This window comes from Pseudomonas sp. IPO3749 (assembly GCF_013386605.1).
Lineage (GTDB): Bacteria > Pseudomonadota > Gammaproteobacteria > Pseudomonadales > Pseudomonadaceae > Aquipseudomonas > Aquipseudomonas azotoformans_A.
The window spans coordinates 1-46,359 of record NZ_JACARN010000095.1; the positions used below are offsets into that span (position 1 = coordinate 1).

Annotated in this window: 40 protein-coding genes; 11 read left to right on the forward strand and 29 right to left on the reverse strand. The window is 60.4% G+C overall.

What is annotated here, in order from left to right; genetic code table 11:
• Nucleotides 1-205 precede the first annotated feature (205 nt).
• A complete protein-coding gene (locus HX812_RS28680; RefSeq protein WP_038850527.1) occupies nt 206-1,126 on the forward strand; it encodes a LysR family transcriptional regulator in 921 nt (306 codons plus the stop codon).
• A gap of 3 nt (nt 1,127-1,129) precedes the next feature.
• On the opposite strand, the gene HX812_RS32210 is transcribed toward HX812_RS28680, so the two are convergent.
• The 3 genes from HX812_RS32210 to HX812_RS28690 all read right to left on the reverse strand — a co-directional run bounded on the left by HX812_RS32210 (nt 1,130) and on the right by HX812_RS28690 (nt 2,052).
• Nucleotides 1,130-1,264, reverse strand: coding sequence for a hypothetical protein (locus tag HX812_RS32210; RefSeq protein ID WP_256348987.1), 135 nt, complete (start codon nt 1,262-1,264; stop codon nt 1,130-1,132).
• A gap of 11 nt (nt 1,265-1,275) precedes the next feature.
• Entirely contained in the window at nt 1,276-1,437 is a 162-nt protein-coding gene (locus HX812_RS28685; RefSeq protein ID WP_010210501.1) for a hypothetical protein, read from the reverse strand.
• Between the two features lie 69 nt (nt 1,438-1,506).
• A complete protein-coding gene (locus tag HX812_RS28690; protein ID WP_033902169.1) occupies nt 1,507-2,052 on the reverse strand; it encodes a hypothetical protein in 546 nt (181 codons plus the stop codon).
• 417 nt (nt 2,053-2,469) lie between these two features.
• Between HX812_RS28690 and HX812_RS28695 the strand changes: the two genes are divergently transcribed.
• From HX812_RS28695 to HX812_RS28705, 3 genes are all read left to right on the forward strand, one after another.
• Entirely contained in the window at nt 2,470-3,879 is a 1,410-nt protein-coding gene (locus HX812_RS28695) for a circularly permuted type 2 ATP-grasp protein (RefSeq protein WP_028616117.1), read from the forward strand.
• Between the two features lie 2 nt (nt 3,880-3,881).
• Nucleotides 3,882-4,832: an alpha-E domain-containing protein gene (locus HX812_RS28700; RefSeq protein ID WP_038850525.1), complete on the forward strand. Its 951-nt coding sequence runs from the start codon at nt 3,882-3,884 to the stop codon at nt 4,830-4,832.
• A gap of 108 nt (nt 4,833-4,940) precedes the next feature.
• Nucleotides 4,941-5,369 (forward strand): nuclear transport factor 2 family protein, encoded by a 429-nt coding sequence (locus HX812_RS28705; RefSeq protein ID WP_038850523.1) that lies wholly within the window; start codon nt 4,941-4,943, stop codon nt 5,367-5,369.
• Here HX812_RS28705 and msrA read toward each other — a convergent pair whose 3' ends face one another.
• Genes msrA through msrB form a run of 3 tightly spaced genes read right to left on the reverse strand, consistent with a single transcriptional unit; the run spans nt 5,370 to nt 8,332 of the window.
• Nucleotides 5,370-6,065 (reverse strand): peptide-methionine (S)-S-oxide reductase MsrA, encoded by a 696-nt coding sequence (gene msrA / locus HX812_RS28710; RefSeq protein WP_038850521.1) that lies wholly within the window; start codon nt 6,063-6,065, stop codon nt 5,370-5,372.
• A gap of 15 nt (nt 6,066-6,080) precedes the next feature.
• Nucleotides 6,081-7,799: a cytochrome c biogenesis protein DipZ gene (locus HX812_RS28715; RefSeq protein ID WP_038850519.1), complete on the reverse strand. Its 1,719-nt coding sequence runs from the start codon at nt 7,797-7,799 to the stop codon at nt 6,081-6,083.
• 32 nt (nt 7,800-7,831) lie between these two features.
• Complete coding sequence (msrB, locus tag HX812_RS28720; RefSeq protein ID WP_038850517.1) at nt 7,832-8,332, reverse strand: peptide-methionine (R)-S-oxide reductase MsrB; 501 nt, start codon at nt 8,330-8,332, stop codon at nt 7,832-7,834.
• A 141-nt stretch (nt 8,333-8,473) separates the two neighbouring features.
• On the opposite strand from msrB, the gene HX812_RS28725 reads away from it, so the two are divergent.
• Together HX812_RS28725 and HX812_RS28730 are read left to right on the forward strand one after the other, a co-directional pair.
• Nucleotides 8,474-9,184 (forward strand): response regulator transcription factor, encoded by a 711-nt coding sequence (locus tag HX812_RS28725; protein WP_038850514.1) that lies wholly within the window; start codon nt 8,474-8,476, stop codon nt 9,182-9,184.
• Nucleotides 9,181-10,647 carry a HAMP domain-containing sensor histidine kinase gene (locus tag HX812_RS28730; protein WP_038850513.1) on the forward strand — a complete coding sequence of 489 codons (1,467 nt, stop codon included), beginning with the start codon at nt 9,181-9,183 and terminating at the stop codon, nt 10,645-10,647. The genes HX812_RS28725 and HX812_RS28730 overlap by 4 nt, the downstream gene beginning before the upstream one ends.
• Here HX812_RS28730 and HX812_RS28735 read toward each other — a convergent pair.
• From HX812_RS28735 to HX812_RS28745, 3 genes are all read right to left on the reverse strand, one after another.
• Entirely contained in the window at nt 10,610-11,542 is a 933-nt protein-coding gene (locus tag HX812_RS28735) for an alpha/beta fold hydrolase (RefSeq protein WP_038850512.1), read from the reverse strand. The two genes, HX812_RS28730 and HX812_RS28735, sit on opposite strands and share 38 nt — an antisense overlap.
• Before the next feature lie 80 nt (nt 11,543-11,622).
• Nucleotides 11,623-13,878: an ATP-dependent DNA helicase gene (locus HX812_RS28740; protein WP_038850510.1), complete on the reverse strand. Its 2,256-nt coding sequence runs from the start codon at nt 13,876-13,878 to the stop codon at nt 11,623-11,625.
• Entirely contained in the window at nt 13,875-15,521 is a 1,647-nt protein-coding gene (locus HX812_RS28745; protein ID WP_038850509.1) for a VRR-NUC domain-containing protein, read from the reverse strand. Before HX812_RS28745 ends, HX812_RS28740 begins: the two co-directional genes overlap by 4 nt.
• Before the next feature lie 186 nt (nt 15,522-15,707).
• Between HX812_RS28745 and HX812_RS28750 the strand changes: the two genes are divergently transcribed.
• A complete protein-coding gene (locus HX812_RS28750; RefSeq protein ID WP_033902158.1) occupies nt 15,708-15,932 on the forward strand; it encodes a YgdI/YgdR family lipoprotein in 225 nt (74 codons plus the stop codon).
• 40 nt (nt 15,933-15,972) lie between these two features.
• Here the strand turns inward: HX812_RS28750 and HX812_RS28755 are convergent, their stop codons facing one another.
• The 8 genes from HX812_RS28755 to HX812_RS28790 form a co-directional block, all read right to left on the reverse strand.
• The gene (locus HX812_RS28755; RefSeq protein ID WP_038850508.1) at nt 15,973-17,385 is read right to left on the reverse strand and encodes a lipase; all 1,413 of its coding nucleotides are present in this window, start codon (nt 17,383-17,385) and stop codon (nt 15,973-15,975) included.
• A gap of 35 nt (nt 17,386-17,420) precedes the next feature.
• Complete coding sequence (locus HX812_RS28760; RefSeq protein WP_038850506.1) at nt 17,421-18,749, reverse strand: TolC family outer membrane protein; 1,329 nt, start codon at nt 18,747-18,749, stop codon at nt 17,421-17,423.
• A gap of 2 nt (nt 18,750-18,751) precedes the next feature.
• Nucleotides 18,752-20,065, reverse strand: a complete 1,314-nt coding sequence (locus HX812_RS28765) for an HlyD family type I secretion periplasmic adaptor subunit (protein WP_038850505.1) — start codon at nt 20,063-20,065, stop codon at nt 18,752-18,754.
• Nucleotides 20,062-21,813: a type I secretion system permease/ATPase gene (locus tag HX812_RS28770; protein ID WP_038850503.1), complete on the reverse strand. Its 1,752-nt coding sequence runs from the start codon at nt 21,811-21,813 to the stop codon at nt 20,062-20,064. Before HX812_RS28770 ends, HX812_RS28765 begins: the two co-directional genes overlap by 4 nt.
• A 103-nt stretch (nt 21,814-21,916) precedes the next feature.
• Nucleotides 21,917-22,285 carry a protease inhibitor Inh/omp19 family protein gene (locus tag HX812_RS28775; protein WP_038850502.1) on the reverse strand — a complete coding sequence of 123 codons (369 nt, stop codon included), beginning with the start codon at nt 22,283-22,285 and terminating at the stop codon, nt 21,917-21,919.
• Nucleotides 22,286-22,334: 49 nt separating this feature from the next.
• A complete protein-coding gene (locus tag HX812_RS28780; protein WP_038850501.1) occupies nt 22,335-23,783 on the reverse strand; it encodes a serralysin family metalloprotease in 1,449 nt (482 codons plus the stop codon).
• A 366-nt stretch (nt 23,784-24,149) separates the two neighbouring features.
• Nucleotides 24,150-25,253 (reverse strand): P1 family peptidase, encoded by a 1,104-nt coding sequence (locus HX812_RS28785; RefSeq protein ID WP_038850499.1) that lies wholly within the window; start codon nt 25,251-25,253, stop codon nt 24,150-24,152.
• A 9-nt stretch (nt 25,254-25,262) separates the two neighbouring features.
• Nucleotides 25,263-26,627: an APC family permease gene (locus HX812_RS28790; protein WP_038850497.1), complete on the reverse strand. Its 1,365-nt coding sequence runs from the start codon at nt 26,625-26,627 to the stop codon at nt 25,263-25,265.
• A gap of 199 nt (nt 26,628-26,826) precedes the next feature.
• Here HX812_RS28790 and HX812_RS28795 point away from each other — a divergent pair, with 199 nt between their 5' ends.
• A complete protein-coding gene (locus HX812_RS28795) occupies nt 26,827-27,612 on the forward strand; it encodes a helix-turn-helix transcriptional regulator (protein WP_038850496.1) in 786 nt (261 codons plus the stop codon).
• 84 nt (nt 27,613-27,696) lie between these two features.
• Here HX812_RS28795 and HX812_RS28800 read toward each other — a convergent pair whose 3' ends face one another.
• Genes HX812_RS28800 through HX812_RS28815 form a run of 4 tightly spaced genes read right to left on the reverse strand, consistent with a single transcriptional unit; the run spans nt 27,697 to nt 31,471 of the window.
• On the reverse strand, nt 27,697-28,776 hold the full coding sequence (locus HX812_RS28800) for a polyamine ABC transporter substrate-binding protein (RefSeq protein ID WP_038850495.1): 1,080 nt from the start codon (nt 28,774-28,776) through the stop codon (nt 27,697-27,699).
• A 60-nt stretch (nt 28,777-28,836) separates the two neighbouring features.
• Nucleotides 28,837-29,178 carry a cupin domain-containing protein gene (locus HX812_RS28805; protein WP_038850493.1) on the reverse strand — a complete coding sequence of 114 codons (342 nt, stop codon included), beginning with the start codon at nt 29,176-29,178 and terminating at the stop codon, nt 28,837-28,839.
• Between the two features lie 27 nt (nt 29,179-29,205).
• Entirely contained in the window at nt 29,206-30,612 is a 1,407-nt protein-coding gene (locus HX812_RS28810) for an FAD-binding oxidoreductase (protein WP_038850491.1), read from the reverse strand.
• Nucleotides 30,613-30,661: 49 nt separating this feature from the next.
• Nucleotides 30,662-31,471: an AraC family transcriptional regulator gene (locus HX812_RS28815; protein ID WP_038850490.1), complete on the reverse strand. Its 810-nt coding sequence runs from the start codon at nt 31,469-31,471 to the stop codon at nt 30,662-30,664.
• A 257-nt stretch (nt 31,472-31,728) separates the two neighbouring features.
• Between HX812_RS28815 and HX812_RS28820 the strand changes: the two genes are divergently transcribed.
• Nucleotides 31,729-32,001 (forward strand): DUF1652 domain-containing protein, encoded by a 273-nt coding sequence (locus HX812_RS28820; protein ID WP_014718395.1) that lies wholly within the window; start codon nt 31,729-31,731, stop codon nt 31,999-32,001.
• A gap of 11 nt (nt 32,002-32,012) precedes the next feature.
• On the opposite strand, the gene HX812_RS28825 is transcribed toward HX812_RS28820, so the two are convergent.
• The gene (locus HX812_RS28825) at nt 32,013-34,460 is read right to left on the reverse strand and encodes a UvrD-helicase domain-containing protein (RefSeq protein ID WP_038850488.1); all 2,448 of its coding nucleotides are present in this window, start codon (nt 34,458-34,460) and stop codon (nt 32,013-32,015) included.
• 218 nt (nt 34,461-34,678) lie between these two features.
• Here HX812_RS28825 and HX812_RS28830 point away from each other — a divergent pair, with 218 nt between their 5' ends.
• Nucleotides 34,679-35,374 carry a pirin family protein gene (locus tag HX812_RS28830; protein ID WP_038850487.1) on the forward strand — a complete coding sequence of 232 codons (696 nt, stop codon included), beginning with the start codon at nt 34,679-34,681 and terminating at the stop codon, nt 35,372-35,374.
• Between the two features lie 41 nt (nt 35,375-35,415).
• On the opposite strand, the gene pgm is transcribed toward HX812_RS28830, so the two are convergent.
• From pgm to HX812_RS28850, 4 genes are all read right to left on the reverse strand, one after another.
• On the reverse strand, nt 35,416-37,059 hold the full coding sequence (gene pgm / locus HX812_RS28835) for a phosphoglucomutase (alpha-D-glucose-1,6-bisphosphate-dependent) (protein WP_038850486.1): 1,644 nt from the start codon (nt 37,057-37,059) through the stop codon (nt 35,416-35,418).
• A gap of 106 nt (nt 37,060-37,165) precedes the next feature.
• A complete protein-coding gene (locus tag HX812_RS28840; RefSeq protein ID WP_038850485.1) occupies nt 37,166-38,572 on the reverse strand; it encodes a PLP-dependent aminotransferase family protein in 1,407 nt (468 codons plus the stop codon).
• Nucleotides 38,569-39,978 carry a hypothetical protein gene (locus tag HX812_RS28845; protein ID WP_038850483.1) on the reverse strand — a complete coding sequence of 470 codons (1,410 nt, stop codon included), beginning with the start codon at nt 39,976-39,978 and terminating at the stop codon, nt 38,569-38,571. Before HX812_RS28845 ends, HX812_RS28840 begins: the two co-directional genes overlap by 4 nt.
• 706 nt (nt 39,979-40,684) lie before the next feature.
• Nucleotides 40,685-41,707 carry a zinc-dependent alcohol dehydrogenase family protein gene (locus HX812_RS28850; RefSeq protein WP_025854663.1) on the reverse strand — a complete coding sequence of 341 codons (1,023 nt, stop codon included), beginning with the start codon at nt 41,705-41,707 and terminating at the stop codon, nt 40,685-40,687.
• A gap of 247 nt (nt 41,708-41,954) precedes the next feature.
• Here HX812_RS28850 and HX812_RS28855 point away from each other — a divergent pair, with 247 nt between their 5' ends.
• Nucleotides 41,955-42,869 (forward strand): LysR family transcriptional regulator, encoded by a 915-nt coding sequence (locus HX812_RS28855; protein WP_038850482.1) that lies wholly within the window; start codon nt 41,955-41,957, stop codon nt 42,867-42,869.
• A gap of 27 nt (nt 42,870-42,896) precedes the next feature.
• Here HX812_RS28855 and HX812_RS28860 read toward each other — a convergent pair whose 3' ends face one another.
• From HX812_RS28860 to HX812_RS28870, 3 genes are all read right to left on the reverse strand, one after another.
• On the reverse strand, nt 42,897-44,132 hold the full coding sequence (locus HX812_RS28860; protein ID WP_038850481.1) for a nucleoside permease: 1,236 nt from the start codon (nt 44,130-44,132) through the stop codon (nt 42,897-42,899).
• 42 nt (nt 44,133-44,174) lie between these two features.
• Nucleotides 44,175-45,263, reverse strand: a complete 1,089-nt coding sequence (locus tag HX812_RS28865; RefSeq protein ID WP_038850479.1) for a sugar phosphate isomerase/epimerase — start codon at nt 45,261-45,263, stop codon at nt 44,175-44,177.
• Nucleotides 45,260-46,359, reverse strand: a 1,100-nt coding sequence (locus HX812_RS28870; RefSeq protein WP_178949139.1) for a Gfo/Idh/MocA family protein, incomplete at its 5' end; no start/stop codon positions are given. The genes HX812_RS28865 and HX812_RS28870, both read right to left, overlap by 4 nt.

A 46,359-nucleotide genomic window follows, 5' to 3' on the forward strand; every position in this document is an offset into this window, starting at 1 on the left:
CCCCACAGGTGCCCGCCCATGGACCAGGTGCCGAGGGCAATCCGCGAGACCGCTTGGTCGATGCCGGCAATTCTGATGGTCTCAACGTGCATAAAAAAATCCCATGGCGCGCAATAATGCTTAGAAAAACAATTACTCTAAGTCATCTACGGTTGAATCGGGCTCAACGCCGCATACAGCCGAATTCCTGCTCAAGAGACTTGAAATGGCTGCTTTCAACCGTTCCGAATTGGCTGACCTCAATGTGTTCATGGCGATCATCCGTCGCCGCAGCTTCCGCCACGCCGCCCATGAACTGGGGGTGACCACCTCGGCGTTGAGCCACACCATGCGCAACCTGGAAACCCGCCTGGGCGTCAAGCTGCTCTATCGCACCAGCCGCGCCGTGGAACCTACCGATGCGGGCTCCCTGTTGGCGGAAAAACTCCTCCAGGGGTTTGCCACCATCAAGGACGGCCTCGACACTCTGGAGCTATATCGCGAGGCACCGATCGGCCGCCTGCGCCTGAATGTGCCACGGGACGCGGCGGTCTTGCTGCTGGCGCCGATTCTTGGGGACTTTTGCGCGGCTTACCCGCAACTGCGCCTGGACCTGATCGTGCAGGACCAGATGATCGACATCATCGCTGAAGGCTACGACGCGGGTATCCGCTACGGCGCCACCGTGCCCCAGGACATGGTCGCTGTACCGCTGACGGCTGAGCTGCGCTGGATCATGGTCGCCTCCCCCACCTATATCGCCCGACGCGGCACGCCCCAGGCCCCCAAGGACTTGCTGGAGCATGCCTGCGTCCGCATGTACCTGGGCGACAAGACCACCTACAAGTGGGAATTGGGCAACGGCACACGGCAACAACGCATCGACGTGCCCGGCCACTTCAGCGCGGCAGACACCGAGACCATCGTCAATGCCGCGCTGCAAGGGGTGGGGATTGCCTACTGCCTGTCCAACCGTGTGGAGCAGGAGCTGAAAGAGGGCCGCCTGGTGGAGGTGATGCCTGACTGGGCCTGCATGGGCGAGCCGTTGTGCATGTATTACCCCAGCCGGCGCCAGTCACAGCCGGGGTTGCGGCAGTTGATGGATATGATCCGGATGAAAACCATTGGCTCACAGATGATCGAGTGACGCTCAGTCCTGGTTTTCGGTATTGCCCACATCCGCCGCGTCATCCAGATCGTTCAGCGGCACTTCTGCATCGTCCATCAATGAACCGGGGTCTTCGTTGCCTGGGTCGTTGAGTTCATCATCAAGTTCTTTGGACATGACCGTCTCCTCTAACCGCCTTGGGTGTCGATATCGGCATCGGTTTCAGGCTTGGGCTCAGGCTTGGGCTTGAAGTCTGGACTGTAGTCGTTTTCCTTGGCCTTGGGGTCTTTGGCCGGCACCGGGTCTTTGGGCGCATCCGCACCGGTGGCGGGTTGTTTGTCTGTGCTCATGGTTACCTCTCGGAAAATATCGCCTGGGTAGAGTTAAGGTCATGCCCAGGGCGGTGAAGTTCCATCGGCTTACGACCCAGGGTTGTCGACCTGGATATAAAACGCATACGCGGCGAGCAGTACCCAGAACACCATGAACAGCCAGGGTGCGCGCATGGAGAACAGCAGCGACTTGCGGTAGCCCTTGTGGGACGACTCCATCTCGGAAAACAGCGGTGATTCGTCGTACGCCATACCCATCACCGGCTCGCTGCGCAACAGCTCGCTTTGCTTGAAGTGCCAGTGATCGATGATGTCATACGCCGCGCGGATCCCCGGCCAGGCGTTGAGGGAACTGAGGATGCCCAGCGCCGCGAGGAAAATCGGCACCACCACGGTGAACAGCTTGCCCCACTCGGGGTTGAGGTTGCCCATGCCGGACACGAAGGCGATCACCAGGAACGACTGCGCGGTGAGATAGGCGTCGGTGCGGTTGGCGAGGATGGTGGTTTCGTATTGGATTTCGCGCCGGTAGAAATCCAGGCGGTCCTTGGGCGAACCGAAGATCTTGGCGTTGTGCTCGCTGTGATCGGGCAGGCTCGATTCCGGGGTTTCGGGTGAGATGATTCTGGGCACGGCGGTGCTCCATGCAGGTTCGTGTGACTTTAGAAGAATCGCGGGCGGATGAAGTTCAAGTTTGTTCATGCACCAAGTCGGAGCATGGAGTGCACTGTAGTGAACGGGCTTGCCCCGCGCTGGAGTGCGTAGCGCTCCCGCTTTTGGTCGGGCCGCTGCGCAGCCCAGCGCGGGGCAAGCCCGCTCACTACAAAAGCCTCTCAGCTCGACAGCTTGAATAGGGTTTCCGGCACAAGCATTGCTTTATCCATTCATCTGCCCGGATACAGGAGCATTGGTTACCCCCCGACCCAGAGCCGACCCCCATAAGAAAGTAAGGACCAGGCCCTTTGGCACCCACCGCCACGGGCTCATAAAAAATGCGTTTTTTGAAACGGCAGTGCCACCTGCTCCCCTCGGCACTGACAAGGTACTGGAATGGCTCGATCTTTCTTTGATGAAATGAATGACGCAAACGGCGTGTGCCGTGCGCATTACCAGGATTTTTCCCGCTGGCTGGCGAATACGCCGCCGGAGCTGCTGGCCCAGCGTCGCCGTGAAGCCGATTTGCTGTTCCACCGCGCCGGAATCACCTTCACCTTGTATGGCGACGAGCAAGACACCGAGCGCCTGATCCCCTTCGACATCATCCCGCGCAGCATCCCCGCCAGTGAATGGAGCGTGATCGAACGCGGCTGTATCCAGCGCGTCAATGCGCTGAACATGTTCCTCGCCGACATCTACCACGACCAGCGCATCATCAAGGCCGGGATCATTCCGGCAGACCAGGTGCTGGGCAACGAGGGTTACCAGAAGGCCATGGTCGGGCTGGACCTGCACCGCGACATCTATTCGCACATTTCCGGCGTGGACCTGGTGCGCGATGGTGACGGCACTTACTACGTGCTGGAAGACAACCTGCGCACCCCCAGCGGCGTGAGCTATATGCTCGAAGACCGCAAGATGATGATGCGCCTGTTCCCCGAGGTGTTCGCCAAACAGCGCATCGCACCGGTGGACCACTACCCCAACCTGCTGCTCAAGACCCTGAAAAGCTCAAGCCGCCTGGACAACCCCAACGTGGTGGTGCTTACGCCGGGTCGCTTCAACAGCGCGTTCTTCGAGCATGCGTTCCTGGCCCGTGAAATGGGCGTTGAGTTGGTTGAGGGTGCGGACCTGTTCGTGCAGGACCTCAAGGTGTTCATGCGCACCACCGACGGCCCCAAGCCGGTGGATGTGATCTACCGGCGCATTGACGACGCTTTTCTCGACCCCAAGGCCTTCAACCCTGAGTCGATGCTCGGCGTGCCCGGTCTGGTCGCCGCCTATTGCGCAGGCAATGTGGTGCTGGCCAATGCCATCGGCACCGGCGTGGCCGACGACAAATCGATCTACCCCTATGTGCCGGAAATGATCCGTTTCTACCTGGACGAAGAACCGGTGTTACAGAACGTACCGACTTTCCAGTGCCGTAAGCCGGATGAACTGTCCCACGTGCTGGCCAACCTGCCGGAACTGGTGGTCAAGGAAACCCAGGGCTCGGGCGGTTACGGCATGCTGGTCGGCCCGGCCTCCAGCGCCGCCGAGATCGAGGACTTCCGCCAACGCATCAAGGCCAGGCCCCATGCCTACATCGCCCAACCGACATTGAGCCTGTCCACCTGCCCGACCTTTGTCGAAAACGGCATCGCTCCACGGCATATCGACCTGCGGCCATTTGTACTCTCGGGCAAGGAAACCCGCCTGGTGCCCGGTGGCCTCACCCGCGTGGCGCTGAAGGAAGGCTCGTTGATCGTCAACTCGTCGCAAGGCGGCGGAACCAAGGACACCTGGGTGGTGGAGGGCTGAGTATGTTGAGTAGAACCGCCGCAGATCTGTACTGGATGTCCCGTTACCTGGAGCGCGCCGAGAACCTGGCGCGCATGCTCGAAGTCAGTTATTCCCTGTCATTGATGCCCCAGGCCGGGCGCAGTGACGGCCTGGATGAGCTGGCCATGTCGTTGCTCAGCAGCGGCACCCTGGACAGTTACCTGGAGCGCCATAAACAGCTGGATGCCGAGCGCATGCTGCACTTTTTTGCACTCGACGAAGAAAACCCCGCAAGCATCTACAACTGCCTGCGTGCCGCACGCGGCAATGCCCACGCGGTACGCGGGCGCATCACCGCCGACATGTGGGAAAACCTCAACGCCACCTGGCTGGAAATGCGCAGCATCGCTACCGGCGGCCTGGCGCGGCATGGCATCAGTCACTTCTGTGATTGGGTCAAGCAGCGCTCGCACCTGTTCCGGGGAGCGACGTCCGGGACGATCATGCGCAATGACGCCTATCGGTTTATCCGCCTGGGCACCTTTGTCGAACGTGCGGACAACACCCTGCGCCTGCTGGATGCGCGCTACGAGATGTTTGGCGAGGAATCGGAAGAAGTCAGCGACTTGTCGGCACGCGGTTATTACCAGTGGAGCGCCCTGCTCCGCGCGTTGTCGTCGTTCGAGGCGTATACCGAGCTGTACCCGAATGCTTTGAATGCCCGTTCCGTGTCCGAGTTGCTGCTGTTGCGCAGTGATGTGCCGCGTTCGTTGCATGCCTGCATCGAAGAACTGAGCCATATCCTGGCGGACCTGCCCGGCAGTTATGGGCGCACGGCGCAGCGTTTGGCGGCAGAGTTCGAGGCGCGGCTGAGGTATACCGGGATCGACGAGATTCTTGAGGAGGGATTGCACGCCCGTCTCACGGACTTTATCGACACCGTGCGCGAGTTGGCGCGGGCGATTCACAGCTCGTACCTGGAGATGGTCTAAGTGCGCTTAGGTCACTTATCTGTAAGTTAGGGTGATTGACCCTGTTTGGATACCGCTCTTATGTTGGGCAGGTGAAATGCCTTCCCACCATAAGAACAGGTACAGAACATGTCCGAACTCACGCTCTACCCTGCGGCTGCACACACCCTGCAACGCTGGCACGCCATGTTGGCCAATCGTGACCTCAAGGCCCTGCCCGAACTGTTGGCGCCCGACGCCGTCTTCCGCTCGCCTATGGCTCATACGCCCTACCCTGGCGCGCCGGTGGTGTCGATGATCCTCAATACGGTGATCAACGTCTTCGAAGACTTTACTTATCACCGTGAACTCGCCACCGGCGATGGCCTGAGTGTGGTGCTGGAATTCAGCGCGCGCGTGGGCGACAAGCAGCTCAAGGGCATCGACCTGATCCGCTTCAACGAACTAGGGCAGATCATCGAGTTTGAAGTGATGATCCGCCCGTTGAGCGGGCTGCAAGCCCTGGGTGAGGAAATGGGCCGGCGCCTGGCACCTTACCTGGCCAAGGCCAAAGGCTGATTACTGGTTTTTCACCAGCACCGGCTCGGCGCTGTATTGCTCTGGAAACAGCTTTTTCAGTTGCGCCACTTTCGGCAGGTCGTTGATCACGATGTAGGGGTACGACGGGTTCTCGGTGAGGAAGTCCTGATGGTAGGACTCCGCCGGGAAGAACGCCTTACCCATTTCGATCTGGGTGACGATGGGTTTGTCGAAGGATTTAGCGGCATCCAACTGGGCGATGTAGGCCTGGGCGACTTTTTGCTGCTCGGCATTCTGCGCGAAGATTGCAGATCGGTATTGGGTGCCGGTGTCCGGGCCCTGGCGGTTGAGTTCGGTGGGGTTGTGGGCGACCGAGAAGTAGATCTGCAGCAGTTTGCCGTAGCTGACTTTACTCGGGTCGTAGGTGACGGACACGGACTCGGCGTGGCCGGTATCGCCTTCACTGACGGCTTCATATTGCGCGGTACTCGCCGCCCCACCGTCGTAGCCGGAGACGGCATTTTTCACCCCTTGCACGTGCTGGAATACACCCTGCACGCCCCAGAAACAGCCACCGGCGAACACGGCGGTTTGCAGGTTGCCTGAGGTTGCAGGCAGGTCCAGGGCCGGCGGCGCGATGACGACGGCATCGTCGGAGGCGCCGAAGGAGAAGGCTGAGCTTTGGCCGACGAAGGCAGCGAAAGCCAGTGCGGGCAGGTATTTGAATACATTCATGACAGGCACTCCGGGTTAACCAAAGGTGAAGGCATACGCCGCCACGTTGGGGTCGAGGAATTCGATGGTGAAGGTGCGGTCTTGCACGGCGCCCGGCTGGCGCACAAGCTGATACAAGCGCTGTTCGGTGACGGTGCCGCTGCCATCCGGGGCCACGTCGGTGCCGTGGGCTTCGCCTGGAGCCTGGCCATCAATCGTGACTTTGAAGCGCACCGGTTTTCCATCGGCGCCAGGACCGAGCACCAGATGCAGGTCACGGGCATGGAAGCGGTAGGCGATGCGCCCGCCGGCCTGGTCGAGGGTGACCTGCTGGCCGCCGACGTTCCATTGGCCTTCCAGGGTCCAGTTGTTCAGTGCCAGGGGGCCGGATTTGACGAAGTTCTCGGCACGCTGGGCGCCCAGGTAGGTTTCCGGCGATTGCACTTCGTTCATGTCCGGCGCTTGCTGCACGCCCTTGGCGTCGGCTTCGATCAAGCCGCCAGCGACGTGCTGGGCACCGGCTTCACGCAGCAACTGTTGGATCACCCGCTCCGACTCGGCATAGTCGCCCTCGCCAAAGTGGTGATAGCGGATCTGCCCCTTGGCATCGGCAAAGTAATGGGCCGGCCAGTACTGGTTGTTGAACGCGCGCCAGACCTTGTAGTTGTTGTCGATGGCCACCGGGTAGGTAATGCCCAGGTCTTTCATGGCCTTGGTCACGTTGTTCACATCACGTTCAAAGGCGAATTCCGGCGCGTGCACGCCAATCACCACCAGGCCCTGGTCGCGGTATTTTTCGGCCCAGGCTTTCACGTAAGGCAAGGTGCGCAGGCAATTGATGCAGGAGTAGGTCCAGAAATCCACCAGCACCACCTTGCCCTTGAGCGCTTCGGCGCTCAGTGGCGGGCTGTTGAGCCATTGCACGGCGCCGTCCAGAGAAGGCAGCGCACCTTCGATGGGCAGTGTGTCGCTGTGGTTGGCGGCGGCCATCATTGCGCCCCCTGCCATCATCGCCCCGCCCTTTTGTGCCGGCTTGGCGCTGAGCGTATCCACCAGGCGTTGCTCCAGGCCGCCGGTGGAGGCAGTCGATAACCGCGACAGCACGCCGGTGTCCAGGCCCAGCGCAATGGCGGCCACCCCGGCAAGCATCAGCGCACCCAGGCCTCGGCGCAGCCATTCACCGGCACCCAGGGACTTTTTCATGAAGCCAAAGACTTTACCGCCGACCATCAAGGCCAGCGCGAGGGAGGTAGCAGCCCCGGCGGCGTAAGCCAGCAAGAGCAAGGTAGTGCCGATGCTGGCACCCTGCAGTGCGGCGCCGGTGAGCACCAGCCCCAGGATCGGCCCGGCGCACGGCGCCCACAGCAACCCGGTGGCCACGCCGATCAGGAACGATGCGCCCGGACGCGGCCTGGCAGCGGCCCCGGCGGCTTCCGACAGGCGACTGCCGGCGGCCACCAACGGGCGCGTCAGACGCTCCGACAGCTGCGGCAGCAATAGCGTTAAGCCGAACAGCGCAACGCACAGCAACGCGAGCCAGCGACCGTACTGATTGACCTGCACCACCCAGCCGCCGCCCACCGCCGCGAGCGTTGCCACCAGGGCGAATGTCACCGCCATCCCCGCTAACAGCGGCAAGCCACTGCGCAAAAACGGCTGCCCGGTGCGAGCGAAGACAAAAGGCAGAACAGGCAGGATGCACGGGCTGACGATTGTCAGCACGCCGCCCAGGTACGCGAGAACCAGAAGCCACATGGCAGGGAACCTTATAAGAGAAAGACATCGGCTTAGGCCGCCGTGAATGTCATGGCGGCGCCATTCATGCAGTAGCGCAGCCCGGTGGGTTGCGGACCGTCATCGAACACGTGTCCTTGATGGCCGCCGCAGCGACGGCAGTGGATTTCCTTACGCACCACGCCGTAGGACGTGTCCCGGCGGCTGGCAACGGCGTTGTCCAGGGGCTGCCAGAAACTCGGCCAGCCGGTGTGGCTGTTGAATTTGGTGGCTGAGGAAAACAGCGGCAACGCACAACCGGCGCAGGCGAAGGTGCCCGCACGGTGTTCGTCGTTCAGCGCGCTGGTGTAAGGACGCTCAGTGCCCTCCTCGCGCAGGATTTCGTACTGCTCGGCAGTGAGCAGGCTGCGCCATTGCGCGTCGGTGTGAGTGACTTCGAAGGGTTCGGCGGCTTCGGCTTCGGTGACCAGGTCGAGCTGTTTGAGCAGGCCACCGGCCAGAACTGCGACACCCAGGCCGCCACCGGCCAGGAGTAATTGTCGGCGTGAGTACATGAGGCATTCCTCCATAAACATTGAAACCATCCTGAGCCCTGGCCGGTCGCGGAATCCTCACGCAGAGTTAAACAATTCGTGATAACTACACTGTTGCAAAACCCGCACAATGCGAGGACTACAAGCGAAGGTTTCTCTTACATGGATCAGCCAAAACGTGTCCTGGTGGTTGAGGACGATGCCCATATCGCCGACCTGATGTGCCTGCACCTGCGTGATGAACAATTCCAGGTGGTGCACAGCGCCGACGGCACCGAAGGCCTGCGACTGCTGGAGCAAGGCGGCTGGGATGCGCTGATCCTCGACCTGATGCTGCCCGGCGTCGACGGCCTGGAAATCTGCCGCCGCGCCCGTGCCATGACGCGCTACACACCGATCATCATCACCAGCGCCCGCTCCAGCGAACTGCACCGCATCCTCGGCCTGGAGCTGGGCGCGGACGATTACCTGGCCAAGCCGTTTTCCATGCCGGAGCTGGTGGCCCGAGTGAAAGCGCTGTTACGCCGGGTCGACGCCATGGCGCGTAACCTGAAGATGGACGCCGGCAGCCTCGATCTGGGCCAACTGTTCATCAACCCGCTGACCCGCGACGCCACCCTGCAAGGCCAGCGCCTGGACCTCACCCCACGGGAATTCGACCTGCTGTACTTCTTCGCGCGCCAGCCGGGCAAGGTGTTCTCACGCATGGACCTGCTCAATGCGGTGTGGGGCTACAGCCATGAGGGTTATGAACACACGGTCAACACCCATATCAACCGCCTGCGCGCCAAGGTCGAAGACGACCCCGCCAACCCGGCGCGCATCCTCACGGTGTGGGGTCGCGGCTACAAGTTTGCCGAGAGCCCACCATGAAACTGACCCTGACCCAGCGCCTGTCGGTGGTGTTTGCCGTGTTGCTGCTGGTCTGCAGCGGCACCTCGGCCTGGTTGCAGGTTCGCTCCAACCGCATGCATGAGTTGGAGGTGGTGCAAGGCCTGTCCCGCGACCTGGCGGCGCACATTGCCCGCGACACACAATTGATGGACGCCGATGGCCTCAAGCCCGACGCCGTGCGCAACCTGTTCAGCCAGTTGATGCTGGTCAACCCGAGCGTCGAGGTGTACCTGCTCGACATCGACGGCCGCGTGGTCGGCAACGCCGCGCCCAGTGGTCATTTGCTGCGTGATCGGGTCGACCTCGCACCCGTGCGACGTTTCCTGGCCGGGTTCATGCTGCCGATCCTCGGCGATGACCCGCGCAGCCTTGATGGGCGCAAGGTGTTCAGCGCGGCGCCTCTTATGGCAGGCGGCCAGCAGACCGGTTTCCTGTATGTGGTGCTGCTGGGTGAAGCCCACGACGTGTATGACGCCAAGGATGCCACCGGCATGGCGTTGAAGATCGCGCTGTGGTCCATCGGCCTGGTCGCCCTGCTCTGCTTGTTGGCCGGCCTGGTTGCGTTCGCCTGGATCACCCGACCGCTGCGTCAGTTGACCGACAAAGTCGGCCAGTTCGACATCAATGGCGCACCGAAAGCGGCTGAAACCGCTGCGCCGGAACTCACCAGCGGCGATGAAATTGCCGTGCTCGACCACGCCTTCGTGCAGATGGAAAACCGCCTGGGCGAACAATGGCGCGCCATCACCCATCAGGACCAGGAACGTCGCGAAATGGTCGCGAATATCTCCCATGACCTGCGTACGCCATTGGCCTCGCTGCATGGTTACCTGGAAACCCTGTCGCTCAAGGATGCCAGCCTCAGCCCCGAAGAACGCCGCCGTTATCTGGGCATTGCCCTGGACCAGAGCCGCAAGGTTGGCGGTCTGGCCCAGTCATTGCTGGAACTGGTGCGCCTGGAGCATGGTTTTGTCCAACCGGTGATCGAAGGTTTTTCATTGCCGGACCTGGTGCAGGACATTTTCCAGAAATTCGAGCTCACGGCCGAAGCGCGCGGCATTACGCTCACTGCGACCCTTCCACCGCAAGTGCCCGCGGTGCTGGCGGACCTGGGCCTGATCGAGCGGGTGCTTACCAATCTGCTGGATAACGCCCTGCGTCATACACCGGTGAACGGCGAAATCGAGGTGACGTTGTCGCCGGAACCCAACGCTGTCGCCATCACCGTCAGCGACAGCGGCCCAGGCATCGACGCCGAGCTGCGCGAAGGCTTGTTCCTGCGCGCGTTTACCATCGGCGGTGCCCGCCGTGACGGTGGCCTGGGCCTGCGCATCGTGCACCGCATCCTGCAACTGCATGGGCGCAGCATTCGCCTGGTGGATCAACCGGGTCGAGGGGCAACCTTCACGTTTTCCCTAGAAACCCGAGCATCAGCGCGTTGACCTGTTGGGCTTGTTCGTTCTGGATCCAGTGACCACAGTTGGCCAGCACGTGTTGCTCAAGCTGCGGCACTGAATCCGGCATGCGCTTGAGCGTGTGGGCCTCGAAGACCCCGACCGGGTCGCGGTCGCCGATCAGGAACAACGTGGGTTGCAGGACCTGCTGCCCCGCCAGGCACTCAGTGCGTTGCCAGTTGCGTTCAAAGTTGCGATACCAGTTCAGCGGGCCACGAAAACCGTGCTCGGCAAAGGTGTTCACATACACGTCCAAGTCCGCCTGGGAACACCAATGCGGCATTTCACCGGGCGCCGACATGCCTTCGAGCAAGGTGGCGCTGGCAGGCTTGCGCTGTAGAAACACATCCTGGTCCTGCATGAACAGGCGCAAAGTGCGTTCGACATCAGCATTCAACTCCTGCTCGGCAACGCCCGGCGCCTGGAAATACAGGATGTAGTTGAAGCGGTCGGCATACAGCTCGCGCATGATTTCGATCACCGGCCGCCGTGCGCGCCCAGCGAACGGGACCGACATCGTGATCAAGCGTGTGACACGCTCAGGCTCAAGCAACGCCAGGTGCCAAGCCACCACAGCGCCCCAGTCATGGCCGGCCATCACCACCTGCGTATGGCCAAAATGGTCCATGGCTTGCTGGATATCGCCGCATAGGGTCAACAGGTCATAGTCGGCAATTTCACTGGGCGAACTTGTCTGGCCATAACCACGCATTTGCGGGGCAAATACGCGATAACCCGCCGCTGCCAGTGCGGGAATCTGTTCGCGCCAGGAGTGCCAGCACTCAGGGAAACCGTGAAGCAACCAGATCGGCGTCCCCTGTTCTGGGCCCGCAATATGAACGCTTAACTCAATACCGTTGACGCTGATGAGGTGCTGGCGCATGGGCATGACCTACTTGAAGGTTTTCCCCAGCGTGGACCATGGCGGCTGAAGCCACCAGCATCATTGATGGCAGGAATGACTCAAGCCACCGCCCACCAGCGCGGCAGCAATTGACGTACCCGTGCCTCGCCAAATCGGTCATCGATCAACATCACCACACCCTGATCCTGCTGGCTGCGGATCACCCGGCCCGCCGCCTGCACGACTTTCTGGATGCCGGGATACAGGTAGGTGTAGTCGTAGCCCGCGCCGAAGATCGTGCCCATGCGCAACTTCATCTGTTCGTTGACCGGGTTCAACTGGGGCAGGCCAAGGGTGGCAATGAATGCGCCGATCAAACGGGTTCCGGGCAAGTCGATGCCCTCGCCGAACGCGCCGCCCAGCACGGCAAACCCGATGCCCTGGCTGTGCTCGGTGAACTGGTCGAGAAAGGCCTGGCGCTCGGCCTCGGCCATGCCGCGAGACTGTTGCCACAGCGCGATCTTCGGATGCCGCTCGGCCAGCAACTGCGCCACTTGCTGCAAATAATCAAAACTCGAGAAAAACGCCAGGTAGTTGCCCGGCTGTTGCAGGTACTGGCGAGCGATCAACGCAACGATCGGCTCCAGCGAGGCCTCGCGGTGCACGAAGCGCGTAGAGATTGAATCGACGATGTGCACCTGCAACTGCTCGGCCTTGAACGGCGACTCCACATCGATCCATGCCGTGTCCGTCGGCAGGCCCAGCAAATCCGCGTAGTAATGACGGGGGCTCAGGGTCGCGGAAAACAACACGCTGCTGCGGGCCGCCGTCAACCGTGGGCGGATGAACTCGGCAGGCACCACGTTGCGCAGGCACAGGGTCGAGCTGCTGCGCTTGCCGCCGAGCTGGCGCTTGCTGATGTCGAAAATGAAGTGTTCGTTGAACAGCTCGGCGACCTTACCGAATTGCAGCACCTCGAAATAGAAATTTTGCAGGTCGCCGCTGAGGGATTCGGGGTGTTCATTGAAGTACTCGCCCATGGCGCTCGCACACAGGCTCAGGGCCTGCAGCAGTTTCTCGGGGCGGGCGCTGTAGGCCTGGTACGGCGCAAGTTGGTCTTTATGCAGCGCGTTCCACTCACGGTTGAGGCGCTGCAAGGGCTTCTTCAAGGGCTCGGGGGCTGTGTCGCGCAGGGTCTTGAGGTGGTACTGGTCGAGGCTGGCGCTGTACATCGAGCGGGCCCGCTCGACCAGGTTGTGCGCCTCGTCCACCAGCACGGCTGCGCGCCACTGGTTGAGCTGGGCCAGGCCGAACAACATGGCGCCAAAATCGAAGTAATAGTTGTAGTCGGCGACCACCAGGTCGGCCCAGCGCGCCATTTCCTGGCTCAGGTAATAGGGGCAGACGTCATGGGCCAGGGCCACCTCGCGCAGGTTGCGCTGATCGAGCAGGCGCACCTTGGCGGCGGCGATGCGTGCGGCGGGCAAACGGTCGTAGAAACCCTTGGCCAAAGGGCAGGAATCGCCATGACAGGCCTTGTCCAGGTGTTCGCACGCTTTGTCCCGCGCCACCAGCTCCAGCACACGCAGTGGCAGCTCCGGGCTGCTGGCATGCAGCACCTGGGCGGCATCCAGGGCCAGTTTGCGGCCGGGCGTCTTGGCGGTGAGGAAGAACAGCTTGTCCAGTTGCTGGGGCGCCAGGGCCTTGATCAAGGGGAAAATCGTACCGATGGTCTTGCCGATACCGGTCGGTGCCTGGGCCATCAGGCAACGGCCGGTGCTGACCGCCTTGAACACTGATTCGGCAAGCGAACGCTGGCCAGGACGGAAACCAGCATGGGGAAACGCCAGGGTCTGCGCGGCGCTGTTGCGCGCTTCGCGGTGTGCCATTTCCTGTTTGGCCCAACCGAGGAACAGTGCGCATTGCTGGTTGAAGAAGGGTTCCAGCTCGGCGGCTTGGAAGCGTTGGTTAAGCACTGTCTCGCCTTCGCCGACGATGTCGAAGTAGACCAGCGCCAGGTCGATTTCCGCGAGGTTGAGCTTCTGGCACATCAGCCAGCCATACACTTTGACTTGGGCCCAGTGCAGTTGCCGATGGTTGGCCGGCTGGGCGTCGAGGTCGCCGCGATAGGTCTTCACTTCTTCCAGGCGGTTGGCGTCAGGGTCGTAGCCGTCTGCCCTGCCCCGCACCTTGAGCTGCTGGTACTCGCCTTCAAGCGCCACTTCATTCTGGTAGTGCGCGCTGCGCCGCGAGGCGACGGTGCGGTGGCCGACAATGCCTTCCTGGGCGCTGGGCGACGGCGTAAAACGCAGGTCCAGGTCACCGACCTTGGCCGTGAACTCACACAGTGCACGCACGGCAACGTTGTAGCTCAAGCGGACTCTGCCCAACGCACATAGCAGACCGTTACTGGCATCTGGTATTCGCCGCAGAATTCCAGCCAGCGCAACTGGTTGTCCTGCAGGCGATCGCCAGGTCCCTTGACCTCGATCATGCGGTAGGTTTTTTGCGCTGGCCAAAACTGGATCAGGTCGGGCATGCCGGCGCGGTTGGCGCGGATGTCCAGCAGCAGCCGTTCAAACCAGTAGCGCAGGTGTTCGGCGGGCAGGCAGGCCAGGGCCTGTTCCAGCAGGTCTTCACTGAGCAGGTTCCAGAACACGAAAGGTGACTGGATCCCCCACTTGTCGCTGTAACGTTGGCGAATGGTGGCTTTGTAGCGTTCGTCCTGCAATTGCTCGAAACACGCGGCGAACAGCGGTGCACGGCGCTGGTGGAAGTCTTCGCTGTGCAGGTCCGCTGGCCCGCGTTGGAACGGGTGGAAAAATGAACCCGGCAGCGGCGTAAAGATCACGTCCCAGCACAGCAGGCCGAACAGTGAATTGATCAGCCCGTTTTCAACGTAGTGCACCGGCCCATCGGGCTCGCTGAGGTGAGCCTGCACGCAATACTCCACCGACATCAGCGGCTCGGGCAGTGCAAGGGCCAGGTCCAGTCGGGTGACCGGACGTGGCTTGGTTTTGGGCAACGCCGGTTCACCCAGCTTGCGGCGCAGGCGTGGCACGACACGCAATAAGTGTTGCTGCTCGGCGGCGCTTTCCGGGGCTTGTTGGGCGGCAGTTGCCAGGGCCATGGCTTGGCCGTAGTCCTCCTGGCGCTCCAGCACACGAATCAGTCGTGAGCGGGCACCAGGATAGGTACAGGCGCGGTAAATCTGTTCCGCCAACGCCAACTCGGCAATGCGCTCGCAATATTGACCGACCTGGAACAACAACTTGGCCCGACGTTTTTCCAGCCAGGGGTTGTCGGTACTCAGGGTTGCGACCCTGACAAGTACCTCCTCCAACGCTTCACCGGCTTCAAAGGCCTGCTGGCATTGGTGCAGGAACAGAAAGCCGTGCACATCGTCACGGCTGCGCAGCCCACGGGATTCTGCGCAGAATTCGACTTTTTCGTAGGTGTAGATGCCCAGGTCGGCCAGCACGAATTCCGACCAGTCCTGATGCAGGTTGCCGAAGAACATCAGGCGCAGGCGATCACACAATTCCATGACGGTAAGGCTGTACAGCGTGTCGGTAAGGTCCGGACACCAGCTGGCGAAACTGCGGTTGTCGGTGAATTGCGCCGCCAGCCCTTCCAACCAATCGGACTTCTTGCCCTTGGGCTGGTCGATCCAGGGCTTGAACGCACCGAGTATCTCGCCTTTTTGCAGCAAGCCGAACAGCGCTTCAAAGGCCAGCGGGGATTGATTGTCGACCCAGCCCAAGGCAAGCAATGGCGCGGCAGCGGCGTGGGTGCAGCCGATCTCCAGGTAATTGAGCTTGCCAGCCCGAAAATGCACACCCTTGCGCATCACCATGCGCACCAAAAGTGCCTGGGACGCCTGCGGCAACCTGTCAAATTGCTGAATGAAATGCTGTTCGTCCGCATCCAGCAGGTCCGCATAGCGTTGCCCTAGCCAATGCAGGACCTGGCGGAAGTTATGCAGGTAATAGAGCGGGTCTTCGAGGGGGTTGGCCATGGCGTGCAGCGTTCAAATACTGGTTATGCATACAGAGTGCCGTCGCCAAGGCCAGGTTGCAATGGCTAATAGATAAATGGCGCCTGCAACTTTTCACATAAAAGTGATCAGATGGGTGAGCCGATGGCGTAACATTTGTTGCCCGCGCCTCTGGCGTGGGACTTTTCAAGGTTAAAGGTAAGGGTTATGAACATGAAGAATTTGGGTCTGCCACTGGTTGCACTCACTTTTCTGGTATTGGCCGGTTGCGCGACGCAGACCGTAGTGACGCTGCAAAACGGCACACAGTATTTGACCAAGGACACCCCAAAAACCAAGACCGCCGACGGTTTCTACGAGTTCACCGACATCGCCGGCAAGCGTGTACGGGTCAAGGCCGACGATGTGGCCACCGTGCGCAAGGAAGACTGATTGAGCAATCATGTGGGGGCCTGGCCCCCACATGTGTCTGTCAGACGATGACAACACCCTCCCCCAACCATCCGCTAACCCCAACCAGCGTCACCGAATCCCCGCCCACACTGATCACCGTATCCCCACCGTGCTCACGGTAATCCACACTGCCCTGCACATCCTTGAACACCAGCGTGTCCGTCGATTGATAGCCAATCACCCGGTCCTGGCCGAAATGCCCGCTGAACAGAAAGGTGTTGTGCCCGCTGTTATCACGGATCGTGTCATTGCCCTTGCCGCCCTCGATAAAGTCCGCGCCCTTGCCCCCCTGGATCAGGTCATTGCCGTCGCTGCCAATGATGAAGGTATTGCCTTTATGCGGCTCGGCATTGCGGTTGAGATCCTGCACCCACGTATTGGCCCGCGCCGGGTCGGACAGGTTGGCGACAATCACCGTGGAATCACGGGTCATCTGCTCGTAGAAGCCTGACTCAAGCACCCGCGTCAGGCCATCGCCATAACCCGTGGGCAAGTGCGAGATCCAGGTCGGCAAGTTGACAATGGAAAATGGCAGCACATTCCACAACGTCGAGGCGTAGTGGTCGTTGAAGCTGACGATATTGTCGGTGGTCGACTCATGGGGCTTGTCATGCACGCCCAGGGACGACAGGTTGAAGGACGCGCCATCCAGCGCACGGAACACCGGGTCATTTTCATAACCGATATTCAGCACCTTGTCGCCGGCACTTTGGGTCGGTGACGCATAGGCCACGTAGTTGGCGTCCTTGTAGAAGCCGGCCCATTTGTTGTTACTCAGGTCGGCCATGCTATTGACGGCCAGCCCGCCCAGGCTGTGGCCGCTGACGACTACATCCTTGCCGCTCAAACCGTGGGCGCTGGCATAGTCAGCGACGTTCTTGAGCAAACCGCCAAAGGCCTCCCCGGCATAATTCTTGGCGTAATCCTTGGGGCCCAGTGCGGCCAGCAGGTCACTGACCAGATCGCCGATGGAATCGCTGATCAAGGTTTCCCGAGGCCCTGAGGTGCCGCGAAAGCCGATGCCGATCTCCAGCAGTTTTCCGGCGTCATCGTACTTACCCAACACCTCGACCTGGGCCGTGGTGTAGCCGGCCTTCTCACCGAAAAACGTGCCCCGCGCATCGACCTTGCCACCGTAGCCCAGGGTGCTGGCGCCGATAGGCGTCCAACCGGCCTTTTGCACCGCGTCCAGCGCGGCTTTTTCCGAATCCGGGTTCCAGGGAATGCCGGGGATCACGCCCTGGGAATCCGTACTGCCGAGCAACGCGCCGACCAACGTGGCCGGCAAGCCCAGCCCCAGGCCATTGTGCTGGTAACCCACGGCAAAGCCGTTGTCCAGGTTGTGATAGGAATACAGCGTGATCGCCATCGCGTCGGCGAACAACGCCTTGGAACCCTCGGTGCCGAGGTTTTTATAGTCAAAGATACCCATGTCAGTGCCTCTCTTATTGTTGTGAACACCCAAAATCAACGCCCAAACGCCTCATCCACCTTGGCCAGGTCGGTATCGCGCAGGTTGCCAGCGTAGTAATGCAATTTGGTCCAGGCCATCAGGTAGTCGTACCGCGCCTGGGCCAGGTCTCTGCGAGTGCTGTAGAGCTGCTGCTCGGCGTTCAGCGCATCCAGGTTGACCCGCTCGCCCCCCAGGATGCTTTGCTGGGTCGACACCACCAGCGCTTCGGCCGACACCAAGGCCTTCTGATACGCACGCAGCTTGCTCACCCCCGACAGGCAGGCACTGAACTGCCGACGCAGCTCGATCAGGGTTTCGCGGGTCTTGCCCTCCAGTTCGTACTCGGCCTGTTCCATGGCGCGGCTGGCCTGGCGCGTGGACGCCGAGATACCGCCACCGGCATACAGCGGCAGGCTGACTTCGACGCCGATGGTGTTGGTGTCATAGCGCTGGTTGTAGGTGTTGCCGCTGTCGGATTCCTGCTGGCGCGAGCTGGCATAGGCCGTGACCTTGGGCAGATGCCCGGCGCGGTTGCGTTCCACTTCATAACGCGCCACTTCCAACGCCTGGCGCTGGGAGGCGAGCGTAGGGTTATTGCTGATCGCCAGTTCATGCCAGGTGTCGTAGTTGGCCGGCGTCAGGGTGAAGGCGGCAAAGCCCCGGTTCAGCGGGGCCAGGTCGTGGATGTTGACGCTTTGCACGCCGATCAATGCGCCCAGCTCGCGCAAGGACGCGTCCTGTTCATCCAGGGCCTGGATCTCTTCGGCGGTGGCCAGTTCATAGCGTGATTCAGCTTCCAGGATGTCGGTGCGAGTGCCCTCGCCTTGCTGGAACAAATGCTGGTTCTGCTGGAACTGCTGCTCGAACGCCTTCTTCTTCGCGCGGGCGATGTCGATCTGGTCCTGGGCAAACAAGGCCTGGGTGTAATAGGTCAGCACCCGCACCAGCAGCGCCTGGCTCTTGTCGCGAAAGCTTTCGTCGGCAAACAGCGCCTGGGCCACGCCTTTGCGGTAGTTGGCGTAGGCCTCGTAGTCAAACAGCGGTTGTTGCAGGCTGAAGGTGGAGCCGTAGCTGTTGTAGTTGCGGTCATCGTGGTAATTGCCGCCGCGCCCGTCCGGCAAGGTGGCCTGGGAATTGTTGCGGCCCTTGTTGTAGTTGTACGAGAGCTTGGGCAACAGCCCGGCGCGGCCGATGGCGCGGTTTTCCAGGCCGGCGTCGCGCTCCTTGATCGCTCCGAGGAACACCGGGTCGTTGCGCAACGCCTGTTCGTACACATCAAACGGGCCCATGGCGGCCTGGGCACTGGCGCTGGTCAACAGCAAGGCGATAAACATGTGCTTCATGTCTATTCCTCGGTCAACGCAGAGCCGGCGCGGTCGAGCAGCGGCTTGAACAGGTAATTGAGCAACGAGCGCTCGCCAGTGCGCACGAACATCTCGGCGGGCATGCCGGGTTTGATCACCAGCCCGTGGAGTTTTTCCAATGCCGCTTCGCTGACCGTGGTGCGCAGCACGTAATAGGCCGCGCCGGTTTTTTCATCGAGCATCTGGTCGGCGGAAATCAGGCTGACCTCCCCCGGCACACGCGGTGTGCGGCTCTGGTTGAAGGCGGTGAACAGGATATCGACCGGCAAGTGCGTGCCGACCTTGTCGACCAAATGCACCGGCAAGCGCCCTTCCACTTCCAGGCGCGTGTCCTGGGGCACGATCTCCAGCAGGGTTTCACCGGCACGGACCACGGCGCCTTCGGTGTGCACGCTGAGATTGACCGCAATGCCATCCGCCGGGGCGTTGATTTCACTGTGTTGCAGGTCGAACCCGGCGGAGGTGAGTTGCTGTTCAAGGGTCAGGCTGCGCAATTGCGCGTCGGCCAACTGGCTGCGCACTTCCTTCTGGTATTCCTCGCTGTGCTGTTGCAGTTTCAGCCGCGATTCAAGAATGCCCTGTTCGACCCGGCCGCTTTCGCCGGTATTCTGCGCCAGGTCCTGCTGCACCTGGGACAACTGGCGTTGGTAGTCCATCAGCCGGTTGCGCGGGATGTAGCCGTTGTCGGCCAAGGGTTGCAAATTGCTCAGTTGATCACGCAGGGACTGGGCCTGGGCGGTCAGGTCGCTGCGGGCGCGGCGCATGCCGCCCAACTGCGCGGTGGCGCCGTCGATATTGGCACGGATACCCGCCTGCTCACGGGCAAAGGCCTCACGACGGCTGCTGAACAATTGACGCTGGCCTTCCAGCACCAGCGCCAGGGCCGGGTCGGGATTGGCACTCAGTTCAGCCGGAAAGCGGATGCTGACCTGGTTGTCGCGCTCGCTCTGCCAGCGTGCCACGCTGGCCCAAGCCATGCGGTACTGGGCTTGCAGGGATTGCACGTCGGCCTGGTGCTGGGTCTGGTCGAGACGAAACAGCGGCTGGCCTTGTTTCACAAGCTCGCCCTCCTTCACCAGAATCCGGCTGACCACGCCGGCGCTCAGGGTTTGCACCGCCTTGCGCTTGCCTGACACCACCACCGTGCCCTGTACCGGAATGCCCTGGTCCAAGGGCGCCAGGCTGGCCCACAGGAAGAAGCCACCCGCGCCGACCACCGTCAGCAGCCAGCCCATGCGGGCGAAGAAATTGGCGTCGTGTTCTTTGAAGCGAGGTTCAACAGTGAGGCTGCTCATGCGCCTGGATTCCTTCCGGCCTGGTACTGACGACTGAAACTCACGCCCGGTTTCTCCTTGGGCGGCTCCTGCTGGCCGGACAACGCCCGCAGCACTTCCTGGCTCGGCCCGAACGCCTGCAAATGCCCTTCGCTGAGCACCAGCAACTTGTCGGCCTGGGCCAGCGCCGACGAGCGATGGGTGACCAGCACCACACTGCTGCCTTGGGCTTTCATCTGCACAATCGCGCTGGCCAACGCGGCTTCGCCGACGGTGTCGAGGTTGGAATTGGGCTCATCCAGCACGATCAAGCGCGGCCCGCCATACAGGGCGCGGGCCAACGCCACCCGTTGTTTCTGGCCGCCGGACAGGCCGCCGCCGTTGTCGCCCAACAGCGTGTCGTAGCCCTGGGGCAAGCGCAGGATCAGCTCATGCACGCCAGCCTGCTGCGCGGCATGTACTACAAGTTCGGGATCAGCCTCGCGAAAACGCGCGATGTTGTCAGCGATGCTGCCGCTGAACAGTTCGATGTCCTGGGGCAGATAGCCTATGTGGGGGCCGAGGTCCTCGCGGTCCCAGCGGTGGATGTCCGCGCCATCCAGGCGCACCGTCCCGGCCAGCGTCGGCCACACGCCCACCAGCACACGGGCCAGCGTGGATTTGCCGGAGCCTGATGCACCCAGAACGCCGAGCACTTCACCTGCGCCGAGGTTGAAGCTGACTTGATGCAAGGTCGCCACCCGCCGCCCAGGTGGGCCTGCGCTCACCTGTTCGAAGCTGACCTGGCCCTTGGGCGCCGGCAGTTTCATCTGCTCGACTTCCGGCGCAAATTCACGCAACAAATCATCCAGCCGCTGGTAGGCCAGCTTGGCCGAACTCCATTGCTTCCACACCGCAATCAACTGGTCGATGGGGCTGAGCACCCGGCCCATCAGGATGGAACCGGCGATCATCATCCCGGCGGTCATATCGCCCTTGATCACCAGCAACGCCCCCAGGCCCAGCACCAGCGATTGCAGGCACAGGCGCAGGGATTTGCTCAAAGACGTCACCACCGAGCCGGTGTCACTGGCCTTGTTTTGTAAACCGAGAAACTGCGAATGCACCGCAAACCAGCGCTGGCGCAGCGCACCGAGCATGCCCATGGCCTGGATGGTCTCGGCGTTGTGCAAGTGGCTGGTGGCCAGTTGCGTGGATTGCTGGGAATAACCACTGGCCTCGCCCAACGGTTTTTTGGTCAGGTATTCGTTCAGGCAGGCGAGGCCGATCAACAGTGCCGCGCCCGCCGTGGCCAATACGCCGAGCCACACGTTGAACAGGAAGATCACAAACAGGTAGATCGGAAACCACGGCGCATCGAAAAACGCGAACAGCGCCGGCCCGGTGATGAATTGGCGGATGTGGGTCAAATCGCCCAGGGATTGCCCGGCATGCCCCTGCCCGCTTTTCAAGTTGCGTTCGAAGGCGGCCTTGTACACGCGCAGGTTGAAACGCCGCTCCAACTGGCTGCCGATACGGATCACGATAAAGCTGCGGATCACCTCAAGCGTGCCAATAAACGCAAAGAAGCCGACGACCATCAGCGTCAACATCACCAGGGTGGTTTCATTCTGGGAGGACAGCACGCGGTCATACACTTGCAGCATGTAAATCGATGGCACCAGCATCAGCAGGTTAATCAGTGCGGTGAAACAACCCACACTGATCAAAATACTTTTGTACTCACCCAACGCCTTGAATAACGGCGCGACGGCATGGGACTTCGCCATGGTTTCTGATCTTCCCTGAAACAAATTTCACGCAATAGTTGCCCCAACCCCGAATGACGGAGCGGCCAACTAAGACATTCACGTTATAGGCTTATAACTGCAACTAAGGTGTGCGCTGCAATACAACTTCGAGGCCGGTAGGCGTGCGACCTTTATATTCGCCCTCTTGCTCTCGGTTGAGGTGGGTAATGCCGCTGCCTTCGGCATTCATCAGCCAGATGCCATCCGGTGTCGGCGTCCAGGCCAGGGGTTTTTCACCGAGCCATTGCGCGGCACAGGCGACGTCGCCGCCCAATGCATTCGCCTGTTCCAGCAGGTCCAGTGCGCACACCTGATCCTGCTGGTGCAATTGCCAGTGACCAGCCAACTGGGCGCTGGTGGGTAATACAAGACTGCTCGCCATCACGTGGGCTCCTGCCGATACGAACATCACCTGCAACACGCCGGTGATCACTTTGAATAAACGCTGCATCTTCACGCTCCATCGCTAAAGCGCGGCGCCGAAGCGCCGCGCCCGTGCATTACGCCACGATGTCGCTGACGGCTGCCTGGCCGACGGTGGTGACGAGGAAGTCCGCCACGCCGTGCCCGGAGAAGTCCACTGCCAACGTGCCCAGGTTGGTGCCTGCGGCATAGGTCAGTACAGCATCGCCGGCATGTCCGGTGAAGGCATTGACGAAGGTCAGGCCTGCGCCCTTGGTGATGCCCGACAAATCGATCTTGTCCGAACCCGAGGTAAAGTCAAAGATCTTGTCCGCAGCGCCCGGCTTGGAATCGGAACTGGCACCGAACACAAAGGTGTCGTTGCCTGCGCCGCCCCATAGTTGGTCCGCACCGCCGCCGCCGTAGATGATGTCGTTGCCGGCCCCGCCCTTGATCACGTTGGCCGCGTTATTGCCGATGATCAAGTCATTGCCGGCGCCGCCGAAGGCGTTCTCGATGGTCACGCCCTTGGCGATGGACACGTTGCCCACCAGGCCGCCAACGTCGGAGAACGACGCTTCATTGAGGTTGATCTTCTGGTTCTGGGTGAAACCGGAGAAGTCCAGGGTGTCGTTGCCACCGCCGTCCCACACCGAGAACACCAGCTTGTCGGCATTCGAGGTGGCGCTGAGGAAATCACGCCCGGTGTTGGAGTTGAAGCCGTAGGTGGTGTCGCCGGCGCGGGTGTTGTAGTTGGCACCGTAGAGCTTCTGGATCGCTGCGATGTCATCGATCAGCGGGCCGGACGCGTAGGCTTCGACGCCGCCTTTGCTGAAGTTCTGGTTGGTGTTGCTCTCGCTCCAGTAACTCATAACGCTGTAGCCACGCGTGTCCTGTCCATAGTCCGCGTCTTTGTAGGAAGGGTTACCGGTCCCGGCGTTGTAGTCGCCAGGGTGGTCCAGGCCCAGGGTATGCCCGATTTCGTGGGTCAGGGTCTGGCGGCCGTAGTTGTTCAGGTCCGGCGTCTTGTTCGGCGTGTAGCTGCTGTTGGTCAGGTACCAGGAGGTGCCGTCCAGGCCGCTTTCGTGGTACTTGTCGTTGGTGCCCGGCAGATAGGCAAACGCGGCCGCGCCGTCCTGGCCACCGCTGTAGTTGCCGAACGTCATGTGGAAGTCACCGCCCGAGGCTTTTTCGGTGAAGGTCACATTGGCCACATCCGCCCAGGACTGCATGGCCAATACGGCCTGTGCTTTCTGCTGGGTGTTGAACTGGCTGAACCCGGTGATGCCATGTTTGTTCATGGTTGCCGAGGACGCCGAGGTGAGGAAGGTGTAGGTCAGATCAATCTTGCCGTTGCCATCCAGGTCACGATAGGCCGCGTTCTCGCGCAACAGGTGGTCGGCTGCCTGATCCACCGAGAACGAAGGTTTACCGTTGACCGTGAGGTTGCCGCCACGGTCGTACAGATGGCTGAAGCTATCGATTTGCGAGTAAGCGGTGCTGGCTTGCGCCGCCGACACGATAGCCTTGTCTTTTACTTTTGACATAAACGTACTTCCTTGTTTGCAAGTGCATCAGTCTTTGTTCGATAGGAACCTCGCGGGCGAGATCGTCCTATCACTCGCCTCTTTTGAAGGCGTAAGAAAACTGACACAACTTGAAATCTTTCGTCTACATCTTTTCCAGCACTCTAAACCAATCGAACAACAACTTAGTTAAGTCCTGTGCCGTGTTTATTGGGTGGCAGTGCTTTTGTCCGACAAAAAACAGCTGGCTCATATTTAAATATTAAATAGCACTAACGCCGCTCAAGTAGAGCGGCGTCGCCATTTAATGGATCCAATATATTGGCAGGGTGTCATTAGCAACATTAAACAGCCACTACTTGTATTAATAACTTAAGGTGCCCCCTATTACCGGGACACACTCCAACCCGTCTTGTGCAATACCGCCAACAGCGTTTCACCGTCTAATCCGGGTACCTGCACACCTTGATCGGTGAGCATGCTCTCCCCGGCCAGGATCGCATTGATGATCGCCTCTTCCACCGCCTCCGCCGCCGCGCTGAACAGCGGCGAAATATGGTCGTTGTTGACCATCTGCAACGTGCTGCTGAATGGCAACCCCTTGCGTCCATAATCCGCTGGCGGCAGATCTTGGTTACCCGTGGCAAAGGCCAGGAACAGGTCACCGCTGGAATCCTCGGTGCCGCCGCCGGTACGCGCGATGCCGATGGACGCGCGTTGCGCCAGGCGCTGGCATTGGTGTGGCAACAGCGGCGCGTCGGTGGCCAGGATCACCACGATCGAGCCCATGCCCGGCGTGCCTTGCTCGGCAAAGGGCGACGCAATCTCCATCAACTGGCGCCCCACCGGGTAGCCGTCCACCCGCAGCTCCTGGCGCTTGCCATGGTTGGCCTGCACCAGCACGCCGACAGTCCAGCCGCCCTGTTCCGCCGGCAAGCGCCGCGAGGCCGTGCCGATGCCGCCTTTGAATTCATGGCAGATCATGCCCGTGCCGCCGCCGACCGCGCCTTCCTGCACCGGGCCGGTTTCGGCGTTGTCCACGGCTTCGCGCACATGCTCGGGGCCGACGTGCTGGCCCCAGATGTCGTTGAGCAGGCCGTCATAGGTTTCCATCACCACCGGCATGCACCAGTACACCGCCGGGTCCGCCAGGCGCTCGCGCTCCAGGGCGATCAGGCTGTCGCGCACAATGCCGATGCTGTGGGTGTTGGTGATGGCCAACGGGGTGGTCAACAGCCCCGCTTCGTTGATCCATTCAAGGCCGGTGGCATCACCATTGCCATTGAGCACGTGATAGCCGGCGAAGCACGGTTGCTGGCGGGCTTCGCCGGCGCGGGGTTGGATCACACTGACGCCAGTACGCACGTGCTTGCCGTCGACCAGCGTCTTGATCGTGCTGTGCCCGACCCGGACACCGGGCACATCGGTAATGGCGTTCCATTCACCGGGCGTGCCGAGCCCCAACGTGATGCCCAATTGACGTGCGCGCATAACCACTCCTTACAATTTCTGGAAGACCGGACTCAACCGGCCACTGATGCAATACAGAATCACCGACAGCGCCAGCAAACCGATGATGATCATGATGTCGCGGATCGAAGCCGCCGCGACCAGGGTGACCAGCAGATAACCCGCGCCCAGTACCGCAACCAACGCCGGCAGCGGCCACAGCGGCATGCGATAGGGATGCTCGCGATCACGCAGCAGCACCCGGCTCATCAACGCACTCAGCGCCACCACCAGGTACACCAGCATGATCAGCAACACGCTGAACGAAGTGAGGTCGGCCAGGTTGGAGCTGAAACTCAACAGCGCCGAAGGAATCGCCAGGAACAGCGTAGCCAACCAGGGCGAATCCCAGCGTGGATGAATACGTGTGAACAGTTTGTTGATGCTCGGCGTCCACAGCGCATCGCGCCCGCTGCTGAACACCACGCGGCCGATCTGGATCACGATGGCGACAATCGCATTGAACACCGACAGGAAGATCCCGGCGCTGACCAGCCGCGACAAGGTTTCATTACCGTGGCTGGTCAACAGGTAGCCGATAGGGTCCGGGCTGCTGATCATCTCACTCAGCGATGGCGCACCGATCAACAGCGCGGTGATCGGCACCAGTTCGATGATCACCACCAGGCCCAAGGACCACAGCACTGCCTTATGCACGCCTTTGCCGCCGCATTTCATGTCCTCGGCCAGCAACACCGCCGGCCCATAGCCGTTGTAGGAAAACAGACCGATACCCACCGCGCCGATCACCAGCGCCCACGGCGCCAGGTGCAGCACGCCGTTTTCGACGATCTGCGGCTGGAACAACACACTGGCCGGTTGCACCGGGTTGCCAAAGCCGATCACCACAATCACCAGCAGCGCCGCCACTTCCAGCAGCAGGCAGGTGCCGGTGATCCAGGCATTGAGCTTGATATTGAGGATGCCCAGGGCGTAGCTGCACACCACGATTACCAGCGCGACGGTCTGGGAGTCGAACTTCGTGCCCAGGGCGTTATTCAGATAAGTCGCCGCGCCTGTGGCCAGCACCGGCGGGATAAACAGCAACATCACCAGCACCGTCAGGAACGTCGCATAACCGGCCATACCACCAAACACGCGCTTGGCGTACACATATTCGCCCCCGGCGCTGTTGTGGGCGCGGCCCAGTTCGGCGTAGCAAAAGGCGAACATCAACGCGAGCAAGCCGGCCATCACAAACGCCAGGAACACGCCGCTGCCGGCCTGCTGGATGGCAAAGGGCGCAATCACAAACACGGAACTGGCCGGAGTCACCGCCGACACGGTGATGGCGACCACATCAAAGACACTCAAGGTGGGTTTCAGTACGCCGTCAGGCGTGGGGGAAGTGCTCATATCGTTATCCTCTGTCGTTGTTCTTGGTGTGAGGCAGAAACGAAACGTCTGAATATCGCGGGATATGTTTCCCGCTGAATGATGGCAACCATAAACAGGGCGTTCATGTCAGCCAATTCCCCTATTGGCGTACTCCCCTTGACGCCGCACGGCAAAAGCCGAACCCTTGGCCGATCTTTTGCGGGTGGGAGCCTGACACATGAGCCTGTTTCGCGAAGTCGGCATGCACGCCGGCCTGGGCCGCACCATTGCACACATCGGCACCGAGCATTTCTGGAAACAGTTGGTGTTGTTGCTGCACCAGTGCCTGCCGTTCGATAACGCCCTGGCGATCTTCTACCCGGTGGATGGCCCGCCCCAGGCCCTCGAAGAATACGACGCCCAGCCCAGCAGCAAACCGGCGTCGATGCTGGTGTACCTCAATGGCTTGTATTTGCTCGACCCGTTTTTCCAGGCCTGTCGCGAGGGCTATCCCAGCGGCGTGTACCGCCTGGAAGAAGTGGCACCCGATCATTTTCGCCAGAGCGAATACTTCCTCAACTACTTCCACGACAACGTGCTGGAAGACGAGGTGCAATTCATTCTGCAATTGCCGGGCGCGGGGACGTTGTCGCTGTCGTTGGGCATGCAGCGGCGTTTCAGTTTTGATGAGACCGGGCTGATGACCACCGTGGCCGCCTGGGTATTGCCGTTGATGCAGCAACACTGGCAGCAAAGCACCCAGCGTGCGCCGGCGATGGACAGTCAGATCAGGGACGCGTTGAGCCAGTTCGGTTGTGGTGTGCTGTCGGAACGCGAGCTGGAAATCGCCCGGTTGGTGTTGCGCGGGTTCTCGTCCAAGGCCATGGCCGAGCGGCTGAATATCTCGCCGGACACGGTGAAGGTGCACCGTCGGCATCTGTACGCCAAGCTGGATATTTCGTCACAGCCAGAGCTGTTTTCGTTATTTATCCAGTCGTTGGGGCATGATTTGGAACACCCCTGAGCCGTGTGTGGGCTGCTGTGGTGTGGTGAGCAGGCTTGCCCGCTCACCACAGAAAGCCCGCTCACCACAATTTAGAACAGGCCTTCAGCGCCCGGTACGAATGGCGTTCCACACCCGCGTGCGCACCCGGTCGATGTTCAATGGCATCGCTTCCAGCGCAAACAACTTGCCCATCATTTCCTCACTCGGGTAGATCTTGGTATCCGCCTTGATCTCGGGATCCACCAAGCTGTCCGCCGCGCTATTGCCATTGGCGTAGTGCACAGAATTGGTGATATCCGCCATGACCTGCGGCTCCAGCAGGTAATTCATGAAGGCATAGCCGGCCTTTTCATCCGGAGCGTCGGCGGGCATGGCGACCATGTCGAACCAGATGGCGGCGCCTTCTTTGGGGATCTGATAGCCAATTTTGACGCCATTCTTGGCTTCCTTGGCGCGGCTCTCGGCCTGCAGCACATCGCCGGAAAAGCCGACAGCCACACAGATGTCACCGTTGGCCAAGTCGCCGGTGTACTTCGAGGAATGGAAGTACGCTACATACGGTCGCACTTTCATCAGCAGAGCTTCGGCTTTCTTATAGTCATCCGGGTTCTTGCTGTGGGGCGGCAAGCCCAGATAATTCAGGGCGATGGGCAGCAGCTCCGGGCCGTTATCCAGGATGGCAACCCCGCATTTGCTGAGCTTCTCCATGTACTCGGGCTTGAAGATCAGGTCCCAGGAGTCCACGGGCGCGTTGTCGCCGAGTACCGCCTTGACCTTGTCGATGTTGTAGCCGATACCGGTGCTGCCCCACAGATACGGGAACCCATGGGCATTGCCCGGATCGTTGTTTTCCAGGGCCTTGAGCAGCACCGGGTTGAGGTTCTTCCAATTGGGCAGTTGGCTCTTGTCGAGCTTCTTCAAGGCACCGCCCTGAATCTGCCGCGCCATGAAGTGGTTGGACGGAAACACCACGTCATACCCGGAGTTACCAGTCATCAGCTTGCCATCGAGGGTTTCGTTGCTGTCGTACACGTCGTAGCTGAAACCGATGCCGGTCTGCTTCTGGAAGTTCTTGGTGGTGTCCGGCGCGATGTAGCTGGACCAGTTGTAGATTTTCACCGTCTCGGCGGCCTGGCTGATAGAGGCCACCAACATCAAGGGCAACAGGGCAATGGCTTTCATGGTTCGATTTCCTGGCGGTTTTAGGGCTGTTTTTATGGCAGGCGATCAAGGATCAAAGCGTTACAGGATCAATACGTAGGTCTTGCGCACGGTTTCCTGGATGTCCCAGATGCCGGTGCTGTTGGCCGGCAACATCAGTGCGTCACCGTCTTGTATGTGGACGATTTCACCGTTGTCAGGGGTGAAGGTGCAGCGGCCCTGGATAAAGTGGCAAAACTCCTGGGATTTGATCTGCCGACGCCAGACGCCTGGGGTGCATTCCCAGATGCCGGTTTCGACGCCGTCGCTACGCTCGACGCTCAGGGTCGAGGCCACGGCAATGGGCTCGCCCAACGGCACGGCGACGGGCGACGAGTCCGGCAGGTGGGCGTTCAGCGTGTCTTTGAATTGCGTGATGCTCATGGGGTTTTCCCGTGTGAGTGAAACGACTTAGTGCATGAAACCTTCCATGAACCCGGCCACGCCGGTCGCCAGCTTGCGGCGCCAAGGGGCGGTGTTGGGGTTGGCCAACACCTGGTCTTCATGGACAAAACTGCGAATGATCGCGTTGTAGCCCAGCCAGCGGCAGGGTTCGGGCTCCCAGGGCTTGAGCGCGTCCAGCCCACGTTCACGGATTACCCAGGGTTGATGGGTCAGCGGCGTGTCGCGGCCGAGGATCAGGTCGGCCAGGGTGCGGCCACCCAGGTTGGTGGCGCCGACGCCCTCCCCGCCATATCCGCCGGACAGTGCGATGCCGGTCTTGTGGTCGCACAGCATGTGCGGTCGGAAATTGCGTGACATGCCCAGGTTGCCGCCCCAGGAATGGGTAATCTTCACGTGCTTGAGCTGTGGGAAAAGCTCACCGAACAGGTAGCGACGCAGCTCCACTTCGCTGTCAGTCAGATCGAAGTTGTGGCGTAGCTTTCCGGCAAACTGGTAGCCGCCACGGGCGCCGAACACCAGGCGGTTGTCCGCCGACCGCTGGCCGTAGGTCACCTGGCGACTGCTTTCGCCAAAGGCTTGGCCGTGGCTCAGGCCGATTTCATCCCAGGTGCTGGCCGGCAACGGCTCGGTGGCGACGATCAAGCTTTGCACCGGCAGTTGATAACGGCCCAAGGGCGGTAAGGTGTTGGCGTAGCCCTCCACTGCCGACACCACCCAAGCTGCACGAACACCGGCCTTCGCCGTGCGTAGGCCGCCGGATTGCCAATGGGTCACGGGGCTGTTTTCGTAGATCGTCACGCCCATGCTTTCCACCACCCGCGCCAGGCCGCGCACCAGCTTGGCAGGGTTGATGGTCGCCACGTGGGGCGCATAGATACCGCCATAAGGCTTGGCGATGCGAATCTGTTCGGCCAGTTGCTGCGGGCCGAGCCAGCGATAGTCGGCTTCGGTCAGGCCCTGGGCGTAGAGTTTGTCGAGGTAACTGCGCAGGCTGCCTTCCTGCTCGGGGTAGCGCGCGGCGCAGTACAACGCGCCGCCCTTGCGGTAGTCGCAGTCGATGCCTTCACGCGCCAGCACTTGGGCGACTTCATCGGGGATGGCATGTAGCAGGTCAAACGAGGCGCGGCGCTGTTCGGGATTCAGGCCGGCCAACAAACGGTCCTCGCCCAACAGATTGCCCATCAGCCAGCCGCCGTTGCGGCCAGAGGCACCAAAACCTGCGGTTTGCGCTTCGATGATCGCGATGTTCAGTTCGGGCGCCTGGCGTTTCAGGTAATACGCGGTCCACAACCCGGTATAACCGGCGCCGATAATGGCCACGTTGACGTCCAGGTCCTGCTCCAGCGATGGCCGCGCGAGCAGCGGGTCATCCAACTGGTCCATCCATAAGCTGATGTTGCGCCATGCCGGCATGCCGGGTTCCCCTACCTCGTTTCGATAGGGTGGATCCTAGAGCGCGGTGTCAGGGGCTGTCTTGCGCGCGTGCACGCAGGGAAATTTGTTTGACGTAGGCCTTGGGTGACTGGCCCGTGTGCTGACGGAATGCGCTGTAGAACGCTGACAGCGAGTTGAAACCGGCGGCAAAGGCCAGGTCGTCGACCTTTATCGGCGGTGCTGCCTTGTCCAATGCGGCCAGCAAGTGCTGAAGCCTGGCCTGGTTGACGTAGCGATAGAAGCTTTGCCCCAGCACCTGGTTCAGCAAGTAGGAAATCTGATTACGACTGTAGCCACACTCTTTGGAGACGCGCTGCAGGTCCAGTTCCGGGTCCAGATAAGGTTGCTTGCGTTCGAAATACTGCTGCAGGTCATTGGCCATATGCCCCAATTGCTGGGGCGACAAGCCCAAACGACTGACCGAAGGCCGCGCGGCCTGGATAGGTTGCTCGTGCACCAGGGAGGCGTATTCGTTGACCCGCCAGATCAACCCATCGCGCACCGTGATGGCTTCGCTGGTGCGAAATGACACCAGGCCGTGGCCGCCACGCAAAGTGATGCGGTACTGGATGAAGGCCGTATCGCCATCGGCACGGATACGGTCGGTGTGTTCGATGGCTTCATCGGCCTCACGCGGCATGCTGGCTTGCAGGTAATCACGCAGTTCGGCGTAACCGACGACACGGTTCTGGAAAAAGTCGTGGTACTGGATGTCCGGATGGTAGTAGGACATGACGCCCTCCAGGTCCCGATGACGCCAACACAGGTGGTGACGCAGCACCAATTCGCGTGTGGCGTGGGACTGCTGGGGCTCATCGTCTTGGGCGATGTCGGGCATGGAAAGCTCTGCGGCGGGTAAACCCTGGAGATTGCCGAATTTTGCTGGGGGCTTCAATGGCGAATTGGTACTTCTGACTAATGGCCTTTTGCCCAATTCCAAGTAGGACATGACCCACATCAAACTTATGAAAAACAACCGCCGAACGGGCCCAAAAAAGTCACCTTGCGTTTGCGAACGGATGCTATTTTTAAGTTCTTAGATGCCACGACCAGTGAAGGTCTTGGCCCCCTGCCGCGAGCTAAAGGAAGCGCTCAATGAACAAGGTGGGCAACATGAACAAAGTGACGTTCCCCAACGCCTGCCAGCTGATGCGCTGGCATTTTCATCCGATGGGTTTTGAGGGCAGCATGGATGCGCCTGGCAGTATGATCGCCCGATTGTTCGACCGAGCCAGCGGCGAGACGCTGATCGCCATCGCCGGAATTCCCTGCGCCACCGTGATGAATGCTGCCGATGTGGAGCGCATCATTGAGGCCGTGGAGGATGAGCTGGAGTCGTTTGTGCCGCCGGTGTCATTGCGGGCCTGAGTGATCAGCGCCTAAACGCGCTGATCATCGAAAAACGCCTTCTTGCCATCCACCCGCTCCGAGGCCCTGGGCACATTCACGGCCTGGCCTTCGGGCTTTTCCACGTACCAGTAGCAATGGCTCACGGCGCGGGTTATGCCCACGTACGCCAGGCGCAGCACTTCGTCCCGTTGCGCATTGTCATAGGGTTCGCTGTCGCCAGCCTTGCCCAAGCCTGCCATCCGGTACACCTGGTTTTTATACGGCGAGCTGGTGACATGCTGGCAATCCCCAAGCAAAAACACCGCGTCTGCCTGAAGCCCCTTGGCACTGTGATAGGTCAACTGCTTCAATCTGCGCGCCTGGGGCGGCAAGCTAGAATCCACATTAACTAATGATTGAATATGCTCTTGAATCAATAGCTTATCGCTACTTTTTCGATAAAGCATCAAGATCGATTCACCCTTTTGATAGTGCTCCGACAACTGCCGCCCCAATGCCGCATCGTCGCGCCCCAACACCTTGACCGGCACCAATGGCTTGGGTGCGCCACTGGCCTTGGCCTTCTTGCCAGGAAGCGCCGGTGCGGCGCGCACGATATGCTCGGCCGCATCGATGATGTGCTGGTGACTGCGGTAGTTCTCGCCCAGCATCACGCAGGTGGTCGACGGCGATGGGAACTCCTTGTCGAACTCCATGAAGTATTTGGGCGAACTGCCGCGCCAGCCATAGATCGACTGCCAATCATCCCCCACACACAGCAAGGATGAGCGCTGGGCACCGCGCCCCACATGCATGGCCGGGCCACGGCTGCGGATCTCGCGCAGGCTGGCACGGATCCACGAGACGATCTGCGGCGAAACATCCTGGAACTCGTCGATCATCAAGTGCGACAGGGGACGCAGCAGCGAATCGCTGAGCAGCTTCAAATTTTCCGGGGTATTTTCGCCAAACAGCGAGAACATCCGGTTATAGGTCATGATCGGTGGCGATTGGTCCAGCAAGTGATCTTCCAGGGTTTTCCAGAAAATACTCAGGGCTTCGAAGAAGAAGCGGTCCGGGTCATCCTTGGCGAAGCTCATCTGCCCAACGGCGGTGGGTACGTCCAAGCCGAGGTTTTCGATGAATCCGGCGGCCATCACAAAACTGTCCAGCAGCGGCGCTGAAGCCAACTCGCCTTTGACCTTGTAATCAAAGCCGGGGCCGGCGGTGGCATCGCCGGCCAGACTGCTTAGCAGGCGCTTTGATGATTCGTAGCTATCTAGCCATATCAAAGGCTTACGACAGAAAGCTTGAAACAAGGTGCGCTTTACCGCCCATTCTGCGCGCACGGACAACTTCGAGTTTGGCCGGCTGGTCTGCGCGTTTTCCCGTGAGTCGAAGCCCAGGACCACCCAGGCATCCAGCTCGGGAATGTAGCCATGGCAGTGAAATTGCGCACCGTTGATTTCCACGGTCTGGCGGTTGGGTTCAATGCCCTTGATTGGCCAGGCGCCTGCGCGAAACCACAGGTCCTCGATCACATCGCAGAGTTCTTCGTCGCGCTTGGCCGCCAGTTCGGTCACGGCCACGCGTTTTTGCACATCCGGATGATCGCGCTCCAGCTCCTTGAGCTGCAGCCCGTGGCGCGCCAGTGGCGCAATCAGCTCACGGAAACGCGGGTGCTGCCCCTGCAACCGGTGATAGCAGGCATTCATCTGCTGGCGCTGGGCGTCGTTGATACGCAGGTCAAAGGGATTGCTGTCAGCGTCTTCAAAACCCGAATTCAGGTTCTCGAAGGCTTGCAGGCGCTCAAAGCCCGGCAGGCTGCGCACCATGGGCAGGATGCGCGAGTGAAAGGTCCGCACCACGGCTTGCGCTTCTTTCATACCAAGGGGTTGGCCCCAGAGGTTGAGAATCTCCATGAGCTTGTTGATGAAGTCCTTGCGCGATTCGCGGGTGAAGGTCACCACCGTCATCGAACTCAGCTCAAAGCCCAGGTAATGGGTGAGCAGCAAAATGCGCAGCACCAGCGACGTGGATTTGCCCGCACCGGCCCCGGCGATCACGGAGGTCGAGGGCGTCTCGCTGAAAATCATCTTCCATTGCGCCGCGCTCGGCTGGGCATGAGCCGGCAGCAATCGCGCAACGTCGGCCTTCATGCGCTTCTTCAGCTCGGCGGTGAGCGGCAGGCGCCAATCATCGAACAGGCTGTCATCCACACCCGGTGCACGGTGCTCATCCGGGCGGAAGTCACGAATCAACAGCACCTGGCGACCTTCTTCGATTCCATCGGCTTTGCCTTCGCGATAGCCGTACTCCACACCCGCTTCATGCCCGCTGCGAAAACCGTCCGCCTGCCCGTGCAGCCAGGAAAACCGGTGCTGGGCGCGCAAACGGGTCAAGCCATGGCCAAACAGGCGCGCAGCCAGGCGTTTGAATAGCGGCATGTCTGCCAAAGGGCGCAGTTCGGGAGGAAGATCAGGCTTTTGTTGCGACACGCGGACTCCTGCGATGAGCTGGGTTCAAACAAGTGCGCCATGGTCGCCGGAATCGACGCTCAGTTCCAGCCAATTGCTTTGCCGTCATGCAGTTAGGCGATGAACTGAAAGTCAAAGCGCCACTAACCAATCTAATCGACTGATAGGAATCAGGCAGTTTTTACGCTTTTTATCGATCATGAGCTGCAGGATCATAGGGCCATTCACAGGAGACGATCATGCTTGAACTTCGACCTTTCAATTCCCTGGGCGGCGCCCACCACGGCTGGCTTGACGCTCATCATCACTTCTCGTTTGCCGAGTACCATGACCCCAAGCGCATGCACTGGGGCAACCTGCGGGTATGGAACGACGACATCATCGCGCCGGGCACCGGCTTCCCGCAGCACCCGCACCGTGACATGGAGATCATCACCTATGTGCGCGAAGGCGCAATCAGCCATGCCGACAACCTCGGCAATAAAGGCCGTACCGAAGCCGGTGATGTGCAAGTGATGAGCGCAGGCACTGGGATTGCCCACAGCGAGTACAACCTGGAGGACACGCCGACCAAAATCTTCCAGATCTGGATTATTCCGAACGAAGCCGGTTTGCCACCTTCATGGGGCGCCAAGCCGTTTCCTAAGGGTGACCGGGAGGGTTTTGTAACGCTGGCGAGTGGTAAGGCCGGGGACAGCGAGATCTTGCGCATTCGTGCGGATGCACGCCTGGTGGCGGCGAACCTGAAGGCGGGGGAAAGCGCTGAATATCGACTGGACAGCGGGCGTCGGGCTTACCTGGTGCCAGCGACCGGGGTGATTGAAGTCAATGGCTTGCGTGCACAAGCTCGAGATGGTGTCGCGGTTGAAGATGAACAGGTGTTGCAGGTAACGGCAATTGAAGACAGCGAAATTGTGTTGGTCGACCTAGCCTGAATATAGGCAGGAGCTGGCTTGCCAGCTCCTGCAAAGGCTACTTATTGGCTGATAGCACCGTCTACCAGCACCTGCGCCTCTTCCACGAGTTGCTTGAGGTGATCCTCACCAATGAAGCTCTCGGCGTAGATCTTGTAGATATCCTCAGTGCCGGATGGCCGTGCGGCAAACCAGCCATTTTCAGTCATCACCTTCAACCCGCCGATCGCCTGGTTATTGCCCGGCGCATGGCTGAGGATCTGCTGGATGCTTTCACCGGCCAATTCGGTAGACGTCACCTGGTCTGGCGACAGCTTGCCCAGCAGGGTTTTCTGCGCCGGAGTGGCCTTGGCATCCACACGAATCGCGAACGGTTCGCCCAATGCGTCGGTCAGCCCACGGTAGATCTGGCTTGGGTCCTGGCCTTTGCGCGAGGTCATTTCCGCGGCCAACAGCGCCGGAATCAGGCCGTCTTTGTCAGTGCTCCAGACAGTGCCGTCCTTGCGCAGGAACGAAGCACCGGCGCTTTCTTCGCCGCCAAAGCCCAACGAACCTTCGAACAAACCATCGGCAAACCACTTGAAGCCAACCGGCACTTCATACAGACGACGGCCAATGCGTGCAGCGACGCGATCGATCAAGCCGCTGCTGACCACGGTCTTGCCCACGGCGGCGTCTGCGCGCCAGTCAGGGCGGTTCTGGAACAGGTAGTCGATGGACACCGCCAGGTAGTTATTGGGCGCAAGCAAGCCACCGGACGGCGTGACGATGCCGTGGCGGTCGTGGTCTGGGTCGCAGGCGAAGGCCACATCGAAGCGTTCCTTGAGACCAATCAGGCCCTGCATGGCGTAGCTGGAGGACGGGTCCATGCGGATCTGGCCGTCCCAGTCCACGCTCATGAAACGGAAGGTGGAATCGACTTCGGTATTCACCACGTCCAGGTTCAGGCGGTAATGCTCGGCAATCGCCGACCAGTAGCGCACCCCTGCTCCACCCAGCGGGTCCACGCCCAGGCGCAGGTCGGCGCTGCGAATGGCGTCCATGTCGATCACATTGACCAGGTCAGCCACGTAGCTGTTGAGGTAGTCATGGCGATGCGTGGTGTCCGCCTTGAGTGCCTGGGCGTGGGTGATGCGCTTGACCCCGGCGAGTTTGTTGGCCAGCAGTTCGTTGGCCTTGGCTTCGATCCACTTGGTCACGTGGGTATCGGCCGGGCCGCCATTCGGCGGGTTGTACTTGTAGCCGCCACTCTGCGGCGGGTTGTGCGACGGCGTGATCACGATGCCGTCCGCCAGGCCGCTGGTGCGACCACGGTTGTAGCAGATGATGGCGTGGGAAATCGCAGGCGTCGGCGTGTATTCATCGCCTTCGGCCAGCATCACATGCACACCATTGGCAGCCAGCACTTCCAGGGCGCTGGCACCGGCAGGTGTCGACAGTGCGTGGGTGTCCAGGCCGACAAACAGCGGGCCGTTAATGCCCTGGGCTTCGCGGTACAGGCAGATGGCTTGGCTGATGGCGAGCACGTGCCATTCGTTGAAGCTCAGTTCAAACGAACTGCCACGGTGCCCGGAAGTACCGAATGCCACGCGCTGGGTGGAGATTGCTGCATCAGGCTGGCCCGTGTAGTAGGCCGTGACCAGTCGCGGGATATCCACCAGCAGTTGGGCTGGCGCCGGCTTGCCCGCAAAAGGACTGATTGTCATGCATAAACCTCGGAAAGAAGGATTCGGAATAAAATGGCAGTTTACTGAGAGTTGGACTGCTGCGCGACGTTATCGATCCTACAAGAGTAAGAGAAACTTCACGCGATCATCCTATCTGTGCCTTACGCAACGCTTCGCTGAGAGCTGCCAGGACAATATCCAGGTTCGGCTGCCCCTGAAAGGTATGGCTCAGGCGCAAATGCTGCTGATGCAGACCGCTGACACTGAACAGTTCGCCAGGGGCAATCACCACTTGCTGGGAGAGCAGGCGCTGGAAGACCTGGCGCATATCCACTGCTCGTGTGGCTTTCAACCAGAACGCCGCGCCCGCAGCGGGTGCACGATAGATCATTTGGTCTCCCAGATGCTGGTCCAGGCGCTCGCACATTTCGTCTGCCTGCTGACGCAGCTGCTGGCGCAGCCCACGCAGGTGCTGGTCGATCCGCCCGCTGTGATAAAGACGCGCAATGGCACGCTGGCGAATCGGCGACAAGCGAAAGGAGCGCAGCAGGAAATGGCGCTGCAGTTCGCTGTTCATACGCCGTGACAGCAGATAACCATAGGGCGCTTCCGAGCCCAGTACTTTCTCGAACGAGGAAAACACCATCAACCGCTCAGGGTTCACCAGCTCGCGCAGTGCGACCTGTGGCTCGTGGAAACCCAGTTCACCAAAGGTGTCGTTCTCCAGTAACCAACAACCGTACTGATCCAGCATTTGCGCGATGGCCACTCGATCCTGGGGCGGCATGGAAACCCCGGCTGGCACACTGACCCTGGATGACAGCACCACCAGATGCACCGACTCGGCGCGTAACAATTGATCAAGGCACACCCGATCGAGTCGCCCTTCTGGCGTCCAGGGCAGCTCGATGATACGTACCCCGGCATCTTGAAGCAGGCGCAGGACCAGCCAATCACACGGCGACTCCACAATCACCGCTGCCCCCCTCAGGCCCAAGACTTCGATGAGGATGTCCAATACTCCGCGCAGGTCAGCGCCGATATAAACGTCATCGGCATGCCAGCAGCGGGTCGGCGACGACGTATAACGCGCCGCCAGTGCTGCGCGCAGCTCCCAGACCCCGCAAGGCTGGGACCAGGGTTGAAGATATTGCGGATACTGGCGGACCAGTTCTCGCTCCAAACGCAACAGCGTGCCATCCAGCGAAGCCAGCAGCGCCGGTTCATCGCCGCTGAGCACCACCATGCCTGGGCGCCGTGCCGCTGCGTAGAGCCGATCCAGCAGGTCGCCGCTGGCGCCTGCCAGCGGGTTTGCCGAGAGCGGCCAGGCGTAGTAACCCGATTTGGCCACCGAATAGACCCTGCCCTCTTTTTCAAGCAACGAGTAGGCGTACTGGACCGTCGAGATCGACACGTTCAAGCGACCCGCCAATTGCCGCAGGGACGGCAGTTTTACCCGCGCGTCGGTACTGACTTCATTGATCAGGCTGATCATGTAGCGATAGACCGCCTGATACGCGAAATCTGCCTGCCGTTCGCCGCGCAGCGTCATCGCCCGGACAATTGACAGGCCTGCGCGCTGTCATGGGCCGTAGAACCGACACTGCGCAATTTGCCACTTGCGTAGCCCAGCGGACGTTTGCGATAGAGGTGTTGCAACAAAGTCATCGGTAAGCCGCTGGTGTCGGTGACCCACTGTTGCAGCATCTCGGCGGACGGCTTGCCTTGCAGGACCTTGTGCAATTCGGGCAAGGCCACCAGCATGCCGGGGTGGCATTGGCGCAAATAGCCTTCCAGGCGTTCACCGTGATGGATAAACGGCGAAAACAGCAGGCAAATCAATTGAGTCTCGTCCAAGCCGAAGAACTGCTGGGCGTAGGCGCCTGACTGGATGCGACCTTCGCGGCCCCCCACCTGCGCAAGCAGTTCATCGGGCATGCAGTGTGGGACCTGCTGGATAAAGCGCTGTACCCCCTCCTCGTAATCCAGGTCCCGCAAGCACTGGGCTTGCAGCCCACGTAGATGTGCCATAAGCCGCGGGTTGGAATACGCGGGATGACTGAAGTGAAATTCCTGCGGGTCGGGTGCGAAGGCCATGAATTCGTTGAGCATGGCCGAGGATGAAAGGTCGACATCGTCCAGCAAATCGGCAACGCCAATGTAAGCCAAGTGGCGATGACCGTTCCTGCTGGGGTTGTCACTTGCAACATAATGCTCCCCATACACATCACGGTAATACCCGTCGCTCCATTCATCCATGCGCGCGAACAACCCGGTGAGTGACGACGGCCAGCCTTGCGGTATAGCGATACCAGCGCCCAACGCGGTGTTCTTGAGCCAGGCAAGGAACTGACTTTGCTTGCGCGGGGAGTCACCGCTCACCAGTGCGTGCACCCCACCATTCCAGGTGGTGATGCGCTGGTAGAAATCCCCCAGCGCCAGGTACGTATCACTGCTCAGGGTGGCGCGGCAGTCGCCCGAACTCAAATGGCCCACCATCAACATGTTGCGCTGGCTGATTTCTCGCCCCACGGTAGAAGCAGGTCGCAAGTGGTTGAAGGGCAACACTTCCTGGTTTTCCACCATCAGCAGGTCAACCCTTGGGTCATCGTGCAGAAACAGGCGGCCGTAGCCCTGATTGATGCCGTCGAGCATGCCCTCGGTCATCCCCGCATGCCGTAATGTCGCGATGCGCAATTGAAAGGTTCGTGGGGATCGACCCGCGATGGTCAGTTGCGCGGCCCGCAACAAGGCCAGCGTGTAGCTACTCACTTTGCCACCGCCATGGACCACCAGCACTTTGTAGCCACCCACTTGCTCCATGCCGCCTGCCGCCACAACGATTCGCTGGACCAGCAACTGAAGTGCCGTTCGCTCTTCGCGAGCGAAGTGCCCGATCAAGCGTTGTAGAACTTGCTGATAAACATACGTCATAGCCTGTTCGTGAATAGTGCTCATCATTCTATTACCTGAGTTTGGATATTCAGTTTCAAGCAACTGCTGGCAGTATTTGCTCGACCTATTCCACGTGTAAGAAATTCGCGCGCAGCCCGTACGGTTATGACTAGACACTAGCACCATGCAATAAAATGACATCAGTGCCATCGTATTGGGGGCATGCCCTGCAAACACGAGGAAACCCCGTATTTGCTGGACCAAGGCGAACATAATCGCGACCCTAGGATCTTTCCCACAAACCCTTACACGCATCTAACCAACTATTCGAGGAAGCGTCTTACAAATAACTGCGACCAACTTTTCAACTTATTGCATTGCGTCTTTTCATGGGCGCATGTATTTCCCTGGCGCCCGGCACTTACCGCGAGATTAGTTTCAACTACTCGCAATAGCGGTTTCGGATAGTCAATCATTGCTCAGTCCTTGAGATGAAAGTGAAGGCGCAATTATCAGTGCTGGAATAATGATTAATAGATACAGAACCCTGCCGAAAACCAGTGCAGATGACTTACAGCCGCCACCTGAATCACGCGCACACGAAAACGCCGCGCTGGAATCCAGAGCGGCGCGGGGGGAAAAGTCAGGATTCAGGCGTTAAACCACCGGCCTGAGCGTGGAGGAACACTACAGCTTCAGCCCTTTCAAATGGCGCATTTGCCCCACAAGGTAGGAGCGAGGAATACTCTTTTGAGAATATTCCTACACCCTAAACAGCCTCAACCTGCAACGCAACGCGCTCGCGGCACGGGCATTCGTCCATGTAACGATGCGCTTCCACGAACTGATTGAACGGAAACACCGTGGTTTTCAGCGGCACCAGCACGCGGTCGGCGGTGAGTTGGTTGATATCCCGCAATGCCCGCTGCAAGGCGACCTGGTCCTGGATAATGCCCAGTTCAGGCTTACCGGTGAAGTTGCCGATACAGTGCACAAAGAACTGAATGTTCTTCTGGAACGCCGCACACGCCGGGAATGGCGTCTGGTTACCGCCCTGCAAGCCATACAGCACCAGGCTGCCGCGCGGCGCCAGTACATCGCCGAGCAACGACATCTGTGGGCCGCCCAAACCGTCGAACACCACGTCGACGCCGCGGTTGTCGGTGAACTTGTTGATTTGCATCAACAGGTCCTGCTCTTCCGTGACGATGACTTTCTCGGCACCAAGGGACAGCAGGTATTCACGCTCATCACTGTCTTTGGTCGCGGCAATCACCCGCACACCCAGGGCTTTGCCCAGTTGTACAAAGGATGGGCCGGCGCAGTGGCTGGCGTCAGTCACCAAGGCAAACTGCCCCGGCTTGACCCGCGCCAGATCCACGTAGGCAAAGTAGGCAATCAACAGCGGCGTGTAGTGCACGCTCGCCTCGATAGGGCTCAAGACATCCGGATACCGGGTCAGCGCCGAACGGGGCAGGACGATCTGTTCGCCATACACCGGGTAATCATTGGGGCTCTCGGCCGGAAAACTGGCCACTTTATCGCCTACAGCCAAATCATCCACGCCATCGCCTACGGCGACCACGACACCGGCCATCTCATGGCCCAGGCCAGACGGCAGGCGTGCATGAGAAGACGCCAGGTTCTGGCGCCACAGAATGTCATACCAGCTGATGCCAATCGCTTCGACACGCACCTGCACTTCGCCCGGTGCGGGCTGCGCGGCTGCATGCTCTTCGCATTTGAGCACCTCGGCCGGACCAAACTTGTGAAAACGGATCGTGCGGGACATCGCAAACCTCGTCAAAGTAACCTCTAATGCCATGAACTCTATCTGGGCTTTCCGGGTAAGACCACCGGTCGCCATTAATAGTCGACATGCCTGTCATTGATTCCGCATGTGAGGAATAGACCTCAGCTATCGTAGGAAAACTCAATTATCCTGTGCAGAGTACCAGCCTTTCCCCGTAAGATTCATGCCGGTCATTGTTTACATATGGCCGCTCTCGTCAAGTTTGCTGACTCTTCCAGGACACAAGATGAACCGTAACGACCTGCGTCGTGTCGACCTTAACCTCTTGATCGTATTCGAAACCTTGATGCATGAGCGCAGTGTGACCCGCGCCGCCGAGAAATTGTTCCTCGGCCAGCCGGCCATCAGCGCGGCCTTGTCACGCCTGCGCGGGCTGTTTGATGACCCTTTGTTCGTGCGCACCGGCCGCAGCATGGAGCCATCGGCCCGGGCGGTAGAAATCTTCGCCCTGCTCTCCCCGGCCCTGGACTCGATTTCCACCGCCGTCAGCCGCGCCGCCGAGTTTGATCCGGCCACCAGCACGGCAGTGTTCCGCATTGGCCTGTCCGATGACGTGGAATTCGCCCTGCTGCCCCAGCTGCTCAAACGCCTTCGTGCGGAATCCCCCGGCATCGTGCTGGTGGTGCGCCGCGTCAACTATATCCTGATGCCGGGCTTGCTGGCTTCCGGCGAAATCTCCATCGGCGTCAGCTACACCGCCGACCTGCCGGCCAATGCCAAGCGCAAAGTGTTGCGCCGCAGCCTGCCGAAACTGCTGCGCGCCGACAGCGTACCGGGCTCCCTCAGCCTGGACGACTTCTGCGCCCGCCCCCACGCGCTGGTGTCGTTTGCCGGTGACTTGAGCGGGTTTATTGACGAAGAGCTGGAGAAACTCGACCGCAAACGTCACGTGGTATTGGCCGTGCCGCAGTTCAACGGCTTGGGCACTTTGCTGGCAGGCACGGATATCCTGGCGACCGTGCCGGACTATGCGGCCGAGGCGCTGACCTCGGCGGGTGGCTTGCGTGCGGAGGATCCACCGTTGCCGGTGCGCAGCTTTGAGCTGCATATGGCGTGGCGCGGGTCGCAGGATAATGATCCGGGCGAGCGGTGGTTACGGTCGCGGATTCAGATGTTTTTCGGAGACCCCGACAGTCTCTAAGATTCGTTGGCCAGGCTTGCTAGCCCCTCAACCCTTGGCACGCGCCGGTTCCGGTCGTCGTGCATCGCGAAAGGCAAACATGAATACCACCACCACGCCCAGGGAAAAAAACGCCGGGAACAACCAGATGCTCTGCCACTGGTGACCCGCAGGTGTCGCGTAATAATCGGAGACATGGCCCGCTACCCAGAAACCGATCAGCATGCCGACGCCGTAGGTGGCCAGGGTAATCAGGCCCTGGGCCGAGCTTCTGAAGCGCTCAGGGGTTTTGGCATCGGTGTAGATCTGCCCGGACACAAAGAAAAAGTCGTAGCAGATACCGTGCAGGGCGATACCGGTGAATAGCATAAAGGCCAGGTCGGCGTTGTTACCGTAGGCAAACAACACGTAGCGCAAGGCCCACGCCAGCATGCCCATAAGCAAGGCCGTCTTGATACCGAAGCGATGAATGAACAAAGGCAGCAGGAGCATGAACAGGACTTCGGAGACCTGCCCGATGGCCATCTTCGCCGTGGGGTTGGTCATGCCGATATCGGCGAGGAAGGGGTTGGCATTCTGGTAATAGAATGCCAGCGGGATACAGATCAGGATCGAGGCGATGAAAAACACCAGGTAGCTGCGGTCTTTCAACAGGCCCAAGGCGTCCAGGCCGAGGATCTGTTTAACCCCGGTTCGCGTGGTGTCGGCTTTCAGCGGTGCCGTTTTCGGCAGTGTGAAGCTGTAGACACCCAGCACCAGGGACGCCAGCGCCGCCATCAGGAAGGTGTTGCGCAGGCCACCGGAAGCAATCGCGGCTTTCGAGTCCCAGGCGAACACAAAACTGATCACCACACCCGCAACAATCCAGCCCACGGTGCCCCATACACGAATGCGCGAAAACTCCAGCGCCGGGTCGCGCATCTGCCGGAAGGCAACGGAATTGACCAAGGCCAGGGTCGGCATGTAGATCATCATGTAGGCCAGCACGTAGGGGTAGAACGCGGCAAAATCCGGCGCCCGGTAGAGCTGATACAGCAACACCGCCCCCACTAGGTGCAGCACCGCCAGAATGCGTTCGGCATTGAAGAAACGGTCAGCGATCAGCCCGATCACGAACGGCGCAATGATCGCGCCCCAGGACTGTGTCGAGAACGCCATGCCAATCTGGCTGCCGCTGGCGCCCAACTGGCTGGACAGAAAAGTGCCCAGGGTGACGAACCAGCCACCCCAGATAAAGAATTGCAGAAACATCATGGCGCTCAAACGCGCACTCATCCACGTCATAACCGTCACCGTCTTATTGTTATTGGAAAAAACTGGTGCAACTCAAGCGTCTGGCAAGCCCAACAAGCGCCTGTTGGAAGCCGCGTCGCTGACCACGCTGACGAAATCGTCAAAGGCCTTTTGGCTTCGATTGATCATGTGATCCCGGATGAACCCCGCGCCCTCGGCAGCGCCTTGTGCAGAGTCTTTCAGGCAACACTCCCACTCCAGCACGGCCCAACCGGTGAACCCGTATTGAGTCAACTTGCTGAAGATCGACTTGAAGTCGATCTGTCCGTCACCCAGTGAACGGAAACGTCCTGGGCGCTCCACCCACCCCTGGTACCCCCCATAGACGCCGGAGCGCGCGTCGGGACGGAACTCGGCGTCCTTGACGTGAAACATGCGTATACGGTCGTGATAACGGTCGATAAACCCCAAGTAGTCCATTTGCTGAAGTAACAAGTGGCTGGGGTCATAGAGGATCGCTGCGCGGGGATGATGATTGACGGCTTCAAGGAAACGCTCGAAGGAGGCGCCGTCATGCAGGTCTTCACCGGGATGAATTTCGTAGCACAGGTCGACACCGGCCGCATCGAAGCAGTCGAGGATCGGCAGCCAGCGCTTGGCCAGTTCGGCAAAACCTTGCTCCACCAACCCTGCAGGGCGCTGCGGCCACGGGTACATATAGGGCCAGAGCAAGGCCCCGGAAAACGTTGCGTGTGCGGTCAGGCCCAGACGCTGGCTGGCGCGCGCCGCCAGTTTCAATTGCTCGATTGCCCACTCGGTGCGCGCCTGGGGCTGGCCGCGCAAATGCGCCGGGGCGAAGTCATCGAACAAGACATCAAAAGCCGGATGCACGGCCACCAACTGCCCTTGCAGATGGGTGGACAGCTCGCTGATTTCAACCCCGGCGTTGGCGCACACGGCCTTGAGTTCATCGCAATAGCTCTGGCTTTCGGCTGCACGTTCAAGGTCGATGTAACGCGTGCCAAGGGTCGGCAGCTGAATGGCTGTGTAGCCCTGGGAGGCTGCCCACTGGGCGATATTGGCCAGCGAGTCAAAAGGTGCCTCATCGCTGATGAACTGCGCCAGAAAAATCCCGGGGCCGCGCAGACCGTTCGAGTTCGCAATGGATGGTTGAGGTTTCATGGGTTGCACTCCAGCGGGGTCCATTTGGCATCGCTGGTGTGACTGGCGATGGCCGCTTCGATAAAGGCCATGCCGCGCAGGCCCACCTCAATCCCCGGAACACCCGGTGCGGTGTGGCCTTCAATCTCGCCGCGAATGGCCTTGGCAAAATCGCCATACAGATTGGCCATCGCTTCCAGGTAGCCCTCGGGATGGCCGGCGGGCAAGCGCATGCGCTGGGTCGCGGCTTCGCACAACCACGGTTGCCCGATGCCGGAGCGCAAGACGCGCATCGGTTGGTCGAGTGAGCGATGAATCAGGCTGGCGGGTTGTTCCTGGCGCCATTCAAGGCCGCCCTTGTCACCGTAGACCCGAATACTCAGCGGGTTCTCTTCCCCCGCACACACTTGGCTGGCGGTCAGCACGCCAGTGGCACCCTGCGCCATCTTGAACAGCATGGCGCAATCGTCGTCCAACTGACGGCCGTCCACATGCACACCCAGGCTGGCGCAGAGGTGGGTAACGGTTTGGTCAACCACAAACTCTGCCAGGGAAAAGGCATGGGTGCCGATATCGGCGATGCAGCCGCCCACCCCGGACAGTTCCGGCTGCCCACGCCACTCGGCCTGTTTGTTGCCCTGCCCGGCCACATCCTGGCTGAGCCAGCCTTGGGGATACTCCACCAGGACCTTGCGTACTGCGCCGATCACGCCGCTGCGCACCATCTCCCGCGCTTGCCAGACCATCGGATAGCCCAGGTAGGTGTGCGCCAGCCCATACAGTCCGACACTGCTGTTCAGTCGGGTTTCAAGGCCTCGCAGTTCAGCCAGACTCAACGCTGCGGGCTTCTCGCTGAACACATGGAAGCCTGCGGTAAGTGCCTCGCTGGCCACCGGCGCGTGAAGATGATTAGGGGTAACGATTACCAGCAGCTCCATGCGCTGCTCAGCGGGTAACGCACGCTCGGCGTCAAGCATCAATTGCCAGGTGCTGTAGCAGCGTGATTGCGCCAGGCCCAGACGGTTGGCCGTTCGTGCGTTGTTGTTCGCGTCGCGACTGAACGCCCCGCACACCAGCTCAAAGCGCCCATCGAGCCCTGCGGCCTGGTGATGAGCCT

What these genes read in the sequence shown, in the direction of transcription:
- HX812_RS28850 (WP_025854663.1), bottom strand. Translation starts at nt 41,707, where the DNA reads ATGTCCCGCACGATCCGTTTTCACAAGTTTGGTCCGGCCGAGGTGCTC.
- HX812_RS28800 (WP_038850495.1), bottom strand. Translation starts at nt 28,776, where the DNA reads ATGAAAGCCATTGCCCTGTTGCCCTTGATGTTGGTGGCCTCTATCAGC.
- HX812_RS28685 (WP_010210501.1), bottom strand. Translation starts at nt 1,437, where the DNA reads ATGAGCACAGACAAACAACCCGCCACCGGTGCGGATGCGCCCAAAGAC.
- HX812_RS28695 (WP_028616117.1), top strand. Translation starts at nt 2,470, where the DNA reads ATGGCTCGATCTTTCTTTGATGAAATGAATGACGCAAACGGCGTGTGC.
- HX812_RS28815 (WP_038850490.1), bottom strand. Translation starts at nt 31,471, where the DNA reads ATGCCCGACATCGCCCAAGACGATGAGCCCCAGCAGTCCCACGCCACA.
- HX812_RS28705 (WP_038850523.1), top strand. Translation starts at nt 4,941, where the DNA reads ATGTCCGAACTCACGCTCTACCCTGCGGCTGCACACACCCTGCAACGC.
- msrB (WP_038850517.1), bottom strand. Translation starts at nt 8,332, where the DNA reads ATGTACTCACGCCGACAATTACTCCTGGCCGGTGGCGGCCTGGGTGTC.
- HX812_RS28700 (WP_038850525.1), top strand. Translation starts at nt 3,882, where the DNA reads ATGTTGAGTAGAACCGCCGCAGATCTGTACTGGATGTCCCGTTACCTG.
- msrA (WP_038850521.1), bottom strand. Translation starts at nt 6,065, where the DNA reads ATGAATGTATTCAAATACCTGCCCGCACTGGCTTTCGCTGCCTTCGTC.
- HX812_RS28845 (WP_038850483.1), bottom strand. Translation starts at nt 39,978, where the DNA reads ATGAGCACTATTCACGAACAGGCTATGACGTATGTTTATCAGCAAGTT.
- HX812_RS28730 (WP_038850513.1), top strand. Translation starts at nt 9,181, where the DNA reads ATGAAACTGACCCTGACCCAGCGCCTGTCGGTGGTGTTTGCCGTGTTG.
- HX812_RS28680 (WP_038850527.1), top strand. Translation starts at nt 206, where the DNA reads ATGGCTGCTTTCAACCGTTCCGAATTGGCTGACCTCAATGTGTTCATG.
- HX812_RS28775 (WP_038850502.1), bottom strand. Translation starts at nt 22,285, where the DNA reads ATGCAGCGTTTATTCAAAGTGATCACCGGCGTGTTGCAGGTGATGTTC.
- HX812_RS28760 (WP_038850506.1), bottom strand. Translation starts at nt 18,749, where the DNA reads ATGAAGCACATGTTTATCGCCTTGCTGTTGACCAGCGCCAGTGCCCAG.
- HX812_RS28715 (WP_038850519.1), bottom strand. Translation starts at nt 7,799, where the DNA reads ATGTGGCTTCTGGTTCTCGCGTACCTGGGCGGCGTGCTGACAATCGTC.
- HX812_RS28865 (WP_038850479.1), bottom strand. Translation starts at nt 45,263, where the DNA reads ATGAAACCTCAACCATCCATTGCGAACTCGAACGGTCTGCGCGGCCCC.
- HX812_RS28755 (WP_038850508.1), bottom strand. Translation starts at nt 17,385, where the DNA reads ATGGGTATCTTTGACTATAAAAACCTCGGCACCGAGGGTTCCAAGGCG.
- HX812_RS28830 (WP_038850487.1), top strand. Translation starts at nt 34,679, where the DNA reads ATGCTTGAACTTCGACCTTTCAATTCCCTGGGCGGCGCCCACCACGGC.
- HX812_RS28780 (WP_038850501.1), bottom strand. Translation starts at nt 23,783, where the DNA reads ATGTCAAAAGTAAAAGACAAGGCTATCGTGTCGGCGGCGCAAGCCAGC.
- HX812_RS28860 (WP_038850481.1), bottom strand. Translation starts at nt 44,132, where the DNA reads ATGACGTGGATGAGTGCGCGTTTGAGCGCCATGATGTTTCTGCAATTC.
- HX812_RS28820 (WP_014718395.1), top strand. Translation starts at nt 31,729, where the DNA reads ATGAACAAGGTGGGCAACATGAACAAAGTGACGTTCCCCAACGCCTGC.
- HX812_RS28790 (WP_038850497.1), bottom strand. Translation starts at nt 26,627, where the DNA reads ATGAGCACTTCCCCCACGCCTGACGGCGTACTGAAACCCACCTTGAGT.
- HX812_RS28770 (WP_038850503.1), bottom strand. Translation starts at nt 21,813, where the DNA reads ATGGCGAAGTCCCATGCCGTCGCGCCGTTATTCAAGGCGTTGGGTGAG.
- HX812_RS28765 (WP_038850505.1), bottom strand. Translation starts at nt 20,065, where the DNA reads ATGAGCAGCCTCACTGTTGAACCTCGCTTCAAAGAACACGACGCCAAT.
- HX812_RS32210 (WP_256348987.1), bottom strand. Translation starts at nt 1,264, where the DNA reads ATGTCCAAAGAACTTGATGATGAACTCAACGACCCAGGCAACGAAGAC.
- HX812_RS28805 (WP_038850493.1), bottom strand. Translation starts at nt 29,178, where the DNA reads ATGAGCATCACGCAATTCAAAGACACGCTGAACGCCCACCTGCCGGAC.
- HX812_RS28840 (WP_038850485.1), bottom strand. Translation starts at nt 38,572, where the DNA reads ATGACGCTGCGCGGCGAACGGCAGGCAGATTTCGCGTATCAGGCGGTC.
- HX812_RS28745 (WP_038850509.1), bottom strand. Translation starts at nt 15,521, where the DNA reads ATGGCCAACCCCCTCGAAGACCCGCTCTATTACCTGCATAACTTCCGC.
- HX812_RS28855 (WP_038850482.1), top strand. Translation starts at nt 41,955, where the DNA reads ATGAACCGTAACGACCTGCGTCGTGTCGACCTTAACCTCTTGATCGTA.
- HX812_RS28795 (WP_038850496.1), top strand. Translation starts at nt 26,827, where the DNA reads ATGAGCCTGTTTCGCGAAGTCGGCATGCACGCCGGCCTGGGCCGCACC.
- HX812_RS28810 (WP_038850491.1), bottom strand. Translation starts at nt 30,612, where the DNA reads ATGCCGGCATGGCGCAACATCAGCTTATGGATGGACCAGTTGGATGAC.
- pgm (WP_038850486.1), bottom strand. Translation starts at nt 37,059, where the DNA reads ATGACAATCAGTCCTTTTGCGGGCAAGCCGGCGCCAGCCCAACTGCTG.
- HX812_RS28750 (WP_033902158.1), top strand. Translation starts at nt 15,708, where the DNA reads ATGAACATGAAGAATTTGGGTCTGCCACTGGTTGCACTCACTTTTCTG.
- HX812_RS28785 (WP_038850499.1), bottom strand. Translation starts at nt 25,253, where the DNA reads ATGCGCGCACGTCAATTGGGCATCACGTTGGGGCTCGGCACGCCCGGT.
- HX812_RS28735 (WP_038850512.1), bottom strand. Translation starts at nt 11,542, where the DNA reads ATGCGCCAGCACCTCATCAGCGTCAACGGTATTGAGTTAAGCGTTCAT.
- HX812_RS28725 (WP_038850514.1), top strand. Translation starts at nt 8,474, where the DNA reads ATGGATCAGCCAAAACGTGTCCTGGTGGTTGAGGACGATGCCCATATC.